This is a genomic window from Parabacteroides sp. merdae-related_45_40 (genome assembly GCF_001915675.1).
The window spans coordinates 1-57,037 of record NZ_MNQY01000128.1 but is presented as its reverse complement, the minus strand read 5'-3'; the positions used below and the strand labels follow the sequence as shown (position 1 = coordinate 57,037).

Sequence of the window (57,037 nt, the reverse complement as noted above, 5' to 3'; positions counted from 1 at the left end):
GAATGGAATCGATTTGTATTTCAACAGACCGTCTTTCCAAGCTGTGAAAGTGTCGGTGTCTATTTCTTTGACATCCACCTTGTTTGTCGACCGGTTGAAAGTCAGTTGTTGGTTTGGGGTCATCACGATATTTTGCTTTGCGCCTTCGAAACGGATGGAACCTTCCACAAGGGTTGCCGTGATATCGTCTGACTCTGCATCTGCCTTCACGTTGAAGTGCGTACCCAATACGGTGATAGAAGCACCGTTCATCTCTACTTGGAAGGGCTTGCTTGGATCTTTTGCCACTTCAAAATAGGCTTCACCTTCTAATTTGACGTTGCGGCTGTCTTTCCCGTATTTGTCGGAATAGCTTAAGCGGCTGTTTTTGTTCAATGTGATGATGGTTCCATCTTCCATCGTGAAGTTGGAGGTATGTTCGTCTGTCAGCAAGGTGTAGTGTTCGGATATACGGTCATTTGTATTATAAAGGAAAAGGGCTGTTGAGAAAATGAAAAGCAAACAGGCTGCGGCAATTAGTGGAATGGCGTTTCTCCATAATTGCCGCCGGGCAGTCTGCCTTCTTTGTACATTGATCTTTTGTTGCAGTTTGTCGGCCGAGAAAGCAGGGGCAACGGAATGTTTGAAAGCGACATCTGCATCCCAATAATTCTTGAGACGTCGGAATTCATCTCGATTTTTTTCGTTTTCGTTCAGCCATTCGCTTAACGAAAGGATATCGTCCGAAGAACTTTCTCCACTCAGGACACGTGCGATTATATGGTTTATTCTGTTTTCCATTCTATGTGTTTCTATATGTATAGTCGCAGGGAAGCGAGAATTCCCTTAGTCGGAATGAGAAAAAGATAGAAAATTTTCATCTGTTCCCATTCGGAGAAAATAAATTTCCCACTGTGGGAAAATTTATTTTCAATAGGAGGAAACAAAATTTTCAATAGGTGGAAACAAATGTTTCCTGGGCATGAAACAGAAGTATCCTATGCATGAAATTTTTGCTTCATGCCAGAGTGTTGCTTTTCAGATGCAATCGTCGGCAAGTGTTTCCCGCAGTTTGCGGACGGCATTCGCCAAGTGTGCTTCCAATGTTTTGACGGAGATGTCGAGGATGGCAGCCACTTCTTTATATTTGAGCTTGTCCTCGCGGACGAGTTTGAAAGCCATCTTGCATTTGGCGGGTAGCGAGTCGATTGCCAAGTTCAGGCGGTGAATTCCTTCTTGGCTGATAAGCTCTTCTTCGGGAGTCGTTTCGGTCGATGTGAAAAGGTCGATGGAGATTTCGTCCAGCGATACCTGCTCCATGTGCTGTTTGCGATAATAGCTGATCGCCTTGTGGCGGGCTACCGTATATATGTAAGAATCGAAATTAGAGATGCCGGGTAGCTGTTTGCGGTTGTTCCAGATAGCTAAGAAGGTATCGGATACGATCTCTTCGGCTTCTGCCGGCGATGAGACATACATACCCGTAAATCGCATTAGTGGCCCGAAATAGGTCATGTAAAGCGATTTAAGAGCGGTTTGTGAATCCGATAAGGCCATTTCACAAGCCCACTGTATGATATCGTCTCGATTCTCTCCCAAGTGTGAGTAAGATTAACAATGTTCTTATAATAAAAGTCGCGAATATAGCGAAAATCCCCTAGTCCGGTAACATTATTTTTTTTTTTTATTCAACTGTTTCTGTGGATGTATGGTTTGACTTGTAACATGTTTGTAATATCTATGTCATTTTTGCGTAATATTTGTTTCAGACCTTTGCAACCAAATACATAACAAGCAATTATGGAGACATTCTATCTCTTTCTGATCATTTTCCTCTTTGTGCTGGCGGTGTTTGACCTGTCAGTCGGAGTTAGTAACGATGCGGTCAATTTCATGAATTCGGCAATAGGGTCGAAAGCTGCATCTTTTAAAGTAATAATGGTGATTGCCGCGATCGGCATCTTTGTCGGTGCTTCGCTATCCAACGGAATGATGGATATTGCCAGGCACGGAATTTACCAGCCGCAACATTTCTATTTTTCAGAAATTATGTGTATTTTGCTGGCTGTCATGCTCACCGATGTGGTGTTGCTGGATATTTTTAACTCTCTGGGGATGCCTACTTCGACTACCGTTTCGCTGGTATTCGAATTGTTGGGCGGTACGGTTGCAATTTCATTAATCAAGATTGCCAATTCTAATGGTGCACTTCAGTTGGGTGACCTGCTGAACACGGATAAGGCTTTTACGGTGATACTTGCCATTTTTCTTTCAGTGGCGATCGCTTTCTTTTTCGGGGCCATTGTTCAATACATTTCTCGCTTGATTTTTACTTTCAACTACAAGAAACACATGAACTATTTTATCGGCTTGTTCGGTGGTTTGGCTGCCACTTCCATCTTGTATTTCATGTTGATAAAAGGTTTGAAAGAAAGTTCCTTTATGGAAGGTGATCTTAAAACGATGATTTATAGCAATACAGACACGATCGTGTGGGGAGCACTTATCTTTTTCACTTTATTGATGCAGGTTCTTCACTGGTTGAAGGTGAACGTTTTTAAAGTGGTGATCTTGCTGGGAACGTTTGCCTTGGCTTTGGCGTTTGCCGGTAATGACTTAGTGAACTTTATCGGTGTTCCGTTGGCTGGCTATTCTTCTTATATGGATTTGATGGCGCAGGGAGGCACGACTACAACCGACACTTTCCTGATGGAGTCGTTGCTTGAACCGGCCAAAACCCCGTGGTACTTCCTTGTTGGTTCCGGCTTGGTCATGGTGATTGCCTTGGCTACTTCGAAAAAGGCGCAGGCGGTGATCAAAACGTCTGTAGACCTGGCCCGGCAGTCGGATGGAAATGAAAATTTCGGAACATCGCCCGTTGCACGTGTTCTGGTGCGTACGTGCAACAATGCCTCCAATACGATATTGAGCGTGGTGCCTTTGCGAGTGAAGGACTGGATTGACAGCCGTTTCAATAATAACGAGATAATACTTGAAGATAAGGCCAGTTTCGACTTGGTGCGTGCTTCGGTGAATGTCGTGCTTTCCGGTCTGTTGATTGCGTTGGGTACTTCGTTGAAGTTGCCGTTGTCTACGACTTATGTCGCTTTTATGGTGGCGATGGGTAGTTCTCTGGCCGACCGTGCCTGGGGGCGTGAAAGCGCAGTTTACCGTATCACCGGTGTGCTCTCCGTGATCGGTGGTTGGTTTATTACGGCAGGTGCAGCCTTTACGATCTGTTTTCTGGTTGCTCTGTTGATCCATGTCGGTGGTATTGCGGCAATGGCGGCGATGGTGGGGCTGGCGATCTATATGCTGATCCGTAACCAGATTCTGTATAAAAAGAAGATGAAGAAGGAAGCCATGCAGGAAGAAGTTGATTCCACGATTTCCAAACTACGTGAGACAAAGGACAAACGTGAAGCTCTTTCGCTGTTCCGTGAACATAGTCGCGACGAGCTTTGTGACGTGCTGAACTTCGCTTCCGACACTTTCAACCGCTCTGTTCATGGCTTTATGGATGAAAACCTGCGCGAACTTCGCAAGGTTATGAGCGCGATTGAGGAAAAGAAGAGTTACTTGAAACAGGTCAAACGTGTCGGCACGTTGGGCGTTACCCAGTTGGAGCATGATATTGCGATCGATAAAGGTTTGTACTATTATCAGGGGAATGATTTTGCCAGCGAGATCGTGTTCAGTATCCGTCGTCTGACGGAGCCAGGCAAAGAGCATGTCGACAATCATTTTAGCCCGCTTTGTGAAGTACAGAAGGAGGATTTCGGAAAGATGACCGATGAGATCGTTTCTTTCCTGAACCGCAGTTCGGTTATGATCGAAAGCAATGATTACCATCGTATGGATGACCTGATTGCCGAATCGGTCGATCTGACGGCTAAACTGACGCTTCTGAAGAAGGAGGAACTGAAACGTATCCAAGGACAGAGCGGTAGTACGAAGGTCAGCATGGTCTACCTAAATATGGTACAGGAAGCGCAGAATGTAGTATCTTTTACAGCAAATTTACTGAAGGTGAGCCGTAAGTTCCAAAAAGAATAATCGGTGTGTTACTTTTCTCTTGAAAGAAAAGTAACCAAAAGTTCAAGGCTTAACCGTCTGGGCTACTCCGGGCAAAGACTACGCTGTCGCCTGCCCGGAGTAGCGAAGCAGGTTCGGCCTTGACTTTTTGGTTACTTTTGGGACAAGCCAAAAGTAATTATAACGATAGCATTGTCTTTTCTTTGACAAGATCACTCTCATCCATCTGAAGCGAAGGAACCGTGCACATCTTGATGTAGTCGCCGGTCTGACAGGTATAATCGTAATAAGCCTGTTGTTCGGAGGTGAAATCCTCCTTTTGGATCAAGCCGCTTTCCATGGATAAAAATTCTTCCGTATCCGTGCAGTCAGACTTCTTGATAAGTAGGATGCGGCGTGCAACCGGGTTCCGGTTGTAGTCAAGTCCGATATATAAACCGCGCAGTTGCCGGGGATTCCGGAAAAATGGGATTTGCAGATAGATTGTTACCAGCGTGAATTGAGGCGAGGGGTTTTCGCTGAACATGCAATAAAAGTTCTGTGGATCACCTGTGACTCCCATGCCCCATTGCGCCTCCCCGTAAGCATTTAACCGTCCGATGCGGATGTACTCCTTGTTTTCGGATAGACTGATGATAAAAGGTTCCATCTTCAGGCAGTCCGAGGAAGAAGAAAGGCTGTAACTCGTGTAAAGTCCGCATATGTTGTCCACCCGTGTGGTGGAAAGCTGTATTTCTTCTTGCAAATGTTCGAGGAAAGGATTCGCTTTCCGGTCGGGTTGTATGTTCGGTTCCATCCCTTCCAAGCGTTTTAACAATTCCGGCAGGACGGACAGCAGGCGTCGTTTGGATATGTTGTTGACCAATACGATCGCATGGTCCAATGCTTCCTCGTGCGAGCAGTTTTTCAGTTCCTCGAAATAAGTCGGGAGCACTGTTGTGTACAGAGAAGACAGGATGCTGGGAGCCATTCCGGCACAGTCGGCAATCTCCTTCATCTTGATCCCGTTATTGCGCAGATATTCTATCCGGCGGTAGAGTTCACGGAAGTCATCCATGTTGTTCTTATTTACTGTTTTATATTGCAAAATAAATACAAGCGTGTTGCATTTCCGTTACATGAATGTTACATAAATATTGCTTTATAATCGGTTGATTTATAATATATATAAATAATGAACATTCATGTTTTCAGTAATATTCCTGTAACATGCCACGTCTACTTTTGCAGCCGTAAACAAAATGACAGCATGTTATGAACAACGAACAACAAACTAAAAATCCATCTCGGAAACGGTTATCCGATTTTCTTTTTATCCTCTGGGCCGGCGGTGCGGCTCTTTTATCTTATTCATTGGTATATGCACTGCGCAAGCCTTATACGGCGGCGGCTTTCGAGGATGTCGAGTTCTTCGATATGGATTATAAGGTGGTTGTTACGATCTCCCAGATAGTAGGATATGTGATTTCTAAGTTTATGGGGATCAAGTTGATCTCCGAACTGAGACGGGAAGAGCGTTTGAGGTTTATCCTGATGTCTGTTGTGATGGCAGAGCTTTCGTTGGTTTTCTTCGGTCTGCTTTCCGCTCCTTACAATATTGCAGCTATGTTCCTGAACGGCCTGTCGTTGGGTTGCATGTGGGGGGTGATCTTCAGTTTTATCGAAGGACGTCGGATGACGGATATCCTTGCCAGCCTGTTAGGTGTTAGTATGGTGATCAGTTCCGGGACGGCCAAGTCGGCAGGGTTGTATGTTATGAATAACCTGCATGTGAATGAGTTTTGGATGCCTGCACTGATCGGTGCTGTCGCACTGCCTCTGTTAGCATTGCTCGGATATGCCCTGAACCGTCTACCTCAACCAACCGAAGAAGATATTGCGATGAAATCGGAGCGTGCGACATTGAATGGGAAACAGCGTTGGGAGTTGTTCAAGAATTTTATGCCTTTCCTCATGATGTTGTTCGTTGCCAATATAGCCATCGTGGTGTTACGCGATATAAAAGAAGACTTTTTAGTGAATATCATCGATGTTTCCGAATATTCGCCTTGGCTTTTTGCGAAGATCGACAGTGTGGTGACACTTATTATCCTTGTGGTTTTCGGATTGATGGTTTTTGTGAAGGATAATCTGAAAGCTCTTTCTATTCTTTTCGGGTTGATTATTATGGGGATGATCGTGATGTCTGTTGTCTCTTTCGGGCAGGAACGGTTCCAGCTTTCTCCTGTTGTCTGGCTGTTCGTCCAAAGTCTTTGCTTATACATCGCGTATCTTACTTTCCAGACGATTTTCTTCGACCGCTTCATTGCTTGCTTTAAGATTCACGGGAATGTAGGGTTCTTTATCGTAACGACGGATTTTTTGGGATACACCGGGACGGTGCTTGTGCTTGTGCTGAAGGAATTTTGCAACCCGCATATCGATTGGGCGGTATTTTATAACCAGTTTGCCGGGTATGTCGGTATCTTCTGCTGTATCACCTTCATTTGTTCTTTTGTATATTTGCATCAGCGTTTCCGTAAGGAAAACGGGTTGGTTGTCAAGAGCAACGAAGTGCTCGAATTGGATACGGCTTCGCAGAATGCGATCACGATGGCTTGATAAACGAATCAGTATAATAAAAGAAATAAATCAGTTATGAAAAAGATTTCGTGTGTGATTATGGACTGGGCCGGAACGGCTGTTGATTTCGGGTGTTTTGCCCCTTTGAATGCTTTCCTGAAAGTTTTCTCTGAAGAAAAAGGAATTGATATAACCTACCGGCAGGCGCGTGAGCCGATGGGATTGTTGAAGATAGATCATATCAAGGCGATCCTGAATATGCCGGAAGTAAAAGCCAAATTTCAGGTTCGCTATAACCGCGACTGGAACATGGACGATGTAAACGAAATGTATCGGAGCTTCGAAAAGCATTTGTTCTCGTCTCTCCGCAACTTTACGGATCCGATCCCCGGTGTGCTGGATACGATGAAGCTGTTGCGCGAAGAAGGAATTAGAATCGGTTCTACAACAGGCTATACACAGGCGATGATGGAAGTGGTTCGTCCCGATGCGGCAGCTAAAGGCTATGTGGTGGATAACCTGGTTACTCCGGATGATGTTCCCGCCGGGCGTCCTGCCCCGTATATGATCTATAAGAATATGATCGACCTGGCTATTCCTTCCGTCGATAATGTGGTGAAGGTAGGAGACACGATCGCCGACATCAAGGAAGGAGTGAATGCCAAAGTATGGAGCGTCGGTATCGTGACCGGTAGCAACGAGATGGGATTGACAGAAGAGGAATACAACCACCGTTCGTCCGACGAACTGATCGAACTCAAGCGCGAAGTGCGTGAACGGATGCTGAATGCCGGTGCCCATTTTGTCTTGGACAACATTACGGAGCTCCCCTCCTGCATTGAGAAGATTAATGGTAAATATTGATTTATAATAAGGATATCATGAATACAAAAAGAAATTACCTGTTGCTTACCCCAGGTCCCCTGAGCACATCTGAAACAGTTCGCGAAGCGATGCTTCAGGACTGGTGTACTTGGGATAAAGATTATAACGAAGGAATTGTAACCCCTATCCGTAAGGGCTTGTTGGCTATCGCCGGACTGGATGAAGACGAATATACGGATGTCTTGTTGCAAGGCAGCGGAACATACTGTGTGGAGGCCACCATCGGTGCAGCCGTGAAGCCGACCGACAAACTTCTGATCCTGGCGAACGGTGCTTACGGCAAACGTATGGCACAGATTGCGGAATACTATCATATTGACCATGTACTGGTCTCTTTGCACGAGACGGAATTGGTGACTGGTGAAGTGGCTCGTAAAGCCCTCGAAGCTAATCCGGATATTACGCACCTGTCGATGGTACATAGTGAAACGACAACCGGTCTGCTGAACCCGATCGAAGAAGTGGCCGAAGTCTTGAAAGGTCGTAACATCACCTTTATCGTTGATGCTATGAGTAGCTTTGGCGGTGTGCCAATTGATATGAAGAAGCTGGATATCGACTTTTTAGTCAGCAGTGCCAACAAATGTATCCAAGGTGTTCCCGGTTTCGGTTTTATCATTGCGAAGAAAGATAAGCTGATCGCAACGAAAGGAAATGCCCGTTCTCTCTCGCTCGACATCTATGCGCAGTGGGAAACGATGGAAAAAGGCGGTGGCAAATGGCGTTTCACATCGCCTACACATGTGGTGCATGCTTTTTATCAGGCCATGAAAGAACTGAATGAAGAAGGCGGTATTGCTGCCCGTTCGGAACGCTATAAGCAAAACCACCGTACGCTGGTCGACGGTATGCGTGCGTTAGGTTTCAAAACTCTGCTGTCGGATGCTTCGCAAGGCCCGATCATCACCTCTTTCCTGTATCCTACTGCCGATTTCGATTTCCATTCTTTCTACGATCAGTTGAAGGCAAAAGGTTTCGTCATCTATCCCGGTAAAATCTCCGACGCTGATACATTCCGTATCGGAAACATCGGCGATATCTTCCCTGATGATATGGAAGCACTTTTGCAGGCAATACGATCAATAAGCTACTAAAAAATTTCAATAACCTTGTAAATAGTTCCCACATACGGGAACTATTTTGCCGTTAAGAAATAGCAAATCGATAGTTGTAATGTAAGAAGATTTTTGTTCCTTTGGGGGCGAAAATCAATAAGGTACTTAGTGAAATCTTTTATTTGTATTCTGCTGGCATTATTCCAGTTTACAATATTTACAGCGATAGGGGCGGTTGGTGAACCGCCCTTACATGAATTGCCCCTAAACCTTTCCCTGTCCGATGCAGGGGTACGGGATAGCACATCCCGGATGTCTGTCGTCGAATATAAATTTAAACCGAAAAGCCTGATCCTTCCCGCTTCCCTGATAACAGTCGGAGCGATTGGCACTGCCATAGACGGGATGAACGATTTCCATCTCTTTTCCCGCAAGGATTCCGTCAAGAAGATACGGATCGACGATTACATGGAATGGGGCATGTTGGGTTGGGTTTTTGTCTGCGACCTGATGGGGAAGGAGAAGCATAATTGGGTGGATCAGCTTTGCCTGGTTGCCATTGCCGAAGGCTTCAACGCTGCCATGACACGTACGGTCAAATATACTGTAGGCGAAATACGTCCTGACGGTGGTCCTCACTCGTTTCCTTCCGGGCATACCGCCAATGCTTTCTTAGGGGCACATGTTGCTTGGAAGGAGTTTAAGGACAGCTGCCCGGTATTAGCCTACTCTGGCTATGCGTTGGCGACCTTCGTCGCTTGTTCGCGCCTGTACAACAACCGTCATTGGGTGGCTGATGTGATTGCAGGAGCCGGTTTCGGTATTCTCTCTGTCGAGCTTGCCTATTTGACCTATTTCCCTATCCGTAATGCGATCGCTCGTAAAATCAATATGAAAGGAAATGATCGCTTGGTCGTTGCTCCAACGTTTAGTCCTGATGGGGGCGGCCTTTATCTGTCATGGAAATTTTGAAGATTTATGATTTATGAATTATTATCGACATATAAATCATGAATCACAAATTTTCCCCAACTCCTCGATAAATGTCCGGTCGTTGCTGAGGCGAGGTATTTTGTGTTGACCGCCTAATTTTCCTTTCCTGCGGAGCCATTCGTAGAAGGTCCCTTCACGGGCAACTCGGATTTCCAGCGGTTGGAGGGAAATTTCTTTATAACGTTTTGCCTCGTAGTCGGAATTAAGCTGTTGCAAGGTCTTGTCCAGCAAGGAGGCGAAATCATCGAGTGAAGGCGGCATTTTCTCGAATTCGATCATCCATTGATGGCGGCCCTTTGCCTTGTCCAGCATGAAAAGGGGAGCGGCGGTATACTCTTTCACTTTGGCTCCTGTCTGGCGGCAAACCCTGCTGATCGCTTTGTCGGCATTGTCTACCATCAGTTCTTCTCCGAAGGCATTGATAAAGTTCTTGGTGCGTCCCGATATTACGAACTTGTGCGGATAAAGGGAGGTGAAACGGACTGTGTCGCCGATCTGGTAACGCCATAATCCGCCGGAGGTCGTGATCACCATCGCGTAGTTTTTCCCTACCTCTACAGCTTCTAACGGAAGGACGGTCGGATGTTCTTCCCCCACTTCGTTAATCGGGATAAATTCATAAAAGACACTATAGTCGATCATCAGCAAAAGGCTGTGTTCCTCCGGATTGTCTTGGAGGCCGAAAAACCCTTCCGATGCATTGTAGGTCTCCATGTAATGCATCCGGTCCGAAGGAATCAACGCTTTGTATTGGTCCCGGTACGGCTCGAAACTGATCCCGCCGTGGAAGAATACCTCCATGTTGGGCCAGACATCCGTCAGGTATTCGCTTCCTGTCTTTTGTAATACGGCCTTGATTAGTACCAGCATCCATGAGGGAACACCGGATAGGCTGTTCACGTCGGTTTTCCAAGTGCTTTCGACAATCGCCTTGATCTTGCTTTCCCATTCATCCATAAGGATGATCTTTTTGTCGGGGACGCGAATCAGGTTGACAAGAGGATTCAGGTTCTGCAACAGGACGGCAGAAAGGTCCCCGCAATGTGCATTCCGGTTCAAAGGGGAAGGACTGTGGCTTCCGCCCAGTATCAACCCTTTGCTGGCGAAAAAATGGCTGTCGGGATTATTCTGTAGATAGATGGAAACGGTGTCGAAACCGCCTTTGTAATGACACCCTTTCAGAATTTCGGGTGTGACGGGAAGGAACTTGCTTTTGTCGTTTGTGGTGCCGCTGCTTTTTGCGTACCATCGCACGACCGAAGGCCAAAGGATATTTCTTTCTCCGTTTATCATACGGGTGACGTATGGTTTTATGTCATCATAGGTCTGTAAAGGAATCCGCTCACAAAAGTCTGCATATCCCTGAATACTTTTGTAGTCGTGTTTTAAACCCCATTCGGTATTTCGGGCGGTAGATAAAAGGGACTTCAGCTGTTTGTGCTGGATGGCATCTGCATCCTGGGCAAACCTTGCGATCTCTTTTTGCCTGGGGCGGAAGAGTAGTGATATTGTATTTGTCAGAATATCCATGCTCCTGTTGTTTGAATTGCATGCAAAGATACGATAAATTTAGTATCTTTGTACAACAAGTACTTAATCCCCAAAAACGATGAAAATAGGTATTCTTTCCTCTGGTGGCGACTGTCCCGGAATAAACGCCACGATACGTGGTGTCGGTAAAACGGCCATTATGCACTATGGCATGGAAGTCATCGGCATACACAGCGGCTTTGTCGGCCTGCTGAATAAAGATGTCCAGACTTTTGACGAACGCAGCCTTTCAGGTATCCTGAATTTGGGCGGTACGATCCTGGGGACTTCCCGCGAGAAACCTTTCCGTAAACTCCTGGCTTCAGGCGAAAGCGAGAAACCGCAGCTCATTAGGCAGAATTATGAAGAACTCGGCTTGGATTGCCTCGTCTGTATCGGCGGCAACGGGACACAGAAAACCGCAGGTATGCTCTCGGCGATGGGTTTGAACGTGATCGGTGTGCCGAAGACTATCGATAACGACATCTGGGGGACAGATATAACGTTCGGTTTCGATACGGCTGTCAATATCGCGACTGAAGCGATTGATCGCCTGCATTCGACCGCCAGTTCGCACAAACGGGTAATGGTGGTGGAGGTGATGGGACACCACGCCGGCTGGATTGCGCTATATGCCGGGATGGCCGGAGGTGCTGATGTGATCCTGCTACCTGAACTGGGCTTTGACATGGACCAGATAAACGAAGTGATCTTGGACCGTGCCCGCCGTGGTAAGCCTTATTCCATCGTGGTTGTGGCCGAAGGGATCGAAACACCTGACAAAGAGCGTCCTTCCGTCTATGTGACGCGTGTCATAGAGGAGGCGACAGGTATCGAAAGCCGCGATACCGTCTTGGGGTATATTCAGCGTGGAGGCAATCCTTCTCCCTTCGACCGTAACTTGGCTACCCGTTTGGGGGGACATGCTACGGAACTGATCGCAAACAGGCAATTCGGACGTATGGTTTGCATGAAAGGCAGTGAAGTCGAATCAATTCCTCTGTCTGAAGTGGCCGGTAAGTTAAAACTGGTAACTCCCGAACATGATCTGATCATTCAGGGGAAACGGATGGGAATATCGTTCGGAAATTAATTTTCAGCGGGAACAGCTTCTATGCTTGTTTCCGCTTTTCTTTTCTCTGTATCTGCTATCTCCTGTCCGCTATTTTCTACGGCTTCTTCAGGTAGATTTTCGAATTCGTTTTCGGCTGTGTTCTCACCGGTTTTTTTCTTCTTGAGTTCCGAGATGAATTGTTGGAATGTTTTGTCAGTCCGTAATTTCTTGATCGCCATCTTGGCTGCGCTCTGCTGGGATTCCTTTTTCGAATAGCCGATGCCTACGCCTATCTGTGTGTCAGAAAGCGTCACACCTGTCTGGAACACCGGATTTCCATCGTTGTCGGTAAACGATTCGATTAGGTCGAACGATATTTCAAGCTTGTTCTTTTGGCTCCATTCGATCAGACTCGATTTGAAATTGACTTCTTTACGGGCGATGGTTTCCAGATTGACATATTTTTTGATGAGCACGTTCTGGATGAAATTATAGCAGACTTCGTAGCCCTGGTCCAGATAGATCGCACCGATCAGTGCTTCAAGGGCATTTCCATACATGTGGTTGTTATGGGAACTTAGTTTGGCGGAGTACACGACCATCTTGTCGAGTCCCAGTTCGACAGCAACACGGTTCATCGTCTCGCGCTGTACGATTTTGGAACGAGTGTTGGTCAGGAATCCTTCCCGCTTGTTCTGAAAGTGTTTGTAAACGATATCGGCTACGACCGCATCCAATACGGCATCACCCAAAAACTCCAACCGTTCATTGTTCAGCCATCTGCCGTCACCGCTTTCTACGGAAGAAGATTTATGGAGGAAGGCTTGTTCATAAAGGTGGATGTTATCGGGATAAAAACCGAGTATCTTGTATAAAGAAGAATAAGGCTCCTTGTTCATGTTCTTGAGGAGCCTTATTCTTTTGTATAGCTTTGTAAACACGTTACTTCACAAATTTTTTAACAATAGCACAAGCGTTGTGACCTCCAAACCCGAAAGTATTGGAGAGTGCTGCCCGCACTTTTCTTTTTTGAGCTTTATTGAATGTGAAATTCAGTTTATAATCTATTTCAGGATCATCATCACCATCCGCATGGTTGATTGTCGGAGGAATGATACCATCGTTTATCGCCTTAATACAGAACATTGCCTCGATCGCTCCGGCCGCTCCCAAGAGGTGTCCGGTCATTGATTTCGTCGAACTGATATTCAGGTTGTAAGCGTGATCTCCGAAAACTTCCTTGATCGCTTTTACTTCTGAGATATCTCCTACTGGCGTAGAGGTTCCGTGAACATTGATGTAATCGATGTCTTCCGGAGTCATTTCTGCGTCTTCCAGTGCGTTACGCATAACCAACTTGGCTCCTAATCCGTCCGGATGGGAAGCTGTCAGGTGGTAAGCATCGGCAGACATGCCGGTTCCGGCAATCTCGCAATATATTTTAGCACCACGAGCCAACGCGTGTTCCATCTCTTCCAGGACCAGACAGGCAGCACCTTCTCCCATAACAAACCCGTCACGGCTTGCGCTGAACGGACGGGAAGCGGTTTCGGGCGAATCGTTGCGGGTAGACAGCGCGTTCATCGAGTTGAACCCACCGACACCAGATTCCGAAACGGCAGCTTCGGCACCACCGGTTATAATTACGTTAGCTTTTCCTAAACGGATATAGTTAAACGCGTCACTGATCGCGTTGGTTGAAGATGCACAAGCTGATACTGTCGCAAAGTTGGGACCATGGAATCCGTAAAGCATGGAGATATGTCCGGCTGCAATATCGGAAATCATCTTCGGTATGAAGAACGGATTGAACTTAGGACCGATCGTGTCTTTGATCTTTGCATATCCTAATACTTCTTCGTCGAATGTCTTGATACCACCGATACCAGAGGCAAAGATAACGCCGATACGGTTCTTGTCTTCCTTGTCCAAGTCCATAGCAGCGTCGTCAATCGCTTGTTTTGCGGCATTTATTGCGAATAAACTATAACGGTCACATTTGCGGGCTTCCTTACGATCCATTACTGTCAACGGATCGAAGCCTTTTACTTCGCATGCAAATTGTGTCTTGAATTTGGATGCATCAAACTGAGTAATAGGCCCGGCTCCACTCTTCCCATTGATAATACCTTCCCATGTTTCCGGGAGAGTATTACCAAGAGGAGTAATAGCTCCAAGACCTGTTACCACAACTCTTTTTAATTCCATACCTTTAATTAAAAGGATTGATTACTTCGCGTTAGCTTCGATGTAAGCAATGGCGTCGCCTACAGTTGTAATCTTTTCTGCTTGATCATCAGGAATAGAAATACCGAATTCCTTTTCGAATTCCATAATCAGTTCTACAGTGTCAAGAGAGTCTGCTCCTAAATCGTTAGTAAAGCTTGCTTCGTTTGTAACTTCTGTTTCTTCAACACTTAATTTATCAACGATGATAGCTTTTAAGACATAACTTTTTCAATTTAGATTAATAAATACGAATATACTTTTTAAATTTGCAGTGCAAAGAAAAGAATTTTTTATGTTACAAAACAAATTTAATGAGCTAAAAATGCGGAAAACTGCACATTTTTTCTTTTCTTGTGCACAAAAAAAGGAGAAAACATGAAAAACGTAGCAATTTTTGCTTCCGGATCGGGTACGAACGCGGAGAATATCGTCCGATATTTCTCTAAAAGTGAAACTATTAAGGTGGCAGTTGTTTTGTCTAACAACCGGAACGTTGGTGTGCATGCCCGGGTGAATAAGTTGGGTGTTCCTTCTTTTGTCTTTTCGAGGGAGGAATTTGCAGATGGGGCGCCTGTCTTGGCAAAGCTTGCGGAATATGATACGGATCTGATTGTCCTTGCCGGCTTCATGAATAAGATCTCCGATCCCTTGTTGAATGCCTATCCGGGTAAGATTATCAATATTCATCCTGCACTTCTGCCTAAATACGGAGGCAAAGGCATGTACGGGATACACGTGCACAAGGCGGTCGTTGCCGCCGGCGAACGGGAGACCGGTATTACGATCCATTACATAGACGAACATTACGACGAAGGGACGGTTATCTTTCAGGCAAAATGCCCCGTTCTGCCGTCCGATACGCCGGAAGAGGTTGCTGCGAAGGTGCACGCACTCGAATACGCTCATTATCCCAAGGTTATAGAAGATTTGCTTGCAGCCCGTATTTGAGGGATTGTATCAGAAGTTCGCGCTCAGTTGCATGACATAGGTACGGGGTGCGGAAACGAGCATCGGACGTGTGCTGTATTCTTTGTTGAACAAGTTATTCACCATGAACTGGAAAGACAGTCCTTTCATGATCTTCACGCCTGCACGCAGGTCGACCACACAGTAGGGCGTGTTGTTTTTCGCCCAATAGGAATGAAGTGTTTGCCCGTTCACATTGCCGAAGAGGATGTCGCGCACGTAGTCCATGATCTCCGGCTGTTCTTTTGTTCGCTCGTCCACCATCAGGTAGTCTACGGCCAACGTCTTACTTTTCCACACGATATTGGTTCCTAGTGTCAGTCGTTTCCATTGGAAGTCAAGGATGGCTTTCACTGTGTGTTTTTGGCGGTACTTCAGGTATTTGGATGTATTGGACTTCTCTTTCATCTGCATCGGATCATCGTAGGTCGCCTCTTCTTCGTTCTTTTTCTTATAATCGGCGTCTTCAGGTTCGATGAATACATATCCTAAGTTGTAGCTTAGCGTGGTATTGGGATTGAACGTGTAGACACCGTTCGTACTGACTTCCGCCCCGTAGATACGTGCTTTCGACACGTTATAGAACTGGGCGCCGAATCCCGGCATCTGGCCTTGGGTGATCATGCTCAAGAGGTCGCGCACACCGTTGATATACTGAAAAGTCGTATTGTTGAAGATTCCGAAGCGGAATTCGATCATGTCGGTATATTGGGTATAAAATCCCGCCAAGTCGAAGAATCCCGTCAGGTTTCCGAACTTATATCCCTGTTTGAAGCCCAGTTCGGCATTTACACCTTTTTCGGCATTCACCTCTTTGTTCGGGTACACGCCGACACCGCCGATGTCCTTACGGGCATATTTCTCGGTCAGAGAGGGATAGCGGTAGCCTTGCCCGAAGCTGGCGCGGATAAAGCTGTAGTCGGCAAGTTGGTAGTTCAGTCCGGCGCGGAAGATCGGTTTGACCGGAATCTTGGTTCCGAACAGTTTGGTATCTGCTTCCCGCAGGTAACCGTCCACCCGGTAGTATTCGGCACGCATGCCGGCCGATACGCTCAGGCGGTCGAAGAAACGCTGGTCGTACTGGACGAACAGGGCGGCATTGTCGCTGTCGTGCGTCCCGGTGGTTTTCGAAACGCTTTTCATGTGTTCGTAGGTTGCCCCGGCGGTGATCTGACTTCCGCTGTCCCATTTCTTATTGAACTGGTAGTCTACATAGTAGGTGTAGTTTTTGTCCGTCCCTTTGGGAACATTCTCCTTGTTGTTGTTCATCACCCAGGAGATCAGGTCGCAGTAATCGGCTGTCGTGGCAGTCGGGAATACCCCGTTCAGGATGTTTACGGCCCCGTCCACGATCCCGTTCAGGTCGCCTTGCAGTATCGGCTGGATCAGTGGGAAGAACGGGCTATAGTCTCCGTTCTTGATGTTGTCGATATAGGCGTTGACTGTGACTGCATCGCTTCCCATATTGCCTAAGATGTCGTCGAGCGACTTATGGCTGGAGCTTCCGTCGATGATGTTGTCTCCCCGGTAATAGAAACGGGTCTTGATCTTATGCGAGGTATTGTTGGTCGGATTGGTAAAATTGAAGAACGGGTCGATATAGAAGGTGTTCCCCTTGCGACCCATGTTGGCGATGGATGACGGCTGGTAGACTTCTACCGGAGAACGCCAGATGAAGAAGTCGGCATATTTGTCGGCCAGATAATTGAAATTGAACCCGTAGTTCAGCAGTTTGCCCTCTTTCATCGGATGGTGGTATGTCATATTGCCTCCGAGTCGCAGACGCCGGTTGTATCCTTGATCGCGGTATCCGTCATCGGAAAACAGGTTGAGTCCGCCCGATACATCGAAGTTTCCGATCCGTCGTGCGTGCGAGACGTCTGCCCCTTCATATTCGTCATGAACCGGATGGTCGTATACTCCGACATAGGCGCGGGCACTTGTGGTCGGCGTGAGTCCCGGCCGTTTCGTGCGGATGTTGATCACCCCGTTCAAGGCCGATGAGCCGTAGAGCACAGAGGAAGCACCCTTCATCACCTCTACCTGTTCGATATTTTCGAGCGGGACGATGTTCCAGTTGATCACTCCGTTGCCCGAACTTAGAGCGCTCATACCGTCTACCAACACAAGGCTGCGTGAACCGACCCCGTATGTCCATCCGTTCCCACCCCGTATGGAGGGTTGCTTGTCGTTGATATCCACACCCGGCATTGTGTTCAGTGTCGAACTCAGGTCGGTAGGGGCCTGCTTGGCGATATCGCCTGCTTTCAGCAGGTCCATCGAAACGGTGACATCGCTTAGTTTCTGTTCGAAGCGTCCGGCACTGACCACTACGTCTCCCAACAGGTTCGTTTTGATGTTCATATAGACATCTTTTGTTTTGGTATCCCCCTTGCGGAGTATCAGCGGGAGTTGTTCGTTCTCGTACCCGATGTAACTGAACAGGAGGTCGATCCCACCGTCCGGCAACGCGATTTCATAGGCTCCGTCGGCATCCGATATGGTTCCGTTCGTATCCCCGTTTATTTTCTTGTAGGTGATGTTGACGCCCGGTAGCGGTTCGTGGGTTTCCGCATCATAAACGTGCCCTTTCACCATTTGTCCGAATGCGGTCCCGGTGAAAAGTGACAGGGCGAAAATCAAGATATATAGCTTTCTCATATAAAATGCTTTTAATTGATGTTTTTGTCTTTGTACAAATAGATACCGATCTCAATGGGGATTGTGCTCAGCTCTTGGCTCAACTGGTCCAAGATCGCACCGAACGTCTTTCCTTTCAGGAGTATGGCTGCGATACTTACGAACTGGGGCGGGATCAGGTTGCCGATCAGATCCATGACAGGTGCGTTAAGCGTCTCTTCCGGAATAAAGACTTTCACGATCTCCAGCAAGGCGAACAATTCCTGTATTTCCGATTTGTCGAGGAGCAGGATGAGATCACCTTTTGCCGGGTCTTCGCTTTCGCGAATTGTCATTTTGATACCGGTTGTAGACCAAGTATTGATCTTCTGGTAGGCTGCCAGCAGCGCATTTTCCATAGAGCTATCCCCAGAGTTGGCTTTCGTCTGTCTGTTTATCATCACTTGGCGGATGATCATGTCGATCTGCGGGATTACATATAAGGATGTATTGTCGTTCACATAATAAGTCGCCAGGTTGGGAGGTGAAGCGTTCCAGTCGTTTGCCGGATGTTTGATGTAGTTGCCTATCAGACTTCCTATCCGGACCGAGTCGGGCAGGGGAGCATAGCGGGCGATGATGTTTCCGTCCGCCTGGAAGGCCAGACCGTCGAGCACAGAACTGATCAGGTTGCAGACCAGTTTGCCGCCCACCAGGTTATACAGCATTCCGATCATCGTCTGCATGCTGCCATTGTCTACATTGTAATAAGAGGCATTTTCGTGGGCGACATACCAGGTACCGTTCATTGTCAGCTGGTTCTCTGGAATCGTGATGTCCGACAGTTCCAGTATCAATTTTCCGGTCTGTATACTACCCAGATAATGAAATGCCGTACCGGTTGAGGTTGTCGCGCCTCCACTGAAAGAATAGCTGCCGGAACCTGCTGTCAGAGAGACGCCGGAGATAGCCGTTTCTTTATCGTGCGGTAGTACATATTTAAGAATGATGTGTGCGGTTTTCCCGTCATCCGTCTTAAATTCCACATCTTTTCCGATAAATGTATTCCCGTTATAGCTCAAAATAAGGGAATCTCCGTTTGCAGGGGCACTTAGTTTGTTAGAATAGGTCCCGCTTAGTTCCGCCGGGGAAAGGCCATCATAATCATCCTCGTCATTGCAGGATATCAAGAGAATAGCCAGCATCATGGCGCAAAGTAAACTGCATATTGATTTTCTGTCCATATGTTTCGCTTTTAGTCATATTATAGGATGATACAAAGAACAGGCTTAAGTTTGAAACAAACAATCTCCATGTTTGGGAATAAATATTCTATTTTTAAGATTGTTAGGTGAGCTAAGCATATTTTGCTACTTTTGAAACAACAAAACGATGTTTTTATGAAGATTGACGTTGACTTGCCTAAATTCGATATTCCGAAAGATTTTATCGTAGGCGATGGTATTACGGGTGACATCCTGAACATGTACGGGCTTTTTCCCTGCAAGATAAAAGCGGGCGTGTTTGCTTTTTGCACGCGGGGGACGATCCGTGTGACGATAAACCTGGATGAACATACGGCACGGGCGAACGATTTCATCACTTTGCTGCCCAATACCTTTATCCAGATTCATGAAGTGTCGGAAGATGCGGAAGTCTGTTTCGTCGCTTTTTCTTCCCGTTTTCTGGAAAGCATCAATTTTATCCGGACGATCTCCAACTTGATTGTTACGATCATCGAGAATCCGGTAGTCCCTTTGTCCGGTAATGCCGCCGCTATCTATAAAGATTTTTTCTCCTTGCTGGTACGGGCTGACAACGCTCCGGACTCTATCCTCTTTACCGACAGTTTGAAACCGGTCCTTGACCTGCTGATCCAAGGGGTGGTCAATATGTACAGGAGGTTCAATACCTGGAAAGAACCGGTCCTGAGCCGTGATAAGGAGATCGCTCGCGAGTTCGTGCAGCTTGTCTGGCAATATTATACGAAAGAGCGGAGTGCCTCTTTCTATGCAGGAAAGTTGCGGATCACCTTGCCTCATTTCTGCTACGTGATCAAAAAGACGACCGGGATGACAGCCCTCGATATTATTGCCAACATCGTGATAATGGATGCCAAAGCCCAACTGAAATCAACGAATCTCCCGATAAAGGAAATCTCTATCGGACTGGGCTACAGCAACGTCGCTTTCTTCGACAAGTATTTCCGTCGCTACGTGGGGATGTCACCGCTGGAGTATCGCAACAGCTAAGCCAACCATCTTATCTCAATTTGTTCCGGTTGAAATGAGGACCTGCTTTCAATAAAAAGAACAGTGTCGAAAAAATTGTCAGGCACGCCCCGAACAGGTAAGCGTAGTTGAATCCCCCGAAAGCCTGTGCGATGCTTCCGCCTATCATCAGCCCGATCCCGATCCCCACATCCCAACTGGTGAGATAGGTGGAAGTCGCTGTCCCCCTCTGGCTGTTGGGAGCGAGGTTCACGAACAGAGTGTTGAAAGCCGGGAACATCGTACCGAATGCGACTCCTTGTGAAAGGGCGATCCCGATATACAGATAAGAAGTGAAAGCCGAATTCCACTGCATCAGCCTTTCCAGAGCTGCCAGCCCGAAGAAGCTGGCGGCGGCAAGATACATCCCCAACGAGATGACCAGCGTGATTCTCCCTTTGTCGACCTGCCGCCCGGAGAACATACGCGAGACAGCCAGGCCGATCGCCATAAAGGTGAAATATAATCCTGAATTGACGGAAATCCCGATCTCATCGGCATACATGGCCACATATGTGGTTGTCATGCCGTAGGGTATGGAGAGCAGCAGTAAGGAGATGCCAGCCCAGGTCCCTTTCACCAAAAAGAAACGGTCCAGCGAGATCGGTTCCTTCTTTATCGGCTGCTTCTGCGGCGTCTTTACTAAATAGGCCATGATGAATCCGAGAAAACAGGAGAGGAGCGAGCAGGCGAAAATCGTTTCGTAGGAGAAGCTGGTGTGCATGAACAGCCCTGTCATCGGCCCGAAACTCATAGCCGTATTGTTTGCCAGCCCGTAATAGCCGATCCCCTCGCCGCGCCGGGAAGAGGGCAGGATGTCGATCACGATCGTATTGCCCGACACCGTCACCATGCCGAAGGCGAAGCCGTGCAGGATACGGAGCACGATGAAGATGCTCAGCAGGCTGGCGATCATATATCCGGCGAAGATGACCATGAAGACGGAGTAGGCTAAAAGGTACAACGGCCGTCTGGCGAATGTGTCCAGCAGGTATCCGGAGAACGGACGAATACAGAGGGCAGCAATAGTATAACACGAAAGGATAAAACCGATCATCGATTTATCCGCATCGAACTGGTCCTGCAAGTAAAACGGCAGAATCGGCAATATCAGATAAAATGCGAAGAACAGCAAAAAGTTGGCTGCTAAGATATAGCAGAAGCTGGGTGATATAAGTTTGTCTTTTGCCATTGTTTCATTTTGTTTGTGTTATTGTTGGATTCCGAACCCCAATCTTCGGAGCTGTCCGGTTTCTTCCGGGGTCGCATGGACGATTGTGTATGCACCGTATTCTCTTGGGTGATGATAGTTTGTCCGGAACCACTCGAATCTGTCGGGATTTTCCCGTAGCGCCCGGTCTATGGCAAGCGGGTTAAAACTGGTGAGGATCGCTTGTTCGATCCGGTTTTTGTCAAACCGATTCAAGTCGATAACCGGAGTTTCGGGAGCTGGCGGAATCACTTCGCTGATCTTCTCGATCTTCACTTGGAAGAATTTTTCGATGTTTTTCAGACACATACGCGTACCATTGGCTTTCCCGTCTGCCGAGAAACCGGCAATATGCGGGGTGGCTATCGTGGCCAGTTCCAATAATTCCCGGTTTATATCCGGTTCGTTTTCCCAACAGTCCAAGATCAGTTCACTGATCTTACCCTCTTTCCGGGCATGCAATAGGGCATCCGTATCATGGACGGCTCCTCTGGATGCGTTGACGAACCAAGGTTTCCGTTGGAGCTTGCGGAAGAAGTCTACTCCTGCCAGGTGGCGGGTGGCAAAACGGCCTTCTTTTGTCAGCGGCGTGTGGAAGGTGACGATGTCGGCTTGCTCTGCGATCGTCTCCAGTGAGACGAAACCGTCTTTCCCCTCCTTCTCCGCACGTGGCGGGTCGTTGCGGAGCACGTTCATCCCGTAGGCCGAGCATAACTTCTCCACCTCTTTTCCGACATGACCGACACCGACGATCCCGATCGTCTTCCCCTGTAGGGGTTCACCCTTGCGAAGCGCGATCGTGACCAATCCGGAAAGCACATATTGGGCGACCGAGACGGCATTGCATCCCGGTGAGTTCTTCCAGGTGATACCTGCCTTATCACAATACCGGGTGTCGATATGGTCGAAACCTATTGTAGCGCTGGTAATCAGTTTCACCCGGCTTCCTTCGAGCAGTTCGCGGGTACATTTATCGATACTCCGTACGATCAGTATGTCTGCATCTTGTACGTTTTCTGGTGTAAACTCTTTAGAAGTGAGATACTTTACCTCTGCGATCGGTTCTGCGATTCCTTTCAGAAAAGGAACGGTATTGTCGGCGACTATTTTCATCTTGCTGTCCTTTTTCGAGAAGACAAAGGTAGGGATTATTTTCCAATCTTGACATAATTCAACCGCGTGTACTGTATGCCATAACTTTCAACCGTCGCGGCGATACGTGCCGAAGAGATGTGTAGCACTTCACCCGGCCGGTAGGCATGTTCCAGGGAGGGCAACTGTCCGGATGCATGGCTGGGATTGCCGGATGCAAAGGTCAGGTTGACCAGGTTGCCGCTCGCATCGATGGCCGTCAGGCGCTGGCGTACGAAGAAGACCGGAGTCGTCCCGATGACGCAGGTCCTGTATGGGTCGTCTTCCACCCGTACTTTAGTTATTTTCAGGGTGAGATTGGACAGCTTGTCCCCTTTCTTTCCTAAGAAACGGCTGGTGGGACGTGGCTGGTATTTCTTTTTTAGCATCTTGTCCAGGTAGACGCAGTTGTAGGCTTGTGCCATTTTGACGAAACGTTCTTGCTTGGGGATGATAGGGGTATATTTAAAGGCGATCCAGTTCACGTAGCCCGGATCTATCCGCAAGATTTCATACAGGAAGTGTCCGCGGTATTTGCCGAAAGCGATCAGGTCATCTCCGTGTGTCGACATCCTCTTTTCATTGTAGTCCGTGACCAGGATCTGTCGGTTGGCATACCACAATTCGGAAGTGACGATGCGCAGCGACTGGATAATGTCCGGTTTCAAATCTTCGATAAACAAGATGCACCGCCTGTCAAGTAGAGGCGTGTAGAACCACAGGCTGTAGTCCGGATGTCCTTCCCTCGGTAAAACCACAAGGTAACATCCCGCCTCCTTATAAGAGGCTTTCCCTTGGTTGTAAACATTCAACTTCTCATAAAGGAGTTCCTGTTCCGCCTCTGTGATATTGGGTAATCTGGGGTTTGCCATATTGTTACCTCCTTTTTATGTTTTGACACATTGCCCGTTTTGCGTTTACCGTGCACTATGGACAGATTCAACTGTTTTAGCACTGTCTTTGTTCCAAAATCATGTGCTGAAGTCAATCTTTATTCATGCCGTTCATGCTGACAATATGAGTTGTGAACGAAGATCGAGAAAAATATTGATAATATCCATGTATTTCTAACTTTAATTGTTCATTTTCTTAGATTCAAACCACCTATTTGGTTTCACCGCCTTTTGAAATATTTTGATTATCAAATTGTATGGGTGGGTGAAGGTGAACATCGGGACTACCTTCAACTTAAAAATTTGCTTTCACCCTTGTTTTGTCCCGATCTCGGTTGACTATGTTCCCCTCCCGTCTCTTATCCAAAGCGATTTATTTAAGTGCAAAATAAAGCGATTATGGGAGTGCATAATATGCATATATTATAGATATTAAAACTCATCTTATATTCTTTTTTATTATCGACCAGGGTCGAAAGCCTTTTTGCCCATTGTCGAAAACCTTTTTGCCCAAGGTCGAAAAGGCTTTCGACAATGGGCAAAAGCTCTATGGCTTTATAGCTTGGCGATAGAAGCATGGCAGTTGTCGGTTTATAACACTCTTTCCGTACTCAGCTTATTTTTTTGATGAAGGCAACTGTGACCGGTGAAGGCACTTTTACTCTTTGCATTTACCCTTTAATGGTCTTGTAATTAAATTATTATGCACGTAGGTGAAGATGAATCCTTCTATCGTCCGGTAAACATCTCGGATAACGATTGGCGGGATGTCGTTTATTTCCAGCAGGCGGATGGCGTTATGCTGGTAGAGGGAACCGCTTTGGCAGTTATAAAATATTCAGAACTTGTACCGCATCGAGGCCATAAATTCCCGCGGACGGATATTGATCCAGGAAGTATAGCTTTCGGTGACGGAATACTGCGTGTAGCTATACTGTTTCTTGTTGAACAGGTTGGTCGCTTCGGCTGTGAACTGCCAGCTTCCCATTTTCCAACGTAGGAAGAGGCCGGCGAAGAAAGCGTTGACAGACTTGTCCCGGCTGACATCGTTGTGGTAGTGGTCTGCCGAAAGATTGATCTCTACAGGGAAAAGCTCGTAGGAGAGCTGGAACTTCTGGACGACGTTCAGGAGCGGATCGAGGCGTGTGCCGGTTCCGATCTTCGACCGTCCGAGGTAGATGGTCGCTTGATAGCTGGCAGAGAAGCTGCACAGGGGCGACCAGATCAGCTTCGGTTCATATTGCATGAAATCGTACCGGTAAGGCAACCGTTCGCCGGCGCTCAGTTGTTCCGCGTTGTTGCGTCCTAAGAGGTAAGAGAGCGACGTCTTCAGTCCCCAGTCGTAGAAGCCTTTGGAAAGGGTTCCTTTCACCGTCCAGCCGGAAGAATAGTTGGACAGGCGGTGGGAGACAAGCGAGACTTGCCCGTCGCGGACCTGCTGTTCGAAGATACGGTCGGACCATCCCCGGTTATGGTTGAGCGACAGGGTGGAAAAGAACTCGCGCACCGTGCTCTTGTACTCTCCGTACAACGAATAGCTCTGGTTGCGGTAGACGGGCAGGATACCGTTGTTCATCCGATAGTTGCGGTAGTCTGTGCGGTATGCAGCCGGGTAGAGGTCGGTGATGCTTCCGTAACTTTCCTTGTAGTTGGCATGGAAAGAAAAACGCCAGGCATAGTTGAACTTATAGTTGATGTACAGGAACGGATTGGCAGCCAACCGGGAAAAGCCGGCTGCTGGAAAGGTGGTCCATACGAACGGAAGATGGAAGGTCAGATTCCATTTGTGCAGGTTCCATTGGTAGTTCGGTTTGAAATACAGACTCGTTCCGTTCCGGATCGAATTGATATCGCCTGTTATACCGGTTGTATATTGCCGGGTCAGGTTCCCTTTCTTGCGCAGGAAAGCGAATGAATGGTCCAGATAGAACTGTTGCAAGTGTAACGTCTGTTCGTCCCCGTCTATCAGGATGTGGGCAGGCTGGTTGTGATAGCGGAGCAGTGAACGGAGTTCGAGCGTGTATTTATCCCGTGGCCAGATGTTTTGCAGGTAATTGCGTATGCCCATGTCCGGTGTCCGGATGTGCTGATTGACCGATGAGACACCGGAGATACGGGACGTGCTTCTTTCCCAGTTGCCGGAAAGGTTGAAGTCGTTTGTCAGGTAACGGCTGTCGGCGTTGTTTTCCAGGCTTGCCGCCACTTCCGCCCGGTCGGTACGGATGTGCGTGTCGTTTTGTTCCTTTAGGGTAACCGTATCTCCTGCCTGGTAATAATGGGTGATACTTCCCCTTTCTTGTTGTATGAGATCGTGCAAGTAGTTGATGTTGAAGCGTAACTGTGTCGCTTCGTTTAGCTTGTATATCCGGTTGCCGGAAAAGGAATGTACGTTGTTAAAGAGCAGCCGTTCCTTTTTCAGTGGAGCGGAGAAGGAGGGCTGGGAAAGGAATGACGGGATCGAAGGGCCTATTCTTCTTTTGGCTCCTGTTTGTGTAAGTACGTTCTGTTCGTCTGTTACATTGTTTCCCCGGTTGTTCCCTTTATAAATATAGGCGGACTGGCTTTTACGGCTGATCTGGATGGCATTGCCCATGCCTTCCCACAAAAGGGGGGGGGAATGCCCATGCTTCCTTCCAACGTCCCCATCCAGCGGTCTCGGAAATTGTCTTTCAGTTTGAGGTTGATCGCGATATCTTCGGTTGTCAGCTTCTTTTGCAGGGCACGGATGGGTTGATGGTTTTCCAGTATTTGCACGCTCTTGACAGCACCCGCCTGCAAGTTATTGGTTAGTTGGTTGTACCGCCCGTCTGTCAGGTCCATGCCTTCCACATAGAACTTGCTGATGTTTTTCCCGTTGTACGAGATTTTCCCGTCGTCGTCTACATCCACTCCCGGCAGTTTTTTCAGTACGTCTTTGATCGCTTCGTCTTTCGGACTGATGAATTGTGACACGTCGTAATTGATCGTGTCGTGTTGCCCGTAGACGCGCCCCGGACGTATCTCGACCTCTTTCAGAGTGAAGATTTCCGGTTCGAGGCGGATGAGAAGTCTTGTCCCGGCTGTGATCTTTTGCCGGATCGCTTTATATCCCAACAGTGAGACGTGGACAAACAGTGAGTCGTCTGCTTGGTGGAGCGGGAGGATGAAGGTGCCGTCGGCCTTTGTCAAGGTGTAGGTCAGCGGGAGCTGCCGTCCGGTTTTACGTATCTGCACGGTTGCGGCATCTACCGGCTGGCCGTTTCCGGCATCGGTCACGGTCCCTTTGATGACTTGCTGGGCAGACAGGTTGTAGGCGGTGATCAGGAGAATGGATATATATAGGAGGCTCTTCATTGTTTGTTCTTGTTTTTGTTACTCTTTTTCTATCGGATTGTAAGGCGTGTTCTTCGGGTGCATCGGTTGTCCGTCTTCTCCTTTGACGATGATCTGCATACCGGGGGAGGTTTCCTTCAGATAGCCGATCGGGTCGGCGGCGAAACGTTCGTGTATCCGGAGGAGATCTTTGCGGGAGATCGGTTCGTATTCGCTTCCGATAAACAGGATGGCTTCTTCTTTGCCGGCTTTCTCGATACCGGTGCAGACGAAGGTGTAGTGCTGCCGGCTGTCGGAGGCTTTCAGGATCAGTCCGGGCAGTCCTTGCAGTTTCCAAGGACCTTCGCTGCGCGGAATTTCCGGAGTGTACCAAGCTTCGTAGTTCCGCCCCCGGAATCGGCAGGTCGCTCTGTAGCAGGTGTAGGCGAGGAAAGTTGCTGTGTCGGGATGCAGTTCCCAGACAGGAATCTCTGTTTTTTCTTCCGAACGGAAGTTACTGGCGGCGATAGGTTCGAGTTGTGTCAGTTTGCCTTCGGGATAGTTTTTGAATATCTGGTAGTTCACTTGGCTGGTGCCTTGTTTCATATGTTCCTGGATGATTTCCTGCGAAGCTCCGGTCGCTTTGTCCATTTCGATAAGCGAGTCCATACGGAAACGGGCATAGCTGTAGAACAGGGAACTTTTGGAACCTACCTTCAGCATCATAGTCTCATCGATGTGTTTGTCTTCATGGGCTGTGTCGCCGACAAAGGAGAGGTCGTACTGGGCGGTGAACAATACCTTGTCGATGGGTTTCGCCTTGAGCACTTCGCTCATGTTGTACACGCGGATATTGAATTGGGCCTGTACAGCCCCGCATGCCAGTAAAAGAACTGCGGATAATAGGATTCGTTTCATAACTTTAATCGTCTTAGAGTGTTTGTCTGCTGCAAATGTAGCGGACGGCAAACCTCCGGGGCGAGTAAAGTTATTACTGAAATATTACGGTGGGGTTATTCCTGGCTATCCAAATCCTTTTCTATATCTTTTATAATAAGTAAGACGGTGCTTTTTAGGGGTGGGAGATGTTTCTTAATTGTAATGAATATCTTTTCCTCATCAACAGCAGAGTATTCGTGCGAAATGATATTACGCTGTCCTATCACCTTAACCCAAGGTACTTGGGGATATTTAGGTAGTAACTGTTTATTTGTTTTATCGTCTATTTTCTTGACGTATTCACCGATTGTCTGTAAGCGCATGACACAGGAATCAAATATGGTCATTCTCCAAGGTGTGGAAAGGAAGTCGTCCGGTGTTTGTATTTTATACATCGGTCGAGAATTACATCAATAGCCTCGGCTATAAGATACAATCTGTCTGTAATTTCATCTTTATGCATAAATACCCTCCTTTAGTATCTTATCCAGTAACAGAGGCCTTAAACTTTTACGCAAGCGAATCAGGTCGATCGGGCAGCCACACCGTTTTTCCAAATCACTTTTCTCTGTTTGTTCTCCACGAACAACTGATCCGAAGATGCCGATTTTGAGGATACCGTATTTATCGGCAAATTTGGATTTGAATTGTTTTAGCAAAGTAATATAATATCTGTAATCTTTCATGAAGAATCCTGTATATGGGATCAAAGATACATAAAAAACGGTGATTCCTATGTAAATAGTAGTTTTTTCCGTAAGTTTGTGCAAACTTCTTTCAAGTAAGGGGTTAAGTGATCAAAAAACACAAAATAATAAAGCAAACTTTCATAAATGAAGACTTTGGATAAACAGAAAAAGAACGTCCTTACCCTTTGTGGGGCGGCGATGGCATCGTTGCTTCTTTGGGGATGTGGCGGAACAAACCCTACGGCCGAATCTTTCGAACGGTCTGATTATTATACGCGTGGTATCGGACAGTATCCGGGTGACCCGAAGGAGGATTTCTCGCCTTCTCTGGCTCCGGATCCTTCCACTTACCGTAACATTGCCCGGTTGCGATCGGCTTTTGCCTCTTCCAGTCATGACTATAACCTGGTGGCGCAGTTGGCGACAGACGGCATCGTGACGGACGAGCAGCCGCAGTATCTGAACTTGTCTACGCCCGATGGAGACGTTCCGAGACGCGAACGCGAATGGATGATCGACGAAGGGCCGTATTCACGGAATACTTTTCCCGGCGAAGATACCTATTTCCGGTTTACGCTGGCAAACTATAGCAAAGCGGCCGGCAAACTGTCGCTGGTAGGAACGGTCGTGTATGACGATAAAGTGTCGGAAGGCGGCTACGAGATCATCTGCCAGGGTTCCAATGACGGAAAGAACTGGACGGAAATCGGCAAACTGAGCGGTAGCGGTCTGCCCGGTCAGGCAGTCTCCGGACGGGTGGTGGTGACCGACCCGAACAAACAGACGGGCGAAACAACCATGCCGGTCCGCAAACTGAATGAAACGATTACTTTCAATTCCGAAAACGCTTACTCCGATTACCGCGTGCTGCTGAAGATGGCAGGCGCACACGATTGGGTGTTTACGGAAGCTAATTTCATGGATAAGGACGGTGGTTTAGTGGAAATGAAACCGTCCCAGTTCTTCAACAGTGCCTGGATGAGTGCTACTGGGGGTGAAGAATGGTTGTATGTGGATCTCGGCAGCATGTCGGAGTTCGATAAGGTCGTGTTGCACTGGATCAACAAAGCCGTCAAAGGAAAAGTGCAGGTGTCGGATGATGCCAAGCTGTGGAAAGACGCAGCCGAACTGCCGGGCGGTGACGGCCTGATAGATGAAATCGCATTGAACGGCAAACAGAATGCCCGCTATGTGCGTGTCCTGATGCAACAGCCGGCGAACGATAGCCGTTATATCCTGAGCGAAGTGGAAGTAATGGGTAAAGGCGGATTAGTGGCTCAGCCTGTGGCTCCTCCTCCTGCTTCGAAGGGAAAGATCATCTTGTCCGGCGGCAACTGGGAGCTGCAACGTGCTTCTGAAGTGACGGCTTCGGGTGAAGAAATATCTACTCTGGGCTACAAGCCGGAGAACTGGATCGTGGCGACAGTGCCGGGAACGGTATTGAGCAGTTATAAGAACATCGGGGCAATCGCCGATCCGAACTATGCGGACAACCAGTTGCAGGTGTCCGAATCGTTCTTCTGGTCGAACTTCTGGTATCGTGACGAGTTCGAAGTGCCGGAAGGATTCAAGCAGGACCGCCTGTTCCTGAACTTCGACGGGATCAACTGGAAAGCGAATGTCTTTCTGAACGGAAAGAAACTGGGCCGTATCGAAGGCGCCTTTATGCGGGGCAAGTTCGATGTGACGGATCTGGTTGTTCCGGGTAAGAACGTGGTGGCTGTAGAGATCATCCGGAATAACCATATCGGGGCGATCAAGGAAAAGAACAAACAGAGCACGGACTTCAACGGCGGAATCTTAGGGGCTGATAATCCGACCTTCCACGCTACGATCGGTTGGGACTGGATTCCGACGGTTCGCGGCCGCAATATCGGTATCTGGAACGATGTCTTCCTGACTTCAACCGGAAAGGTGACGGTTGCCGATCCGCTTGTTACGTCTGTCCTGCCGTTGCCCGATACGACTTCCGCTACGTTGACAGCCGAGGTGATCGTGAAGAACCACGATGCCAATACGGTAAGCGGTACGTTGGAAGGCAAAGTAGGAGATATCACATTCCAGCAACCTGTTTCCCTGGCGGCGGGAGAAGAGAAGACGGTCGTTTTCGATGTCAAGGACTTCCCGCAACTGAAGATGGAGAACCCGCGCTTGTGGTGGCCTAAAGGTTACGGCGCGCCGAACCTCTACGATGCCAACTTCACCTTTAAAGTGGATGATAAGGTTTCGGATGCGAAAGACTTCAAAGTCGGTATCCGCCAGATGACATTCAATGAGGATAATCATATCCTGAGCCTCTTTATCAATGGCCGTCGCTTTATCGGCCGGGGCGGTAACTGGGGCTTCGGTGAATCGAGTTTGAACTATCGCGGCCGCGAATATGATATTGCCGTGGCTTACCATGCCGATATGAACTTTACGATGATGCGTAACTGGGTCGGCATGATCGGCGACGAGGAGCTTTATGAGGCTTGCGACCGCCACGGTATCATGATCTGGCAGGACTTCTGGCTGGCTAACCCGGCCGACGGACCTGATCCGTATTATCCGGAAATGTTTATCGCCAATGCGGAAGATTATGTGAAACGGATTCGCAGCCATGCGTCTATCGGAATCTATTGCGGACGTAACGAAGGATTCCCGCCCGAACAGATCGACAAGGCGTTGCGCCGTATCATCAAGGAAGACCATCCGGATATCCATTATATCTCCAGCTCGGCTGACGATGTGGTGAGCGGTCACGGCCCCTACCGTATGCTTCCGGCAAAAGAATATTTCACGCTGAAGACCGGTAACGACAAGTTCCATAGCGAACGAGGCATGCCGAACGTCATGACCTATGAAAGCATGCTCCGCACGTTCTCGCCGAAAGGGATCTGGCCGCAGGATAACGAATGGGGGATGCATGACTATACCCGAGAAGGGGCACAGGGCTGTACCTCTTTTAACGAGATCATCGCGAAAGGGTATGGCGAACCGCAGAATGCGAAAGAGTTTGCCGAATTGGCACAGTGGGTGAACTACGACGGCCACCGCAGTTTGTTCGAGTCCAGAAGCCAGAATCGCAAAGGTCTGCTGATGTGGATGAGCCATTCCTGTTGGCCTTCAATGGTATGGCAGACGTATGATTACTATTTCGAACCGACTGCCGCCTATTTTGCTATCAAGAAGGCTTCCGAGCCGCTGCATATCCAGTGGAATCCGGCAACGGACGAGGTAGAAGTGGTCAACTACAGCGCTGGCACGCATAAAGGCCTGACGGCAAAAGTACAGGTTCTGAATATGGATGCATCCGTAGCTTGGGAAAAGGAAACGACTGTCGACAGCAACGAAGATACGACCGACAAGTGTATCAAGCTGGAATTTCCGGAAAACTTGTCGAAGGTCCATTTCATCAAGATGACGCTGACCGAAGATGGCAAAGTCGTTTCCGACAACTTCTATCACAGAAGTTTGGAAGAAAACAACTACCAGGATTTGTGCCAGTTGGCAAAGGTTGCTTTGCAGTCCGCAACAACCGTGGATAAAAATGCAGACGGAACCTGGAGTGCCGTGTCTGTTATCGAGAACAAGACGTCTACACCGGCTTTGATGATCCGCCTCAATGTTGTAGGTGGTAAAGACGACCAGCAGATTCTACCGGTATTTTATTCCGACAACTATTTCTCTTTGCTTCCGGGTGAAAAGAAGGAAGTACGTATGAGCTGGAGAGATGAAGATACCAGAGGTAATGAAGGCAAGGTCTTAATTACCGGATATAACGTGGAATAATATTATAGGTCGGCGACGGAAGGTGTGCAAAGTACCTTTATTACGATCCTTTAGGCACAGATTTACACGGATAAATTTATTTTCTTTCCGTGTATCTGTGCCTAAATTATGCCTATTAGCAAGCAGAATTTTGTTTCGACACACCTCCTGTCATATTTTTTTCTTGATTATTACTAAAATATTACGCAGCCTGAAAAAGATCTATTTTTGTATAGGACTTATCGGGAAGCTCTTTACCTTTGCCGGAAAGAGTATCGGAAGTAGATGGGAAAGCGGATCAAACTGATTTATATATTATCGTTATTCTCAGCTTTAATGGCGATAAGCGTGCAGGCCTATTGGCTCTATAATCAGTATCGTTATGAAGTGGAGCGATATGCTGATGAAATTGCCGCCGATGTATTGCGTGTCGGAGATGAAGAGTTTGCCGAGCGCCGGAAAATGGCGATAGGTGATGATACTTCTTATATAATAGATCGTAGTTCGCGTACTCAATCCGGAACTTCCACTATCAGGAATGTGCAGACACAACTTTGTTTTGATTTTAAAACGGATGTCTTGGTCGATTCGATAATTGGCGGTCAACTGAATATGACAAAACTAAACCTCTCGTTTGATGCGACCTTACCGGAAGACAGCATTATTCATGGTGTGGAACGAAATGTCGTTAATTACTATATTCCTTTCCAGGTTGAACGTTTGGATAGTCTGCTTCGGGCGCGCTTGTCGCAATACGATTTCCAGATCGCTTTTTTGCCGGAAGGAGATACATTGAGCCGTTTCAATTCTTGGAAAATTTTACCGGAACATCTGTTTCCGCCTTGCTTGGGAGTTAAATACCGGTATGCTCCGTTGGAGCGGAAAGGGGTGATGATAGAAGTCGGTTTCCCGATAAACCCTCTTCTGAAGCGGATGGTGGGACAACTGATTTTGAGTCTGTTTCTGATCCTGTTGCTGCTTTCCTGCTTGGGTTTGCAAATTAATACGATACTTAAACAGTATAAGCTTGGCGAAATGCGTGAAAGTTTTGTTCATACGATGATTCATGAATTGAGACGTCCGGTACAGACTTTGAAAATGTGTGTCTCTTTCTTGAATGATAAAGAGATGCGCACGGATGAGGCTGCCTGCGACGGTATTGTCCAGGACGCCTTGTTTGAGCTGGACAATCTTTCCGCTTATCTGGAGAAACTGAAAAATATGGTGAGTGCCGACGGTAGTGCGACACTGCTGCATCCCATTCTGTTCAATTTGCAAGAGTTGGTTGAAAAGGTGATCCGTTTAGTTCATATTCCATCTGGAAAACAGGTTGCTTTTTCTACTGCTTTTCCACCTGATCTCCCATTGGTTACAGCTGATCCTGTGCATATTGCCAATATTCTGAGTAACCTGATAGAGAATGCGATTAAATATTCCGGCTCTGGAGTCAATATCCGCGTAGTCGTTATCCGGAATGACAAGCTGATAGAACTGACCGTAGCTGATGATGGCGTTGGTATTTCTGCCGACGAACAGACGAAAGTCTTCGAGAAATTCTATCGCTCCGTCCATTTACCGGATAAGCAAATTCCTGGATTGGGACTGGGATTGAGTTATGTACGTCAGATAGCCGAAGCCCATCATGGGCAGGTCTCGCTTCGTAGTGAAGTGGGAAAGGGCACGGAAGTAACAGTAGGATTACCGATATAAAACGATATGGCGACACCATTAAAAATACTTTTTGCAGATGATGATCTGAAATATTCACTTCTCCTCAAACGTTTTCTTGAAAAAGAAGGGTATGATGTGGCTTATACCGGAAACGGGATGATGGCTCTCGAACAATTTCCGGTTGTTAAGCCTGATCTTGTCCTTTTGGATATCAATATGCCGGGTTTGAATGGTTTTGAGGTCGCAGAAAAGATACGGGAAAACGATCGCCATGTCCTGATCTTTTTCCTTTCCGACCGTTCGGACAAAAACGACCGCCTGAAAGGCTTCAGCCTCAAAGGGAATGACTATCTTGCCAAGCCTTTCTATCCGGAAGAGCTGCTGGCGCGGATCAAAGAGCGGTTTGAAGTGAATCCCGATGTGAAAGTCGAAGAAGAAATCTATCATTTCGCTAATACCGTGTTTGACTATTCCACAAATGAAATCCGTACAGGCAACAGCAAGACGTTGGTCACTTCCCGTCAGGCAGAAATTCTTCGTATCCTCGCCCGTAATCCAAATGTTGCGATCGACCGTGAAATCATCCTATCTGCTGTATGGGGAAATGTCTCTTATGCCAACTCCCTGGCTTTGAATGTGCAGGTCACTTATCTTCGCAAAGCCTTGCGTAACGACCCTTTGACCAGTATCGTTTCCCTTACAAAAAAAGGCTATATGCTGAAAGGATAAAAAAACTTGCTATCTTTGCGCAATTGAGAAGTATAGACAAATAAAAAAGCGTATGAGTTTCAGCGAAAAGTCTTGCCTGGTATTTGAACAGGCTACGAAGGCATATCATATCACCGATCATATAGATGCCACGGTACATAATCCTTATGAGGTGAAGAGTATAGAGTTCTATCTGTATTTGAAGAATTGGATTGATGCTGTGCAATGGCATATGGAAGATATTATCCGCAATCCGGCTATTGAGCCGACTGAAGGATTGGTGATCAAACGACGGATTGACAAATCCAATCAAGATCGTACGGATCTGGTTGAGTTAATTGACAGTTTCTTTTTGGATCAGTATAAAAATGTGAAAGTCTTACCGAATGCAACGATCAATACAGAGAGCCCAGCATGGGCGATTGATCGATTGTCCATCTTGATCCTGAAGATTTATCATATGCAACAGGAGGTAGATCGTTCGGATGCGACTCCTGAGCATAAGGGAAAATGTGAAGAAAAATTGCGCATACTTTTGGAACAAAAAAAGGATTTATGCGTGGCATTGGATCAGTTATTGGCAGATATCGGTGCTGGACGTAAATATATGAAAGTCTATAAACAAATGAAGATGTATAATGATCCGGCCTTGAACCCAGTATTGTACGGTAAAAAATAATGGCAAAGGTATTAGTAATACGACTCTCGGCTATAGGCGATGTCGCTATGACGGTGCCTGTCATTTATTCTGCCGCCAAAGCTAATCCGGAAGATTCCTTTACTGTTTTGACTCAAGCTTTTTTGATGCCCCTGTTTATGAATCGTCCACCTAATGTGGAGGTTATCGGTATTAATACAAAGGGGGCTGAAAAAGGGCTTATCGGGTTGTTGAAATTTATCTCGGCATTGTTGAAATTCGATTTTGATGTTATCTTGGATTTGCATAATGTGATCCGTACGATAATAATCTGTACTTTTTTCAGATTGAATGGTAAGCGTGTGTTTGTGTTGGATAAAGCGCGGAAAGAACGTAAAAGATTGACTGCAATTAAAGGCAAACGACTTTATCCTCTTCGTCCGGTTATAGTCCGTTATGCCGATGTGTTTCGGGCTGCTGGGTTGAACTATACAGAAACGTTTACATCTCTTTATGAAGAATTTCCTGCCGAATTGTTTGGAATGGCCTCCGTTGCTGGAATTAAAAAAGGCAAATGGATCGGTGTTGCTCCATTTGCCAAACACCGAGGTAAAATTTATCCAGTGGACGAAATGGAACAAGTCGTTGCCTGTTTGTCGAAATGTGAAGATTATACTGTTTTTTTGTTCGGAGGGCGAGGATATGAGGAGGCAATCCTTGAACAATGGGAGTTTCAATATCCACGTGTTAAAAGTGTTGTAGGTAAATATGCCTTGGATAATGAGTTGGCGTTAATCAGCCAATTGGATGTGCTATTGTGTATGGATTCTGCAAATATGCATTTTGCCTCTTTGGTAGGTACACGAGTGATTTCGATTTGGGGAGCGACGCATCCTTATGCCGGTTTTTATGGTTATCATCAAGATTCCGGTGATGTTATTCAGGAAAATTTACCTTGTCGGCCTTGTTCTGTATTTGGGCAGAAACCATGTTTGCGCGGTGATTGGGCGTGTATGACACTGATAACACCGGAGAGGATTGTTGAAAAGGTAAAGGCATCAATAAAATAGTAAAGAGAAAACTACGATATCATGAGGGTCTGTTATTTTTCAAAATGTTATAAAGAACTATATAGTGCGGGAAGTAAAGCAAAGACCGATATGGAACAGATTATGTGCGATTTAGGATATCGGAATATCGGGTTTCCTTGTCTCGTTTGTTCGAATAAGATACTTGGCTTTGTCATAACTTTGCTCAGTATGATTAAAGTTTGTTTTAAGTTAAGGTCAGGTGATATTTTGATTATACAATATCCTTTGAAAAAATATTATACGTTATTATGTAATATAGTGCATTATCGAGGAGCTAAAGTTATAACCTTGATTCACGATTTAGGCTCTTTCCGACGGAAAAGATTGACAGTCCTTCAAGAAATTGATCGTCTGCAGAATTCTGATTATTTAATAACATTGAATGATTCGATGTCTGCTTGGTTACAAACTAAGGGGTGTGAAGTCCCGAAAGGAGAACTGAAGATTTGGGATTATTTATCTCCAGCCATTGTCTTAAACAAAATAGAACCAGCTACTGACTATACGGTTGTTTATGCAGGCGCGTTGGGATATAATAAAAATCGTTTTTTATATGAGTTGGATCGTTTACCTCGTCAATGGCATCTGAGTGTGTATGGTAAAGGATTAGAAGCTGATAAGATTCTCAATAAAGAATATTTCTCATATAACGGCTTTTTGCCGGCAGATCAATTGATATCTTCGGTACAGGGTGATTTTGGCCTGGTTTGGGATGGAGATTCTTATGAAGCATGTACTGGCAACTATGGTGAATATTTACGATATAATAATCCTCATAAAGTCTCTTTGTATGTCCGTTGTCATCTTCCGCTTATCATTTGGGAGAAGGCTGCATTGGCTCCTTTCATAAAAGAGAAGGAAATAGGTATTTGCATAAATTCTTTGGAAGAACTGGATGGTAAATTGGAGAAATTGACGGTGGATGATTATTTTAAGATGAAATCTCGGGTGATTGAGATAAGTAACTTGTTGTCTGTAGGATATTTTTTTACTAAAGCCTTGGATGAGGCTGTTAAGTTTCTGACAAAATCGGATGTGGCAGATGAAGGTCGTAATTAATCCTAAATACAATTTTCTCACTGATTTTATTTATCATCTTCCTGGATGTTTTTTCAAGGACGGTGAGACTATATACCAAGGACGTAATATCCTTAAAAAGTACGATATACAAGGATATCATATGATAGTCAAGAGGTTTAAACGTCCTAATATAATAAACCAGATTGTATATTCTTTTTTTCGTAGATCGAAAGCACGACGCTCTTTTGACTATTCGCTTGAAGTTCAGAAGCGTGGATTTGGAGTTGCAGATCCTATTGCATATATTGAGATAAAGCACGGAGGTTTACTTACCGATAGTTATTATATATCCTTATATATGGAAAGGATGGAAGAACTTCGCGAGTATATGGCTGTGTATAGAGCAGAAGATCGAGAGCTCAGACTGGCTTTTGCACGTTTTACGGCACAATTGCATAAGGCGGAAATATTGCATGTCGATTATTCCCCTGGCAATATCCTGGTAAAGAAACAGGCTGGTTCGTATGTGTTTGCGTTAGTGGATGTCAATCGGATGAAATTTAAAAGTATTTCAGTTGTTGATGCTTGTAAGAATTTAGCTCGTTTGGCAACATCCCGTAAAGTTTTGGATGAAGTGGCGTGTGAATATGCCTCTCAGCGGGGATGGGATAGTTTGGAAATAATGCGCTTGATGGGAGAATATAGTGATCGTTTTTTCAAGAATTACGCATTTCGTCTTGGCAATAAAGCGTGGCGAAGAAATGGGGGAAGTTGTTTTGCCCTTCCTTCTTTTTTCTATAAAGCATATGATCTGTTAAGTTGTTGTAAATTACTTCCAGAAACGACACGCAATGTTTACCATCATAAACGGATTTGGGTTTATGATGATTATTTGCGTCCGTTTGATTTTCGGAAAGTGTTTCCTGAAAGTCTTCAAGACTGAGTTTTAGTATCTAATTTTGATTTAGAACTCCATTCCGTGATATGTGTACAATGGCTAATGTAGTATTGTTCTTCTTCGGACAGATTCGAAGAGTCGTTATACCAAGGCAAATGTTCTGCTTGGTAGGGATATGCTGTTCGGTAAGCTTCGACTGAACGGCTTCTGCTCAATCCGACACGAGGGCGATAAAGGGCGAAGGTTGTATCTATTGGTGCTCTGTACAGACCTCCTTCGGCAGGTTTGAGATAATATTGTTTTTCTAAATTGATAACTTCTTCTTTGTGTATATAGGAATCGGGGATATTATCTATTCGTAGGGAAAAACCGATCTTGCGGGCGAATGGATGTTTTTTTAATTCTTTAAAAAAATAGTCGATGAAGTCTTTAGGGCAATAATCGGAAGGGATTACATCCGAATCTGTATAGATATAATAGTCATTGCAGAATCTTTTTTTTAAAGGCGATTCCCAAAGTGCTTTAAAGCCTAAGTTTTGATTGAGATGGAATACTGTAAATGGGCAGGTTTTGTAATATTCCAGCAAAGGTGGATAAGTCGATGCATTATCCAGAATGTAAATATTGGTATATCCACAGGCAGTCAATGTTTCTGTTAACAGCCGTAAGGTTGTGAGACGATTAAAATTATTGATGATAATAGGAATCTCTTTGGCATCTCTAATTAGAGATGGACTTATTATTTCTCGAAGGAAATAATAGTAAGAGCCGATATTGCATGTTAATGTTTTGAATATACTCATATGATTTTGATGAACAGGTTGTTAATATTATTGGAAAGGAATAAAATCCATCCAGAATTTTTTCATCTTACGTTTATACCAAGAATGGCAACCGAAAGGTAATTGCCAGTTGTTTAATTTGTAGCAATAACTTGGATATTTGTCAAATGAAAAGCGAATCGCTTCTTTTACTTTGGGATATGTGAATCCGTTTGCTTCCGTTGCCCAAAAAACATCTTCATTGTAAAGATGATATCGCTTTTGTGCCAGATAGTGATCGATTCGTTCCTTTTGTTCACAAGTTACCCGATAATGACTGGCAACTTTTCTCAGAGATAGACCACCATTTCCGATTTTGCCGTACAGATCTTGCTTGGAGGGTTTTCCCTTGAATTTATGGTAAGAATGTATCAATTGCATGATTTCAGCAATGACGGGTAGTTTATAAACTGGACGTTGCAACCAGGGTGCACCAATATAGTCGTATCCTTTATTACACCATTCTTTCAATTCGTCTCGAAATACATAAGCGTCCAACTGATAGATCAAGATATAGGTACAATCTAAAAAACGTTCATAAAATTCTTTAGCTAGCATGAGCCGGTTATAACCACTGATCCCTTTGAAATAAAAATCTGCGAATGAGATAAATGACAATTTAGGAAATTCGGTCGCTAGTTCTGACAAGTCTAAATGGTTTGGTTTGATTACGACTAAAGGATGCATTTGTAATATTTTGTATACTTGTAATAAAGATTTTCTTTCTTGTTGGGACAAAGAGGCTTGGTAAATAGGTATAACAACTTTTACTAAATTCATATGAACCTTTCTTGTTTATGTTTAATATAAATAACATATATACAAAGATATGCATATTTTACAAAACAGAATGAGGAAAATGTTTTATTATAATTTATTATATATCTGCTATATGATAGTTGTGAGAAATATTGTAATTTTGTAATATACATTCGATGCATTGATGTATAGTTTCTTATGGATGATTTGGATTCTTTATGTACGATGTGTTGATGATTTTGTGTGGATTATTTTTGAAAAAAGTTTATGATTCCAAAGATTATTCATTTATGTTGGTTCAGTGAAGAATCTTTTCCTGTTGAAATAAAAATTTGTTTGGCAAGTTGGAAACGTATATTGCCGGATTATACGATAAGGTTATGGACATATGCAGATGCATTGGCAATAGGTTGTGATTATGTCTCGGAGGCTCTGTCTGTTAAAAAATGGGCTTTTGCAGCAGATGTTATCCGTTTTTATGCGATCTATAAAGAAGGCGGAATTTACATGGACAGTGATATGCTTCTTAAAAAACGTTTTGATGAATTTATCCCGGAGCATGGTTTTGCAACTTTCAACGAATGTTGGGGAACAGTCCTTTTACAAGCTGCTTTTTTGATAGGTGAGCAGGGTAATTCTTTTTGCGAAGAAGTCTTTAGTTATTATAAGCAGCGTCATTTTTTATTGCCCGATGGTTCTTTCGACATGTTGATCTCTCCCAAAATAATGGTGATGGTTGCTGAAAAAAGAGGATATAAAAGGGAAGATATTGAACAACATTTAGGAGAAGATGTCGTTATTTATCCAGGATGTTATGTTTCTCCCTGTAAGAAAATTCAGTATCCCGAGGCTTTTGCTTGTCATCAAGTGTATGGGAGCTGGCGGAAACATCGTTTTGGCAGAAAAGTGGAACGTTTTCTGAAACATGCGTACCTCGTGATTCGTTTTGCGTTATTTAAACGATAAGTATAGAAGATTGAATAATTAATGGAAAATATAAAACTTGCCGTTATCGGCCTCGGATATGTCGGTTTGCCGTTGGCACGGTTGTTTGCGACGCGTTATCCTGTGATCGGGTATGATGTGAAGCGGGAGCGGGTAGCAGCCTTGATGGAAGGGCGGGACGCGACGCAGGAAGTATCGGATGAATTGTTGAGGTCCGTGCTACTGCCCCGGTTGCCGGAGGAAGGTGAGGCGGGATTGTTTTGTACGTCCGATGCGGAACAGCTCCGCGGATGTAATTATTACATTGTGGCGGTCCCTACGCCGGTCGACTTGCATCATAGCCCTGACCTGACACCTCTTTATTCGGCCAGTGAAACGGTAGGGAAGGTCTTGGGCAGAGGCGATATCGTGATCTATGAATCGACAGTCTGTCCCGGTATAACGGAAGACGAATGTGTTCCCATTCTGAAGAGAACGTCCGGATTGGTTTTTAACCGCGATTTCTTTGCCGGATATTCGCCGGAGCGTATTAATCCGGGAGACAAGGAACATACGGTGGAGAAGATTATGAAAGTGACATCCGGTTCCACTCCCGAAGCCGCAGAGAAGGTCGATGCCCTATACCGATCGGTTATCCAGGCTGGAACCTTTCCGGTATCCAGTATCAAAGTGGCGGAGGCAGCCAAAGTGATCGAAAACTCCCAGCGTGATATCAATATCGCTTTTATGAACGAACTGTCGAAGATTTTCCATCTGATCGGTATCGATACGAACGAAGTGCTGGCGGCAGCTGGGACGAAATGGAACTTCCTGCCTTTCAAGCCCGGTCTGGTCGGAGGGCATTGCATAGGGGTTGATCCTTACTACTTGATCCGTAAAGCTGAGGATTACGGTTTCCATCCGGGACTGATCCTGTACGGACGTCGTATCAACGATACGATGGGCGAATATATTGCCGGTCGCGTCGTGAAGTGCATGATCAAAAAAGATGTTCCGGTGCGGAATGCGGAAGCACTGGTTTTAGGCTTTACCTTCAAGGAAAACTGTCCCGATGTGCGTAACTCCAAAGTCGGTGATGTCGTTCGTTATCTCGGTGATTACGGTATCAACGTGACGATCTATGATCCTTGGGCACGTCCGGATGACGTCCGGCGCGAATATGGCTTGAATGTCCTGTCCGCTTTGCCGGACAAGAAGTTCGACGTTGTCGTCTTGGCGGTCGCCCATACCGATTTCCTGTCACTGGACATTCCGGAGCTGGTAAAGGAGCACAGCGTGGTATATGATGTGAAAGGCTGTCTGAATCCGGCTTGGGTAGATGATCGTCTGTGAGTTATTTCCGTCCGAAGTCTGCCGGGATCTCTCCCCATTCCGAAGTTTCCCATTTTAGGATAGGAGTGGTATAGGTATTGGTTTTGAGCCACTTTTCAGCTCGTTCGATCATATCGAAGATCGGTTCGTTCTCTGGTACGCGCTCTAAGAGTGTCTTGCATTTCTTCTTTTTTACCCAACCGATGGCGTTCCGACTGTCCGAATAGATCGGAAGGCTGCTTCCTTTCTGTTTCAGTAGGGCAAGTCCGTGTACCAAAGCCAAGAATTCACCTATGTTGTTCGTCCCTTTTTTTAACGGCCCGATCCGGAAGATCTCTTGCATGGTCGGCGGATAGACGCCTCGGTATTCCATGTCTCCCGGATTCCCGCTACAAGCAGCATCCACACAAAGGCTTTCCCAGATCGGTTTCCCGACCGGAGCTTTTGGAGTCAGGCCTGCAGCCGCTTTGGAGGAAGACGCTGTTTTCAGATAATGCTCGTATCCTTTTTCAAAGGCTTTCGTTGCCTCCTCTTTGGTTTCGAACGATTTATATTTTGCTCCGTCCTGTCCGTCCACCTGCGCTTTGCATTCGCCCCAGTTGTCATATACGCCCGGAGTGATACCTTTCCATACTACATAATATTTGTTTTTTGCCATTGTTCTCTGTTTAATAAGTCCTTGTCCGACTTCTCCTTCTTCCGGTAGGAAATCGATTCTATCCTTTGGGAAAATGCCTTCGGCTTGCCGGATAAGTTTGTTTTTTCGGCATCTAATCGCTTACCGACAATTATCAGCAAACCTGTCGACAATTACCGACAGGCAAATCGTTGGGCATGGAATCGAAGAAGTATGAGGTCAAAGATAAAAATTTATCCGGCACAAAACAGAACTTCTTAACGGAAAAAGTTTACATTTGCAGGAAACAATCATATAGATATGAAGCGTATATTTCTGATTGGATATATGGGAGCCGGAAAAACCACTGTGGGAAAAGTGCTGTCCCGGCAGTTGGAACTCTCGTTTATCGATCTGGACCACTATATAGAAGGTCGCTACCATAAGACCGTCGGGCAGCTTTTTGCCGAGAAAGGGGAAGATGCGTTCCGGGATATCGAGCGAAGGATGCTCCGCGAAGTCGCCGCTTTTGAAGATGTCCTGGTATCGACCGGAGGCGGTGCTCCTTGTTTTTTCGATAATATGGAGTTTATGAATGGGGCCGGACAGACCGTTTACCTGAAAGTCTCGGTAGAGGAACTGGCGAAGCGTTTGGAGCTCTGCAAATCGACCCGCCCGATACTGGAGGGTCGTTCGGGTGACGAATTGAGAGCCTTTATTGCCGAAAGTCTGAAAAAAAGGGAACCTTTCTATTCGAAAGCGTCGATTGTGTTCGATGCGGAAGAGATGATGACCGATCAGGATGTATATAAGATATCACAAGAACTGGCAACACGATTATAGAGTTGAGAGTTGAAAGTGAAAACTGGCACAACCTTAACTTTCAACTCTCAACTCTCAACTATTAAATTATGGATAGACAAGGGCAGGGGGCTTATATCCCGCAGGAGCTATTAAAAGAACTCAGTAAGGCGAGTAATCGCTTACTGATAGGTATACCCTGTGAACGGGTAGAAGGAGAGTGCCGTCTGGCTCTGACTCCCGAAGCGGTCGACATGCTGACCGACCGTGGGCATCGCGTTCTGGTGGAAGCCGGGGCGGGCCTGGGGATCAATTACTCCGATAACCATTATTCGGAAGCGGGAGCCGAGATTGTGGCGACTCCGGCCGAGGTGTATCAGGCGGACATCATCCTGAAAATCCTGCCGCCGCTGACTGCCGAGGTGATGATGATGAAGCCGCGTACTACGCTGTTTTCAACCGTCCAGTTCAATACCTTTTCGCATGAAGCCTTCGAACTGATGATGGCTAAACGGATTACAGCTGTCGCCTATGAACTGTTGGCTGATGACAAACAGCGTTGTCCGGTCCTGAATGTGATCTCTGGGATAGAAGGAACAGCCTCTATCACGATCGCTTCCGAGTTGTTGAGCAATACGCAGGGCGGAAAAGGGATCTTGTTAGGAGGCATACCGGGCGTTTCACCGACCGAGGTCGTGATTATTGGAGCCGGTAATGCCGGGACTGTCGCCACCCGTGCCGCTATGGCACTGGGTGCTTCCGTGAAGGTGTTCGACGACGATATAAACAAGCTTCGGACTATCCAGCAGGTATTGGGGCAAGGCTTGTTCACTTCCACCTTCCATCCGAATGTGCTGCAAAACGCTTTCCGTAGTGCCGACGTGGTGATCGGGGCGATGCGTTACATCAATACGCGTCACCGGTATATCATCGCCGAAGATATGATCCGTATCATGAAACGCGGTGCATTAGTTATTGACCTCAGGATCAATCAGGGAGGTTGTTTTGAGACGACCTGTTGCCTCTGTCCTTCCGATCCGGCTGTTTTCGAACAGTACGGCGTACTGCACTATTGCCGGCAGAACATCAGTAACCGTGTGGCGCGTACCACTTCGATGGCACTGAGCAATATCTTCGTCCCGATGCTTTTCCTGCTGGGCGATGCCGGTGCCGTGCAGGGGATGATCAAGAGCGACCCGGGATTCAAGAACGGAGTCTACATGTATTGCGGTAAGCCTGTTAACAGCTACGTTTCCAATCGATTCGGTTTATCATCGAATAATATCGATCTATACCTCTCTGCGTTTTAACCCATAAAAGTTTTGAACTCGCAAAGTTTATTCTTTACTTTGCGATGATCTTAAATATCAACAAGCGATTAAGCTAATATAAGTATATTATGGCAGAACAGACAAAAGTAACAACTCTGGAAAAGGTTGTCATCCGTTTTTCGGGCGATTCCGGTGACGGTATGCAGCTGACCGGAACAATCTTTTCCAATCTGTCGGCTATTTTTGGGAATGAAATCTCTACATTCCCCGATTATCCGGCAGAAGTGCGTGCTCCTCAAGGAACACTTAGTGGTGTATCAGGTTTCCAGGTTCATCTGGGATCCCGTAAAATTTTTACTCCCGGCGATAAGGCGGACGTGCTGGTCGCAATGAACCCCGCTGCGCTGAAAGTGAATGTGAAAAACCTGAAACCCAATGCGATCGTTTTGATCGATACGGATTCGTTCCAGAAGAGTGACTTGGACAAGGCGCAATTCACGACAGACGATCCGTTCCGGGAACTCGGGCTTGGCGGAGTGCAGGTCGTGGCGGCTCCTATCTCGACAATGGTGAAAGACGGCCTGGCTGAATTCGGCCTGGATAACAAGTCTGCGCTCCGTTGTAAGAATATGTTCGCACTGGGGTTGGTTTGTTGGCTGTTCGAACGTCCGCTGGATGAAGCGATGCATATGTTGCAGAACAAGTTCGCCAAAAAGCCAGCTATCGCACAGGCCAATATCAAGGCGCTGACAGACGGTTACAACTACGGACACAATATCCATGTTTCAGTCTCCACTTACCGCATCGAAAGTAAGAAGGCTGCACCAGGTTTTTATACTGACGTGAACGGTAATAAGGCCACGTCCTACGGGTTGATCGCTGCTGCGGAGAAGGCCGGCTTACGGTTGTTCCTCGGAAGCTACCCGATCACTCCGGCCACCGATATCTTGCATGAGTTGTCAAAGCATAAGGAACTTGGTGTCATCACTGTTCAGGCGGAAGATGAAATTGCCGGTATCTGTACTTCCATCGGAGCCAGCTTTGCCGGTTGCTTGGCTGCGACTTCCACATCCGGTCCTGGTCTGGCGTTGAAGAGCGAAGCGATCGGTTTGGCCGTGATCGCTGAACTGCCGCTGGTTGTTATTGATGTGCAGCGTGGTGGTCCTTCTACGGGTATGCCGACCAAGAGCGAACAAACCGACTTGATGCAGGCGCTTTACGGACGTAATGGTGAGAGTCCGGCTGTCGTGATTGCTGCTTCGACTCCGACAGACTGTTTCGATGCTGCTTACTGGGCAGGAAAGTTGGCCCTCGAACATATGACTCCTGTCATCTTGTTGACGGATGCCTTCATCGCCAACGGTTCTTCCGCATGGAAGCTGCCGAACTTGGCTGAATATCCGGAAATCAAACCGAATTATGTCTCCAACTACGATGCGCGTGAAAAAGTATGGAAAGCGTATCGCCGCGACAAGGAAAGCCTGGTTCGCTATTGGGCTATTCCGGGAACCGAGGGCTTTGCCCATCGTCTGGGCGGTCTTGAAAAAGACTATGAAACAAGCGCTATCTCGACAGACCCCGTCAACCACCAGAAGATGGTTACCACCCGCCAGGCCAAGATTGACAAGATTGCCGATTATATTCCCGAACTGGAAGTGATCGGAGACCCCGATGCAGACCTGCTGATCGTCGGATGGGGTGGAACATACGGACACCTCTACGAAGCAATGGAAACTATGCAGGAGCAGGGAAAGAAGGTTGCTCTGGCTCACTTCAAGTTCATCAGTCCGCTGCCTAAGAACACGGCTGAAGTGCTGAGCAAATACAAGAAGGTGGTCGTTGCCGAACAGAACAACGGGCAGTTTGCCAACTACCTGCGTGGTAAAGTGACGGGATTCAATCCGTACCGTTTCAACCGCGTAAAGGGACAACCTTTTGTCGTAGCGAGATTAGTTGAGGAATTCACGAAAATATTGGAGGCTTAAAAGATGGCAACTGAAGAAGTAAAATTTCAACCGAAAGATTATAAGAGCGATCAGTATGTACGCTGGTGTCCGGGTTGTGGAGACCATGCCGTGTTGAACTGCTTGCACAAAGCAATGGCCGAAGTAGGAGTGGCTCCTCATAATATGGCTGTTATCTCTGGTATCGGATGTTCTTCCCGTTTACCTTATTATATGAACACATACGGTTTCCATACGATTCATGGTCGTGGTGCTGCTATCGCTACCGGCGTGAAGACGGCTCGTCCGGACTTGAGCGTCTGGTTGATTACAGGTGACGGCGACTGTCTGGCCATCGGTGGTAACCATTTTATTCATGCTGTCCGCCGCAATGTGGACCTGAATATCGTATTGTTCAACAACAAGATATACGGCCTGACGAAGGGACAGTATTCTCCGACTTCCGACCGTGGTTTCGTTTCCAAGAGCTCTCCTTACGGGACGGTCGAAGATCCGTTTATTCCGGCTGAACTGGCTTTGGGTGCCCGTGGTAATTTCTTTGCCCGTGTGATCGATGTGGATCTGAAGAATACGACCGAAGTGTTGGCTGCTTCTGCCCGCCATAAAGGTGCTTCCGTGACTGAAGTGCTGGTGAACTGTGTGATCTTTAACGACGGTATCCATAAAAAGATTGTCGATAAGGAATTTCGTGCCGACCGTACGATTTTCTTGCGCCATGGCGAAAAGATGTTGTTCGGCAAAGACAATGAAAAGGGTATCGTGTTGGAAGGCCTGAAACTTAAAGCCGTAACGATCGGTCAGGATGGTTATACGCTGGATGATGTTTTGGTACATGATGCACATGAAAAGGATAACACCCTGCACATGATGCTTGCCATGATGAGCGGGGATATGCCAGTCGCTCTCGGTGTGATCCGCGATGTGGATGCTCCGACCTACGACGAAGCCGTACACCAACAGATCGAAGAAGTCCAGGCCAAGAATCCGATCCGTAACCTGCAGGATTATCTGATGAGCGGAGAAATCTGGGAAGTAAAGTAAGGCGGTAAGCCGATCTGTGATAAGAAAAGCTGTAAACCTTGAAAAAAGATACAAGGGTTTACAGCTTTTCTTATTTATATTTCTATCTTTGTGAAACAAAAGGATATAGCAATGAAGACAACAGCCGAAATCATAGAAATCCTGAGAGATTACAAAGCCCGTTCCGCCGAAAAATACGGAATCGAAACATTGGGCCTTTTCGGTAGCGTGGCTCGTGGTGAACAGAATGAGAAGAGTGACATCGATGTTTTTATTAAGTTGAGAAAAACAAGTTATTACACATTGATGGATATAAAAGATGATTTAGAACAAGTTTTCAGGCAAAAAGTCGATTTAATAACCTTGCATAAAACAATGCGTGCTTTGTTTCGGCGTAAAATAGAACAGGATGCAATTTATCTTTAAGGATCAAATAACAGATAAGCTTCTTTTTGTTATACAAAGAGTTGAATTGGCATTGAAACGAACTTCCGATGTTGCAGACTGCGATGATTTGCTTCGTACTCCGGAGGGTGTCGATTTATTTGATGCAACTTGCATGAGAATACAGACTATCGGTGAGACATTGAAACAAATAGATACTGAAACAAAGGAGAAGTTGCTGGTATATTATCCGGGAATTCCCTGGCGCAAGATTTTTGCCATGCAAAATATTATTTCTCATGAATATTTGTCTGTTGACCCGGAGATTATAACCGATATCGTTAAACATAATTTATCCCCTCTGCTTGTCGTTCTTTACCGCATCCAGGATGACTTAAATGCCGGGAAACACGATGCTATTTTTGGATAAAAGTAGCTGATTTGTAAACTCTATGTTACAAAATGGTAGGGTTTGATGTTAATGGCATGGAAAAGAATAATTATTACTGAAAAATTTCCTTAATTCGATATGTACTATGAAAATTTGTATTACTTTTGTACCGCGATTAACAAGGCGAGGGAACAGCAAGTAAAAACAAAGATGATTTGCCTTGTGTTTTAACATTGAGTAGAGAGAAAAGTTATATAAAGTCAATCAATTAAATTAATTTCAAGATGGCTACATTAGATTTAAGCAAGTACGGAATTAAAGATGTGAAGGAAGTTCTTCACAATCCGTCTTACGATGTTCTGTTCGCAGAAGAAACAAAACCGGGTTTGGAAGGCTTTGAAAAAGGTCAGGTAACTGAACTGGGTGCTGTAAACGTGATGACAGGTGTTTACACAGGTCGTTCTCCTAAAGATAAATTTTTCGTAAAGAACGAAGCCAGCGAAGATTCAGTATGGTGGACTTCTGAAGAATATAAAAACGATAACAAGCCTTGTTCTGAAGAAGCTTGGGCTGATCTGAAAGCTAAAGCTGTAAAAGAATTGTCTGGCAAACGTCTGTTCGTTGTCGATACTTTCTGCGGTGCTAACGAAGCAACTCGTATGAAAGTTCGTTTCATCATGGAAGTAGCATGGCAGGCACACTTCGTAACTAACATGTTTATCCGCCCGACAGCAGAAGAGCTGGCTAACTACGGAGAACCTGATTTCGTATGTTTCAACGCTTCTAAAGCAAAAGTTGACAACTACAAAGAATTAGGCTTGAACTCTGAAACTGCTACAGTTTTCAACCTGAAGACGAAAGAACAGGTGATCTTGAACACTTGGTACGGTGGTGAAATGAAGAAGGGTATGTTCTCTATCATGAACTACATGAACCCGTTGCGTGGTATCGCTTCTATGCATCTGTCTGGTACAGGTAAGACAACTTTGTCTACTGACCCGAAACGTCTGTTGATCGGTGATGACGAACACGGATGGGATAACGAAGGTGTATTCAACTATGAAGGTGGTTGCTACGCTAAGGTTATCAACCTGGATAAAGAAAGCGAACCGGATATCTACAACGCTATCAAACGTGACGCTCTTCTTGAAAACGTTACAGTTGCAGCTGACGGTACAATCGACTTCGCTGATAAGAGCGTAACAGAAAACACACGTGTTTCTTACCCGATCTATCACATCGAAAACATCGTTAAGCCGGTTTCTAAAGGCCCGCACGCAAAACAGGTTATCTTCCTGTCTGCCGATGCATTCGGCGTATTGCCTCCGGTATCTATCCTGAACCCGGAACAGACTCAGTATTACTTCCTGTCTGGTTTTACAGCTAAATTGGCTGGTACAGAACGTGGTATCACTGAACCGACTCCGACATTCTCTGCTTGTTTCGGTGCTGCTTTCTTGTCACTGCACCCGACAAAATACGGCGAAGAATTGGTTAAGAAAATGGAAATGACCGGTGCTAAGGCTTATTTGGTCAACACAGGTTGGAACGGTACTGGTAAACGTATCTCTATCAAGGATACAAGAGGTATCATCGATGCTATCCTGGACGGTTCTATCGACAAAGCTCCGACAAAGGTTATCCCGTACTTCGATTTCGTTGTACCGACAGAATTGCCGGGTGTTGATCCGAATATCCTGGATCCGCGCGATACTTATGCTGACGCTGCACAGTGGGACGAAAAAGCAAAAGATCTGGCTGGCCGTTTCATTAAGAACTTCGCTAAGTTCACTGGCAACGAAGCTGGTAAGAAGCTGGTTGCTGCTGGTCCGAAATTGTAATAACATACATAATGACTCTATAAAAGCGCAGGACTTCGGTTCTGCGCTTTTTTTATATATATACATTAATTTTATCATAAATGTTAGGATATTTTAAAATCTATTCCTACCTTTACCCCAAATTATCTGTTAATGTGGGATGTGAGGTATAACATGATTAGACGTTTATTACTGGTCGTTGGGATTATCGTTTCTTTGTCATCGTGTGGCGGAGATATTGCTTACCGGATAGAAGGAAAACTAACCAATCTGGAGGATCAGACCTTATATGCCGTTTTCGAAAATGAAGATATAAAGGTTGTAGATACCGTAACTTGCGGGAAGCCGGGGGAATTTTTGATCGAAAAGAAACAGGGGGATTTCCGGGAAGTGACGATTTTCTTTGCTGATAAAATGCATTGGGTTACGGCTTATCTGGAAAAGGGAGAGAAGGTGACGATCACCGGAGACGCTGATTATCCCGCCATGTTACGTGTCAAAGGAGGGCGGATCAATGACCGTCTTTCCGCGATAAGAAAAGAAATGGCTCCTTTATTGAAGGAGCAGGCCGACTTGATCCGTCAACTGAATAAGAAGAACAGGGAAAACCTCAACAGCTCGATCGAGGAAGCGGATATGGCTTCGCGCCTGGCGAATGTAAACCATCTGTTGAGCGAGGAAGCTGCTGCCGCCATCAAGAAATATCCGGATGAAGAAGCTTCCGTCGTATTGATACAGCATTATTTTAACCATCCTGACGATACCCGGCAAATGGACGAATTGTTGGCTGTGCTGAATCCGAAACTGAACGACTTTTATCTGGTGCGGAAGTTGCAGGAATACAGCACGCGGGCAAAAAGGACTGCTTTAGGCGCCGAAGCACCCGGTTTCAATGTGAAGAATATTTACGGGACTCCTGTCAGTCTGGATTCTTTTCCGAAGAAATATTTACTGCTTGCGTTTACGGCTCCTTGGTGTGATATGTGCCAGACGGAAGACCTCTATCTGGATGAAGTGGCAATGAAATATCCGAAAGAAAAGGTGGATATGTTGCTGGTCAGTCTGGATGACGATCAAGCCGAAGTGCGGAAAGTCCTTGCAAAGGATAGCATCGGCTGGAACTTGGTTACCGATTCCGCCGGACAGGCAGCCATGTTGGTTGATCTGTATAACGTAAGCGCCTTGCCCCGCTGTTTCCTGATCGATGAAGAAGGGAAGATCATCTTGAAAACGGACAATGGGGTCGAGATAAAGCAGACGTTGGAAAAGTTGATGGAGTAGGAATTTATGATTTATGCAATGTTGCTATCCATAAATCATAAATCCAGACCCATAAATTTAAATCATAAATCTTTAACTATGTTAGTCAAATCTTACGCTGCCGCCGTGCAAGGCATATCGGCAACGGTCATTACGATCGAAGTAAATTGCACGAAAGGTATCCAATTCTTTTTGGTAGGGTTGCCCGATGTGGCTGTCCGTGAAAGCCATGAACGCATTATCTCTGCTCTTCAGGTGAGTGGCTACAAGTTTCCCCGTAACCGCATTGTGATCAATATGGCGCCTGCCGATATCCGGAAGGAAGGTTCGTCGTATGATTTGCCGCTTGCGATCGGCATCCTGGCTGCAGCCGAAGAGCTGGATGCTTCCCGGCTAGGCCACTACATGATGATGGGAGAGCTTTCATTGGACGGCAGCTTGAAGCCGGTAAAGGGAATTCTGCCGATTGCGATCAAGGCGCGTGAAGAGGGATTCAAAGGTTTTATCGTTCCCAAGCAGAATGCCCGTGAGGCCGCTGTCGTCAATGACCTGGATGTGTATGGCGTTTCGACCATCAAAGAAGTGATCGAGTTCATTGCAGGAAGACGGGATTTGGAGCCGACGGTTGTCAATACCCGTGAAGAATTTTATGCCCGGCAACTTCAGTTTGAAGCGGATTTCTCGGATGTACGCGGACAGGAGAATGTGAAGCGTGCGCTGGAAGTAGCCGCCGCCGGAAGCCACAACCTGATCCTGATCGGTCCGCCGGGGAGTGGCAAATCGATGCTCGCCAAACGTCTCCCTTCCATCTTGCCACCTTTTACCTTGCAGGAGTCGCTCGAGACCACCAAGATACATTCGGTCGCCGGCAAGATCGGGCTGGACACTTCCCTGATGACGCAACGTCCGTTCCGTTCGCCCCATCACACGATTTCGAATGTGGCGATGGTCGGTGGAGGCGCTTTCCCGCAGCCGGGAGAGATCAGCTTGGCACATAACGGAATCTTGTTCTTGGATGAATTGCCCGAATTTAACCGGAGCGTGCTCGAGGTCATGCGCCAACCATTGGAAGACCGGACGATAACGGTCTCTCGTGCCCGCTTATCTGTTGATTATCCGGCCAACTTCATGTTGGTCGCTTCCATGAATCCTTGTCCTTGCGGATATTATAATCACCCCGATCGCCCTTGTCTCTGTTCTCCGGGTGCTGTCCAGAAATACATGAATCGTGTTTCCGGCCCTTTGCTCGACCGGATCGATATACAGGTAGAAGTCGTGCCGGTCCCTTTCGAGAAGATATCCGACGGACGCCTTTCCGAATGTAGCGAAGCGATACGCGAGCGCGTGATGAAAGCCCGCGCTATCCAGGAAAAACGCTTTGCCGCGCATGAGGGTATTTACAGCAATGCCCAGATGACCTCCAAACTGCTTCATGAATACGCCGTGCCTGATGCTGCCGGCCTGTCTTTACTGAAGGTCGCCATGCAGCGCCTCAATCTTTCCGCCCGCGCCTACGACCGCATCCTGAAAGTCTCCCGTACGATCGCCGACCTGGAAGCCTCTCCGAATATCGAGGCATGCCATCTGGCGGAAGCCATACAATACCGGAGCCTGGACCGGGAAACATGGGGGACGTAAGCCGGTTTCATTTATTTTAAAATTGGAGATCGGAAAAAGCATTAGGAGAAAATAAAATGAATGCCTCTGGCGTGAACCAATATCTTTCGCCTGCCCGGAGCGCGGCGACCGCCTGTGCGTATAGCTGTCCGTATTCGACAGAACGGTCTGGACGGATGTTCCCGTTTATCTCGATGCAGACGAAACGGCGGCTACCGGTCGGATCAGCCAGCAAGTCCCAGTTGTTGCGTTTTTTATTTAGGATAAAAGTACCGCCTCATTCGTGTTTATCCTATTATTATTTGTATCTTTACTGCCATGTTATTGACTATTCGACCTAGGGCGAAAAGCCTTTCGACTTAGGTCGAATACCTTTTCCACCTTGGGCAAAAACCTTTTCGACCTTCGTCAAAAACATACAAAGAAGGCAGGAAAGCGATAAAGTCTTATTATTCACCATTTAATCTATTACTAATATGACAGCACGTTACAGAATGGAGCGTAACCCGGATTCCGGGAAGAACGGCAATAAAATGCCTCTTCACCCAAGATTGATCCCCTATGAGACCGTCAGCATTAAAAAGTTGATGAAATATGCCAAATCCCGCTCCACCTATTCGGAAGCCGACATTGCCGGCGCCTTGCAGCTGATCACCGACTTGGTGACGGAACGCTTGCGCGAAGGCGATAACGTGGAGATCGAGGGCCTCGGCTTCTTCAGCGTCTCGCTCCAATCTCGCGCGGTGATGTCTAAAACGGAACTGAGGAGCGAATCTGTCCGTTTCAAGAACGTCAATTTCCGATGCTGCCAGCAGTTGAAGAAGGCCTTGAAGACGATGCCGCTCACGCGTATGAAAAGTTCAGGTCACTGTGCACCCGGTATGGCGGACCGGGAGGAACTTCTTTACCGCTATTTGGACGAGAACTCTTATATCACCGTCCGTTCCTACCGTTATCTTATCGGGCTGTCTGACTACAGTGCGCGCAAGGATTTGGCCGCATTGGTCGCTTCCGGCCGTCTGGTGAAGGGAGGCAGCCGTTTGTTTGCCATCTATACCCTTCCGAAAGAGGAAGACACGGGCATCCCTCAACCTTTGGTGGTCGATTCGAACTTGCCTGGATGAAGGCCGGATACCGGGGTTGAAGGCAATCCGGGCGGGAGCCTTCACCTGTTGAGGCTTGTTGCAAGGCGGGTTGTACAGGGTGGGTGAAGCTGAAATGACCCAGCGGCCCGGAACTTTTGTTTTTAGCTGTTCCGGTATTCCAACGGCCCCATCCCCACATGCCGCTTGAAATATTTGCCGAAGAAAGACATATTCGTGAAATTCAGCGAATAGGCGATGTCGTGGATCGATAGGTCGGTCGATTTCAACTGTGCCTTTGCATCCATGATCACCATAGAGGTGATGATCTCGACACAAGTCTTGTCGGTCGTCTGCTTGACAATCGTACTGAGATGCGCCGGAGTTATGCCGAGTTTCTTGGCATACCACGCAACGGAACGTTGCGTGGTATAGTTCTGCATAACCAGATGATTGAAGTTTTTGCTTATTTGTTCTGCTTTGGAGAGATTCGTTTTGCTTTCCACTTTATCTTTATACATGGCACTGACTCCCATGAATACACCCGACAATAGATGATTCAAAATATGTTTGTTTAAAGCAGGCTTGCAGGTATTATATGTTTTAAGCAGAAGCGAGAAGTAATCTTCCAGCAGTTCGACAGGTTTTTCTTTCAATTCTATGATTGGGGTATCTTTGGCCGCGTAGTGCATGTCTACTGCCATTTTGTTAAGGTTCGATTGACTGATAAAATTTGAAGAAAATCCCATGAAGTAGATTTCCAAATCTCCTTCTACCCGATATATTTGCAAAATTGTCCCCGGTTGTATGGTGATAAAGCTTCCTGGCCTGACTTTGTAGCGCGTCAAGTCGATGGATGCCTCCAGATCTCCTTGCAAGCAAAGCACGAATATTTCGGCTTTCAGCCGGCATGGATAATTGGCATAGAGGTTCAGCAAGCCGATTTCGCTTTTCGTCAACTTTCCGATTATCCAGTCTTCGGGCAGGTCTATTTTGGGGATGTCATTATCTATATACATATTAGAATAAAAGATACGACAAAGATACGAAATCTTGTTTATATGTAAAGCTTATTATGAAAAATCGGACAGTTATGTGTTTGTGGATATATCATTTGTGTATCATAAATAGGAAATTAAAGAGGTGGCCTTAAATGCAAATCAAAAAAAACGGACAGCGAATAATATAAATTGACCTTGTAAGGCTTGAAGAATCGGGGTTACTTTGCGACCTTGAAAATGGAATGTTAAACGGAATAGAATCTGGATGGAGAAGAAACGTTTCTTGGAAGGAGATAACAAGCGCTTTTGTGTGGTAAGCCGCCTGTTGTGCTTTTTTTGTTTGTTTATTGGGATTTATGCTTGCCAAGTCGATGAAGATGGGGTAGTCAATAAAGGTACTCTTGCTTTTCGGATGAATGTGGACACGGCGTTGGTGGGTGTATCGACAAAAGCTTCTGACTTGGCGGACTTTAAGGATGTGAATAGCTATGCTGTGACGATCGCGCAGGATTCGGGTGTTGTGGCCGAATATTCCCGCTTCGACAAGATGCCAGCCGAACTTGAGCTGGGAGCCGGAGCATATACGATTCAGGTGTCAAAAGGAACAGAAACGGCAGCCGCTTTCGATGCACCTTACTTTTCCGGGAAAAAGGAATTTACGATTGTCAAGGATATGACTACACCGGTGGAGGTAACTGCCGCAATGGCGAACAGCCGGGTGACGATCGACTATTCGGATGATTTTCTGCAAACATATAAAGATTATACCTTGTCGTTGAAGACGAACAAGATGGAATTGCCTTTGGTGTATGAAAAAGGCGAATCCCGTCCGATGTATTTTCTGTCGGATGCTTCCGGCACGAAGCTGGAAATTGCGATGGAACTGGTCAATGTCTATGGAAAGACTGTCAATTATACGGCGACAACAACTATCAAGCCCAAGCAATGGGCGAAGCTGACCGTCCGTACGGATGAAAAAGGGGTGAACGGGATTGCTATCGATGTGACATTAAACGATGAAACAAAGGAAACGATCTATGTGAATATCGGAATTCCGGATTTCATGGAGAAGTTGAAGGGGGCGCCGTATATTGTGTGCGATTTGTTTAAGTGGGAAGATACGAATGTAAGTATGGAGGAACCTACAGAATATGCTAAAGATACAAAGGCGGCTAAAGTAGTGATTACTTCCGGAGGAAAGATTAATCAGGTATTGTTGACGATTAAAGATGGAAGTTCGACTTTGATTAATCAGTATGATTTGGCAAATCTGACAGAAGATCAGATTAAGGATTTGGCGGATAATTACGGCTTTAGTGCACCAGAGAAAATGAAAGGTGAAATGCAGGCAGAATTTGATTTGAAATCGGTTATTGCTTCTTTATTAGGTAAATCGGAAGACTCGTATTATGAGTTATCATTGACGGTTGTAGATGCTTTGCCAACTCCGAATAGGACTTCTAAATCGGTTAGAATAACTGTACCGGCTGCTGCTAAGCCTAAGGTTAGTTGGGGAATGTTCCCGAATAATAAAACTTTTGAACAAGGTACTTTGGAAATAAAATTGATTACTCCTCTTTCTGACGTACCTGTAGATATTGAGGCTCTTGCCGGAATAAAGGATGTAGCAATATCTATAGTTGGAATAGGGGTAGAAGAGCAGGATGTCTTCACATTAGATATTCCAGGAATTGCGATAGCAGAAAGTTCTGCAAGTAGAGTTAAGATGAAATATAGCGTAGATGATTGGTTTAATAAATTGTCGTGTGGCGATAATGGAACAGCTAAAACATATATGGTAAAATATAAAATTACTGATAAATTGGATAGAGTTGTTGAAGACTCTCGTTCGTTTACGGTTACACCTCC

50 protein-coding genes are annotated in these 57,037 nt (G+C 46.2%); 28 read left to right on the top strand and 22 right to left on the bottom strand.

Going from position 1 to position 57,037, the window contains the following annotated elements; translation table 11 throughout:
- On the bottom strand, positions 1 to 780 hold a 780-nt coding region (locus tag BHV83_RS17900; RefSeq protein WP_286757842.1), incomplete at its 3' end, for a FecR family protein.
- A gap of 237 nt (positions 781 to 1,017) precedes the next feature.
- Complete coding sequence (locus BHV83_RS17895; protein WP_022322077.1) at positions 1,018 to 1,578, bottom strand: RNA polymerase sigma-70 factor; 561 nt, start codon at positions 1,576 to 1,578, stop codon at positions 1,018 to 1,020.
- 201 nt (positions 1,579 to 1,779) lie between these two features.
- Here BHV83_RS17895 and BHV83_RS17890 point away from each other — a divergent pair, with 201 nt between their 5' ends.
- Positions 1,780 to 4,035 (top strand): inorganic phosphate transporter, encoded by a 2,256-nt coding sequence (locus BHV83_RS17890; RefSeq protein WP_005639868.1) that lies wholly within the window; start codon positions 1,780 to 1,782, stop codon positions 4,033 to 4,035.
- 157 nt (positions 4,036 to 4,192) lie between these two features.
- Here the strand turns inward: BHV83_RS17890 and BHV83_RS17885 are convergent, their stop codons facing one another.
- Positions 4,193 to 5,071 (bottom strand): hypothetical protein, encoded by an 879-nt coding sequence (locus tag BHV83_RS17885; protein WP_119215405.1) that lies wholly within the window; start codon positions 5,069 to 5,071, stop codon positions 4,193 to 4,195.
- A gap of 197 nt (positions 5,072 to 5,268) precedes the next feature.
- On the opposite strand from BHV83_RS17885, the gene BHV83_RS17880 reads away from it, so the two are divergent.
- From BHV83_RS17880 to BHV83_RS17865, 4 genes are all read left to right on the top strand, one after another.
- Positions 5,269 to 6,615, top strand: a complete 1,347-nt coding sequence (locus BHV83_RS17880) for a DUF5690 family protein (RefSeq protein WP_022322075.1) — start codon at positions 5,269 to 5,271, stop codon at positions 6,613 to 6,615.
- Between the two features lie 36 nt (positions 6,616 to 6,651).
- Complete coding sequence (gene phnX / locus BHV83_RS17875; protein WP_005645351.1) at positions 6,652 to 7,440, top strand: phosphonoacetaldehyde hydrolase; 789 nt, start codon at positions 6,652 to 6,654, stop codon at positions 7,438 to 7,440.
- 17 nt (positions 7,441 to 7,457) lie between these two features.
- Positions 7,458 to 8,555 (top strand): 2-aminoethylphosphonate--pyruvate transaminase, encoded by a 1,098-nt coding sequence (gene phnW / locus BHV83_RS17870; protein ID WP_122205503.1) that lies wholly within the window; start codon positions 7,458 to 7,460, stop codon positions 8,553 to 8,555.
- Between the two features lie 129 nt (positions 8,556 to 8,684).
- The gene (locus BHV83_RS17865; protein WP_122203891.1) at positions 8,685 to 9,488 is read left to right on the top strand and encodes a phosphatase PAP2 family protein; all 804 of its coding nucleotides are present in this window, start codon (positions 8,685 to 8,687) and stop codon (positions 9,486 to 9,488) included.
- A gap of 36 nt (positions 9,489 to 9,524) precedes the next feature.
- On the opposite strand, the gene BHV83_RS17860 is transcribed toward BHV83_RS17865, so the two are convergent.
- Positions 9,525 to 11,039 carry a GH3 auxin-responsive promoter family protein gene (locus BHV83_RS17860; protein WP_022322072.1) on the bottom strand — a complete coding sequence of 505 codons (1,515 nt, stop codon included), beginning with the start codon at positions 11,037 to 11,039 and terminating at the stop codon, positions 9,525 to 9,527.
- A 79-nt stretch (positions 11,040 to 11,118) separates the two neighbouring features.
- Here BHV83_RS17860 and BHV83_RS17855 point away from each other — a divergent pair, with 79 nt between their 5' ends.
- Positions 11,119 to 12,132: an ATP-dependent 6-phosphofructokinase gene (locus BHV83_RS17855; RefSeq protein ID WP_005639876.1), complete on the top strand. Its 1,014-nt coding sequence runs from the start codon at positions 11,119 to 11,121 to the stop codon at positions 12,130 to 12,132.
- On the opposite strand, the gene rnc is transcribed toward BHV83_RS17855, so the two are convergent.
- Genes rnc through BHV83_RS17840 form a run of 3 tightly spaced genes read right to left on the bottom strand, consistent with a single transcriptional unit; the run spans position 12,129 to position 14,529 of the window.
- Positions 12,129 to 13,034 (bottom strand): ribonuclease III, encoded by a 906-nt coding sequence (rnc, locus tag BHV83_RS17850; protein ID WP_122203893.1) that lies wholly within the window; start codon positions 13,032 to 13,034, stop codon positions 12,129 to 12,131. The genes BHV83_RS17855 and rnc overlap by 4 nt on opposite strands.
- A 1-nt stretch (position 13,035) precedes the next feature.
- On the bottom strand, positions 13,036 to 14,301 hold the full coding sequence (gene fabF / locus BHV83_RS17845) for a beta-ketoacyl-ACP synthase II (protein WP_122205502.1): 1,266 nt from the start codon (positions 14,299 to 14,301) through the stop codon (positions 13,036 to 13,038).
- A 21-nt stretch (positions 14,302 to 14,322) separates the two neighbouring features.
- Entirely contained in the window at positions 14,323 to 14,529 is a 207-nt protein-coding gene (locus BHV83_RS17840) for an acyl carrier protein (protein ID WP_286757843.1), read from the bottom strand.
- 168 nt (positions 14,530 to 14,697) lie between these two features.
- Between BHV83_RS17840 and purN the strand changes: the two genes are divergently transcribed.
- The gene (gene purN / locus BHV83_RS17835; protein WP_022321695.1) at positions 14,698 to 15,270 is read left to right on the top strand and encodes a phosphoribosylglycinamide formyltransferase; all 573 of its coding nucleotides are present in this window, start codon (positions 14,698 to 14,700) and stop codon (positions 15,268 to 15,270) included.
- A gap of 9 nt (positions 15,271 to 15,279) precedes the next feature.
- On the opposite strand, the gene BHV83_RS17830 is transcribed toward purN, so the two are convergent.
- On the bottom strand, positions 15,280 to 17,949 hold the full coding sequence (locus tag BHV83_RS17830) for a TonB-dependent receptor (protein ID WP_119215387.1): 2,670 nt from the start codon (positions 17,947 to 17,949) through the stop codon (positions 15,280 to 15,282).
- 11 nt (positions 17,950 to 17,960) lie between these two features.
- Positions 17,961 to 19,151 (bottom strand): DUF4925 domain-containing protein, encoded by a 1,191-nt coding sequence (locus tag BHV83_RS17825; RefSeq protein WP_122205501.1) that lies wholly within the window; start codon positions 19,149 to 19,151, stop codon positions 17,961 to 17,963.
- 156 nt (positions 19,152 to 19,307) lie between these two features.
- Here BHV83_RS17825 and BHV83_RS17820 point away from each other — a divergent pair, with 156 nt between their 5' ends.
- The gene (locus BHV83_RS17820) at positions 19,308 to 20,159 is read left to right on the top strand and encodes a helix-turn-helix domain-containing protein (protein WP_122203895.1); all 852 of its coding nucleotides are present in this window, start codon (positions 19,308 to 19,310) and stop codon (positions 20,157 to 20,159) included.
- A 10-nt stretch (positions 20,160 to 20,169) separates the two neighbouring features.
- On the opposite strand, the gene BHV83_RS17815 is transcribed toward BHV83_RS17820, so the two are convergent.
- From BHV83_RS17815 to BHV83_RS17780, 8 genes are all read right to left on the bottom strand, one after another.
- Positions 20,170 to 21,369, bottom strand: coding sequence for an MFS transporter (locus tag BHV83_RS17815; protein WP_122203896.1), 1,200 nt, complete (start codon positions 21,367 to 21,369; stop codon positions 20,170 to 20,172).
- A gap of 18 nt (positions 21,370 to 21,387) precedes the next feature.
- Positions 21,388 to 22,500 (bottom strand): 4-phosphoerythronate dehydrogenase PdxB, encoded by a 1,113-nt coding sequence (gene pdxB / locus BHV83_RS17810; protein ID WP_122205500.1) that lies wholly within the window; start codon positions 22,498 to 22,500, stop codon positions 21,388 to 21,390.
- Between the two features lie 35 nt (positions 22,501 to 22,535).
- A complete protein-coding gene (locus BHV83_RS17805) occupies positions 22,536 to 23,390 on the bottom strand; it encodes an exodeoxyribonuclease X C-terminal domain-containing protein (RefSeq protein WP_122205499.1) in 855 nt (284 codons plus the stop codon).
- 859 nt (positions 23,391 to 24,249) lie between these two features.
- On the bottom strand, positions 24,250 to 26,004 hold the full coding sequence (locus BHV83_RS17800; protein WP_286757836.1) for a porin family protein: 1,755 nt from the start codon (positions 26,002 to 26,004) through the stop codon (positions 24,250 to 24,252).
- On the bottom strand, positions 25,926 to 26,744 hold the full coding sequence (locus BHV83_RS17795) for a carboxypeptidase regulatory-like domain-containing protein (protein ID WP_286757835.1): 819 nt from the start codon (positions 26,742 to 26,744) through the stop codon (positions 25,926 to 25,928). The genes BHV83_RS17800 and BHV83_RS17795 overlap by 79 nt, the downstream gene beginning before the upstream one ends.
- Before the next feature lie 18 nt (positions 26,745 to 26,762).
- Positions 26,763 to 27,620, bottom strand: coding sequence for a GLPGLI family protein (locus BHV83_RS17790; RefSeq protein ID WP_005639896.1), 858 nt, complete (start codon positions 27,618 to 27,620; stop codon positions 26,763 to 26,765).
- Between the two features lie 95 nt (positions 27,621 to 27,715).
- Positions 27,716 to 28,036: a HepT-like ribonuclease domain-containing protein gene (locus BHV83_RS17785; protein ID WP_005639898.1), complete on the bottom strand. Its 321-nt coding sequence runs from the start codon at positions 28,034 to 28,036 to the stop codon at positions 27,716 to 27,718.
- A gap of 60 nt (positions 28,037 to 28,096) precedes the next feature.
- Positions 28,097 to 28,327, bottom strand: a complete 231-nt coding sequence (locus BHV83_RS17780) for a nucleotidyltransferase family protein (RefSeq protein WP_005639901.1) — start codon at positions 28,325 to 28,327, stop codon at positions 28,097 to 28,099.
- A 147-nt stretch (positions 28,328 to 28,474) separates the two neighbouring features.
- Between BHV83_RS17780 and BHV83_RS17775 the strand changes: the two genes are divergently transcribed.
- From BHV83_RS17775 to BHV83_RS17745, 7 genes are all read left to right on the top strand, one after another.
- Complete coding sequence (locus BHV83_RS17775; RefSeq protein WP_122205496.1) at positions 28,475 to 32,101, top strand: glycosyl hydrolase 2 galactose-binding domain-containing protein; 3,627 nt, start codon at positions 28,475 to 28,477, stop codon at positions 32,099 to 32,101.
- A gap of 264 nt (positions 32,102 to 32,365) precedes the next feature.
- Complete coding sequence (locus tag BHV83_RS17770; protein ID WP_119215392.1) at positions 32,366 to 33,790, top strand: sensor histidine kinase; 1,425 nt, start codon at positions 32,366 to 32,368, stop codon at positions 33,788 to 33,790.
- A 6-nt stretch (positions 33,791 to 33,796) separates the two neighbouring features.
- Positions 33,797 to 34,480 (top strand): response regulator transcription factor, encoded by a 684-nt coding sequence (locus BHV83_RS17765; protein ID WP_119215393.1) that lies wholly within the window; start codon positions 33,797 to 33,799, stop codon positions 34,478 to 34,480.
- 52 nt (positions 34,481 to 34,532) lie between these two features.
- On the top strand, positions 34,533 to 35,138 hold the full coding sequence (locus BHV83_RS17760; protein ID WP_005639910.1) for a DUF4254 domain-containing protein: 606 nt from the start codon (positions 34,533 to 34,535) through the stop codon (positions 35,136 to 35,138).
- Positions 35,138 to 36,166 carry a glycosyltransferase family 9 protein gene (locus BHV83_RS17755; protein WP_122203901.1) on the top strand — a complete coding sequence of 343 codons (1,029 nt, stop codon included), beginning with the start codon at positions 35,138 to 35,140 and terminating at the stop codon, positions 36,164 to 36,166. The genes BHV83_RS17760 and BHV83_RS17755 overlap by 1 nt, the downstream gene beginning before the upstream one ends.
- Before the next feature lie 21 nt (positions 36,167 to 36,187).
- A complete protein-coding gene (locus BHV83_RS17750) occupies positions 36,188 to 37,246 on the top strand; it encodes a glycosyltransferase (RefSeq protein ID WP_005639914.1) in 1,059 nt (352 codons plus the stop codon).
- Entirely contained in the window at positions 37,230 to 38,150 is a 921-nt protein-coding gene (locus tag BHV83_RS17745; protein WP_259324874.1) for a lipopolysaccharide kinase InaA family protein, read from the top strand. Before BHV83_RS17750 ends, BHV83_RS17745 begins: the two co-directional genes overlap by 17 nt.
- Here the strand turns inward: BHV83_RS17745 and BHV83_RS17740 are convergent.
- Complete coding sequence (locus BHV83_RS17740) at positions 38,141 to 38,908, bottom strand: glycosyltransferase family protein (protein WP_005639918.1); 768 nt, start codon at positions 38,906 to 38,908, stop codon at positions 38,141 to 38,143. The genes BHV83_RS17745 and BHV83_RS17740 overlap by 10 nt on opposite strands.
- 27 nt (positions 38,909 to 38,935) lie before the next feature.
- On the bottom strand, positions 38,936 to 39,706 hold the full coding sequence (locus tag BHV83_RS17735; RefSeq protein WP_005639919.1) for a DUF5672 family protein: 771 nt from the start codon (positions 39,704 to 39,706) through the stop codon (positions 38,936 to 38,938).
- A 246-nt stretch (positions 39,707 to 39,952) separates the two neighbouring features.
- On the opposite strand from BHV83_RS17735, the gene BHV83_RS17730 reads away from it, so the two are divergent.
- Both BHV83_RS17730 and BHV83_RS17725 read left to right on the top strand, forming a co-directional pair.
- Positions 39,953 to 40,651 carry a glycosyltransferase family 32 protein gene (locus BHV83_RS17730; protein WP_022321710.1) on the top strand — a complete coding sequence of 233 codons (699 nt, stop codon included), beginning with the start codon at positions 39,953 to 39,955 and terminating at the stop codon, positions 40,649 to 40,651.
- 21 nt (positions 40,652 to 40,672) lie between these two features.
- Positions 40,673 to 41,962, top strand: a complete 1,290-nt coding sequence (locus tag BHV83_RS17725) for a nucleotide sugar dehydrogenase (RefSeq protein WP_122205494.1) — start codon at positions 40,673 to 40,675, stop codon at positions 41,960 to 41,962.
- Between the two features lies 1 nt (position 41,963).
- Here BHV83_RS17725 and BHV83_RS17720 read toward each other — a convergent pair whose 3' ends face one another.
- Positions 41,964 to 42,599 carry a ribonuclease H1 domain-containing protein gene (locus tag BHV83_RS17720; RefSeq protein WP_005639927.1) on the bottom strand — a complete coding sequence of 212 codons (636 nt, stop codon included), beginning with the start codon at positions 42,597 to 42,599 and terminating at the stop codon, positions 41,964 to 41,966.
- A 279-nt stretch (positions 42,600 to 42,878) separates the two neighbouring features.
- Here BHV83_RS17720 and BHV83_RS17715 point away from each other — a divergent pair, with 279 nt between their 5' ends.
- The 9 genes from BHV83_RS17715 to BHV83_RS17675 all read left to right on the top strand — a co-directional run bounded on the left by BHV83_RS17715 (position 42,879) and on the right by BHV83_RS17675 (position 53,106).
- On the top strand, positions 42,879 to 43,400 hold the full coding sequence (locus BHV83_RS17715; RefSeq protein WP_122205493.1) for a shikimate kinase: 522 nt from the start codon (positions 42,879 to 42,881) through the stop codon (positions 43,398 to 43,400).
- Between the two features lie 68 nt (positions 43,401 to 43,468).
- Positions 43,469 to 44,668, top strand: a complete 1,200-nt coding sequence (locus tag BHV83_RS17710) for an alanine dehydrogenase (protein ID WP_286757833.1) — start codon at positions 43,469 to 43,471, stop codon at positions 44,666 to 44,668.
- Positions 44,669 to 44,757: 89 nt separating this feature from the next.
- Complete coding sequence (locus BHV83_RS17705; RefSeq protein ID WP_122205492.1) at positions 44,758 to 46,614, top strand: 2-oxoacid:acceptor oxidoreductase subunit alpha; 1,857 nt, start codon at positions 44,758 to 44,760, stop codon at positions 46,612 to 46,614.
- Positions 46,615 to 46,617: 3 nt separating this feature from the next.
- Positions 46,618 to 47,634 (top strand): 2-oxoacid:ferredoxin oxidoreductase subunit beta, encoded by a 1,017-nt coding sequence (locus tag BHV83_RS17700; RefSeq protein ID WP_005639939.1) that lies wholly within the window; start codon positions 46,618 to 46,620, stop codon positions 47,632 to 47,634.
- Between the two features lie 111 nt (positions 47,635 to 47,745).
- Positions 47,746 to 48,039, top strand: coding sequence for a nucleotidyltransferase family protein (locus BHV83_RS17695; protein ID WP_181979628.1), 294 nt, complete (start codon positions 47,746 to 47,748; stop codon positions 48,037 to 48,039).
- Complete coding sequence (locus BHV83_RS17690; protein WP_119215396.1) at positions 48,023 to 48,427, top strand: HepT-like ribonuclease domain-containing protein; 405 nt, start codon at positions 48,023 to 48,025, stop codon at positions 48,425 to 48,427. Before BHV83_RS17695 ends, BHV83_RS17690 begins: the two co-directional genes overlap by 17 nt.
- A gap of 245 nt (positions 48,428 to 48,672) precedes the next feature.
- Positions 48,673 to 50,229 carry a phosphoenolpyruvate carboxykinase (ATP) gene (gene pckA, locus BHV83_RS17685; RefSeq protein WP_286757832.1) on the top strand — a complete coding sequence of 519 codons (1,557 nt, stop codon included), beginning with the start codon at positions 48,673 to 48,675 and terminating at the stop codon, positions 50,227 to 50,229.
- A gap of 153 nt (positions 50,230 to 50,382) precedes the next feature.
- The gene (locus BHV83_RS17680; RefSeq protein WP_172676537.1) at positions 50,383 to 51,489 is read left to right on the top strand and encodes a TlpA disulfide reductase family protein; all 1,107 of its coding nucleotides are present in this window, start codon (positions 50,383 to 50,385) and stop codon (positions 51,487 to 51,489) included.
- A gap of 78 nt (positions 51,490 to 51,567) precedes the next feature.
- The gene (locus BHV83_RS17675; RefSeq protein WP_122205491.1) at positions 51,568 to 53,106 is read left to right on the top strand and encodes a YifB family Mg chelatase-like AAA ATPase; all 1,539 of its coding nucleotides are present in this window, start codon (positions 51,568 to 51,570) and stop codon (positions 53,104 to 53,106) included.
- Positions 53,107 to 53,122: 16 nt separating this feature from the next.
- On the opposite strand, the gene BHV83_RS17670 is transcribed toward BHV83_RS17675, so the two are convergent.
- Positions 53,123 to 53,350: a VapE domain-containing protein gene (locus tag BHV83_RS17670; RefSeq protein WP_220445400.1), complete on the bottom strand. Its 228-nt coding sequence runs from the start codon at positions 53,348 to 53,350 to the stop codon at positions 53,123 to 53,125.
- Between the two features lie 211 nt (positions 53,351 to 53,561).
- On the opposite strand from BHV83_RS17670, the gene BHV83_RS17665 reads away from it, so the two are divergent.
- The gene (locus tag BHV83_RS17665; protein WP_005649862.1) at positions 53,562 to 54,209 is read left to right on the top strand and encodes an HU family DNA-binding protein; all 648 of its coding nucleotides are present in this window, start codon (positions 53,562 to 53,564) and stop codon (positions 54,207 to 54,209) included.
- A gap of 122 nt (positions 54,210 to 54,331) precedes the next feature.
- Here BHV83_RS17665 and BHV83_RS17660 read toward each other — a convergent pair whose 3' ends face one another.
- Positions 54,332 to 55,180 (bottom strand): AraC family transcriptional regulator, encoded by an 849-nt coding sequence (locus tag BHV83_RS17660; RefSeq protein WP_122205562.1) that lies wholly within the window; start codon positions 55,178 to 55,180, stop codon positions 54,332 to 54,334.
- A gap of 253 nt (positions 55,181 to 55,433) precedes the next feature.
- On the opposite strand from BHV83_RS17660, the gene BHV83_RS17655 reads away from it, so the two are divergent.
- A partial coding sequence (locus BHV83_RS17655; RefSeq protein WP_286757831.1) for a DUF4493 domain-containing protein occupies positions 55,434 to 57,037 on the top strand: 1,604 nt, incomplete at its 3' end.

Excerpts from the sequence above, each read along its gene's own strand:
- BHV83_RS17890 (WP_005639868.1), top strand. The coding sequence starts at position 1,780 with ATGGAGACATTCTATCTCTTTCTGATCATTTTCCTCTTTGTGCTGGCG.
- BHV83_RS17885 (WP_119215405.1), bottom strand. The coding sequence starts at position 5,071 with ATGGATGACTTCCGTGAACTCTACCGCCGGATAGAATATCTGCGCAAT.
- BHV83_RS17880 (WP_022322075.1), top strand. The coding sequence starts at position 5,269 with ATGAACAACGAACAACAAACTAAAAATCCATCTCGGAAACGGTTATCC.
- phnX (WP_005645351.1), top strand. The coding sequence starts at position 6,652 with ATGAAAAAGATTTCGTGTGTGATTATGGACTGGGCCGGAACGGCTGTT.
- phnW (WP_122205503.1), top strand. The coding sequence starts at position 7,458 with ATGAATACAAAAAGAAATTACCTGTTGCTTACCCCAGGTCCCCTGAGC.
- BHV83_RS17860 (WP_022322072.1), bottom strand. The coding sequence starts at position 11,039 with ATGGATATTCTGACAAATACAATATCACTACTCTTCCGCCCCAGGCAA.
- BHV83_RS17855 (WP_005639876.1), top strand. The coding sequence starts at position 11,119 with ATGAAAATAGGTATTCTTTCCTCTGGTGGCGACTGTCCCGGAATAAAC.
- fabF (WP_122205502.1), bottom strand. The coding sequence starts at position 14,301 with ATGGAATTAAAAAGAGTTGTGGTAACAGGTCTTGGAGCTATTACTCCT.
- purN (WP_022321695.1), top strand. The coding sequence starts at position 14,698 with ATGAAAAACGTAGCAATTTTTGCTTCCGGATCGGGTACGAACGCGGAG.
- BHV83_RS17830 (WP_119215387.1), bottom strand. The coding sequence starts at position 17,949 with ATGAGAAAGCTATATATCTTGATTTTCGCCCTGTCACTTTTCACCGGG.
- BHV83_RS17825 (WP_122205501.1), bottom strand. The coding sequence starts at position 19,151 with ATGGACAGAAAATCAATATGCAGTTTACTTTGCGCCATGATGCTGGCT.
- BHV83_RS17820 (WP_122203895.1), top strand. The coding sequence starts at position 19,308 with ATGAAGATTGACGTTGACTTGCCTAAATTCGATATTCCGAAAGATTTT.
- BHV83_RS17815 (WP_122203896.1), bottom strand. The coding sequence starts at position 21,369 with ATGGCAAAAGACAAACTTATATCACCCAGCTTCTGCTATATCTTAGCA.
- pdxB (WP_122205500.1), bottom strand. The coding sequence starts at position 22,500 with ATGAAAATAGTCGCCGACAATACCGTTCCTTTTCTGAAAGGAATCGCA.
- BHV83_RS17805 (WP_122205499.1), bottom strand. The coding sequence starts at position 23,390 with ATGGCAAACCCCAGATTACCCAATATCACAGAGGCGGAACAGGAACTC.
- BHV83_RS17800 (WP_286757836.1), bottom strand. The coding sequence starts at position 26,004 with ATGGGCAATGCCATCCAGATCAGCCGTAAAAGCCAGTCCGCCTATATT.
- BHV83_RS17795 (WP_286757835.1), bottom strand. The coding sequence starts at position 26,744 with ATGAAGAGCCTCCTATATATATCCATTCTCCTGATCACCGCCTACAAC.
- BHV83_RS17790 (WP_005639896.1), bottom strand. The coding sequence starts at position 27,620 with ATGAAACGAATCCTATTATCCGCAGTTCTTTTACTGGCATGCGGGGCT.
- BHV83_RS17785 (WP_005639898.1), bottom strand. The coding sequence starts at position 28,036 with ATGTATAAAATACAAACACCGGACGACTTCCTTTCCACACCTTGGAGA.
- BHV83_RS17780 (WP_005639901.1), bottom strand. The coding sequence starts at position 28,327 with ATGAAAGATTACAGATATTATATTACTTTGCTAAAACAATTCAAATCC.
- BHV83_RS17775 (WP_122205496.1), top strand. The coding sequence starts at position 28,475 with ATGAAGACTTTGGATAAACAGAAAAAGAACGTCCTTACCCTTTGTGGG.
- BHV83_RS17770 (WP_119215392.1), top strand. The coding sequence starts at position 32,366 with ATGGGAAAGCGGATCAAACTGATTTATATATTATCGTTATTCTCAGCT.
- BHV83_RS17765 (WP_119215393.1), top strand. The coding sequence starts at position 33,797 with ATGGCGACACCATTAAAAATACTTTTTGCAGATGATGATCTGAAATAT.
- BHV83_RS17760 (WP_005639910.1), top strand. The coding sequence starts at position 34,533 with ATGAGTTTCAGCGAAAAGTCTTGCCTGGTATTTGAACAGGCTACGAAG.
- BHV83_RS17755 (WP_122203901.1), top strand. The coding sequence starts at position 35,138 with ATGGCAAAGGTATTAGTAATACGACTCTCGGCTATAGGCGATGTCGCT.
- BHV83_RS17750 (WP_005639914.1), top strand. The coding sequence starts at position 36,188 with ATGAGGGTCTGTTATTTTTCAAAATGTTATAAAGAACTATATAGTGCG.
- BHV83_RS17745 (WP_259324874.1), top strand. The coding sequence starts at position 37,230 with ATGAAGGTCGTAATTAATCCTAAATACAATTTTCTCACTGATTTTATT.
- BHV83_RS17740 (WP_005639918.1), bottom strand. The coding sequence starts at position 38,908 with ATGAGTATATTCAAAACATTAACATGCAATATCGGCTCTTACTATTAT.
- BHV83_RS17735 (WP_005639919.1), bottom strand. The coding sequence starts at position 39,706 with ATGAATTTAGTAAAAGTTGTTATACCTATTTACCAAGCCTCTTTGTCC.
- BHV83_RS17730 (WP_022321710.1), top strand. The coding sequence starts at position 39,953 with ATGATTCCAAAGATTATTCATTTATGTTGGTTCAGTGAAGAATCTTTT.
- BHV83_RS17725 (WP_122205494.1), top strand. The coding sequence starts at position 40,673 with ATGGAAAATATAAAACTTGCCGTTATCGGCCTCGGATATGTCGGTTTG.
- BHV83_RS17720 (WP_005639927.1), bottom strand. The coding sequence starts at position 42,599 with ATGGCAAAAAACAAATATTATGTAGTATGGAAAGGTATCACTCCGGGC.
- BHV83_RS17715 (WP_122205493.1), top strand. The coding sequence starts at position 42,879 with ATGAAGCGTATATTTCTGATTGGATATATGGGAGCCGGAAAAACCACT.
- BHV83_RS17710 (WP_286757833.1), top strand. The coding sequence starts at position 43,469 with ATGGATAGACAAGGGCAGGGGGCTTATATCCCGCAGGAGCTATTAAAA.
- BHV83_RS17705 (WP_122205492.1), top strand. The coding sequence starts at position 44,758 with ATGGCAGAACAGACAAAAGTAACAACTCTGGAAAAGGTTGTCATCCGT.
- BHV83_RS17700 (WP_005639939.1), top strand. The coding sequence starts at position 46,618 with ATGGCAACTGAAGAAGTAAAATTTCAACCGAAAGATTATAAGAGCGAT.
- BHV83_RS17695 (WP_181979628.1), top strand. The coding sequence starts at position 47,746 with ATGAAGACAACAGCCGAAATCATAGAAATCCTGAGAGATTACAAAGCC.
- BHV83_RS17690 (WP_119215396.1), top strand. The coding sequence starts at position 48,023 with ATGCAATTTATCTTTAAGGATCAAATAACAGATAAGCTTCTTTTTGTT.
- pckA (WP_286757832.1), top strand. The coding sequence starts at position 48,673 with ATGGCTACATTAGATTTAAGCAAGTACGGAATTAAAGATGTGAAGGAA.
- BHV83_RS17680 (WP_172676537.1), top strand. The coding sequence starts at position 50,383 with ATGATTAGACGTTTATTACTGGTCGTTGGGATTATCGTTTCTTTGTCA.
- BHV83_RS17675 (WP_122205491.1), top strand. The coding sequence starts at position 51,568 with ATGTTAGTCAAATCTTACGCTGCCGCCGTGCAAGGCATATCGGCAACG.
- BHV83_RS17665 (WP_005649862.1), top strand. The coding sequence starts at position 53,562 with ATGACAGCACGTTACAGAATGGAGCGTAACCCGGATTCCGGGAAGAAC.